This is a genomic window from Blastomonas sp. AAP53, assembly GCF_000331245.1.
GTDB lineage: Bacteria > Pseudomonadota > Alphaproteobacteria > Sphingomonadales > Sphingomonadaceae > Blastomonas.
Genome location: NZ_ANFZ01000018.1, coordinates 55,831 through 112,502, shown reverse-complemented (window position 1 = coordinate 112,502; position 56,672 = coordinate 55,831). Strand labels below are relative to the sequence as shown.

Annotated in this window: 53 protein-coding genes (2 of these 53 only partly in view); 32 read left to right on the top strand and 21 right to left on the bottom strand. The window is 64.3% G+C overall.

Annotation, left to right across the window (positions count from 1 at the left end; translation table 11 throughout):
• The 4 genes from D618_RS0114455 to D618_RS0114440 all read left to right on the top strand — a co-directional run.
• A protein-coding gene (locus D618_RS0114455) for a pirin family protein (protein ID WP_017672247.1) crosses the window boundary here: on the top strand, positions 1-553 show its 3' portion. Its footprint begins 158 nt before the window's first position; 553 of the gene's 711 nt are visible here — the last part of the coding sequence; its start codon lies off the left edge, out of view; it ends in the stop codon at positions 551-553.
• 66 nt (positions 554-619) lie between these two features.
• Entirely contained in the window at positions 620-1,219 is a 600-nt protein-coding gene (gene wrbA / locus D618_RS0114450; protein ID WP_017672246.1) for an NAD(P)H:quinone oxidoreductase, read from the top strand.
• A 102-nt stretch (positions 1,220-1,321) separates the two neighbouring features.
• Positions 1,322-2,842 (top strand): hypothetical protein, encoded by a 1,521-nt coding sequence (locus D618_RS0114445; protein ID WP_040370830.1) that lies wholly within the window; start codon positions 1,322-1,324, stop codon positions 2,840-2,842.
• A gap of 31 nt (positions 2,843-2,873) precedes the next feature.
• Complete coding sequence (locus tag D618_RS0114440) at positions 2,874-3,452, top strand: DsrE family protein (protein ID WP_081590537.1); 579 nt, start codon at positions 2,874-2,876, stop codon at positions 3,450-3,452.
• Between the two features lie 370 nt (positions 3,453-3,822).
• Here the strand turns inward: D618_RS0114440 and rpoC are convergent, their stop codons facing one another.
• Positions 3,823-8,034, bottom strand: coding sequence for a DNA-directed RNA polymerase subunit beta' (rpoC, locus tag D618_RS0114435; protein ID WP_017672243.1), 4,212 nt, complete (start codon positions 8,032-8,034; stop codon positions 3,823-3,825).
• A 115-nt stretch (positions 8,035-8,149) separates the two neighbouring features.
• A complete protein-coding gene (gene rpoB, locus D618_RS0114430) occupies positions 8,150-12,328 on the bottom strand; it encodes a DNA-directed RNA polymerase subunit beta (protein WP_026091702.1) in 4,179 nt (1,392 codons plus the stop codon).
• 286 nt (positions 12,329-12,614) lie between these two features.
• On the opposite strand from rpoB, the gene D618_RS0114425 reads away from it, so the two are divergent.
• Complete coding sequence (locus D618_RS0114425) at positions 12,615-13,262, top strand: YoaK family protein (protein WP_017672241.1); 648 nt, start codon at positions 12,615-12,617, stop codon at positions 13,260-13,262.
• Positions 13,263-13,265: 3 nt separating this feature from the next.
• On the opposite strand, the gene D618_RS0114420 is transcribed toward D618_RS0114425, so the two are convergent.
• On the bottom strand, positions 13,266-13,865 hold the full coding sequence (locus D618_RS0114420; protein WP_017672240.1) for a phosphatase PAP2 family protein: 600 nt from the start codon (positions 13,863-13,865) through the stop codon (positions 13,266-13,268).
• Positions 13,866-14,027: 162 nt separating this feature from the next.
• Here D618_RS0114420 and D618_RS0114415 point away from each other — a divergent pair, with 162 nt between their 5' ends.
• Complete coding sequence (locus D618_RS0114415; RefSeq protein ID WP_017672239.1) at positions 14,028-15,077, top strand: hypothetical protein; 1,050 nt, start codon at positions 14,028-14,030, stop codon at positions 15,075-15,077.
• Positions 15,078-15,159: 82 nt separating this feature from the next.
• Here the strand turns inward: D618_RS0114415 and D618_RS0114410 are convergent, their stop codons facing one another.
• Positions 15,160-16,287, bottom strand: coding sequence for an NADH:flavin oxidoreductase/NADH oxidase (locus D618_RS0114410; protein WP_017672238.1), 1,128 nt, complete (start codon positions 16,285-16,287; stop codon positions 15,160-15,162).
• 80 nt (positions 16,288-16,367) lie between these two features.
• Here D618_RS0114410 and D618_RS0114405 point away from each other — a divergent pair, with 80 nt between their 5' ends.
• The gene (locus tag D618_RS0114405; RefSeq protein WP_017672237.1) at positions 16,368-16,670 is read left to right on the top strand and encodes a helix-turn-helix domain-containing protein; all 303 of its coding nucleotides are present in this window, start codon (positions 16,368-16,370) and stop codon (positions 16,668-16,670) included.
• Between the two features lie 80 nt (positions 16,671-16,750).
• Here the strand turns inward: D618_RS0114405 and D618_RS19755 are convergent, their stop codons facing one another.
• From D618_RS19755 to D618_RS0114390, 3 genes are all read right to left on the bottom strand, one after another.
• The gene (locus D618_RS19755; protein WP_152414756.1) at positions 16,751-17,119 is read right to left on the bottom strand and encodes a hypothetical protein; all 369 of its coding nucleotides are present in this window, start codon (positions 17,117-17,119) and stop codon (positions 16,751-16,753) included.
• Positions 17,120-17,697: 578 nt separating this feature from the next.
• Positions 17,698-19,263 carry a 2-polyprenylphenol 6-hydroxylase gene (gene ubiB, locus D618_RS0114395; protein WP_017672235.1) on the bottom strand — a complete coding sequence of 522 codons (1,566 nt, stop codon included), beginning with the start codon at positions 19,261-19,263 and terminating at the stop codon, positions 17,698-17,700.
• Between the two features lie 31 nt (positions 19,264-19,294).
• Entirely contained in the window at positions 19,295-20,026 is a 732-nt protein-coding gene (locus D618_RS0114390) for a class I SAM-dependent methyltransferase (protein WP_017672234.1), read from the bottom strand.
• A 57-nt stretch (positions 20,027-20,083) separates the two neighbouring features.
• Between D618_RS0114390 and mutM the strand changes: the two genes are divergently transcribed.
• From mutM to D618_RS19135, 5 genes are all read left to right on the top strand, one after another.
• Positions 20,084-20,896, top strand: a complete 813-nt coding sequence (mutM, locus tag D618_RS0114385) for a bifunctional DNA-formamidopyrimidine glycosylase/DNA-(apurinic or apyrimidinic site) lyase (protein ID WP_017672233.1) — start codon at positions 20,084-20,086, stop codon at positions 20,894-20,896.
• 166 nt (positions 20,897-21,062) lie between these two features.
• Positions 21,063-21,326 (top strand): 30S ribosomal protein S20, encoded by a 264-nt coding sequence (gene rpsT, locus D618_RS0114380; protein ID WP_017672232.1) that lies wholly within the window; start codon positions 21,063-21,065, stop codon positions 21,324-21,326.
• Between the two features lie 879 nt (positions 21,327-22,205).
• On the top strand, positions 22,206-23,597 hold the full coding sequence (dnaA, locus tag D618_RS0114375) for a chromosomal replication initiator protein DnaA (protein WP_017672231.1): 1,392 nt from the start codon (positions 22,206-22,208) through the stop codon (positions 23,595-23,597).
• 115 nt (positions 23,598-23,712) lie between these two features.
• Positions 23,713-24,483 carry a HesA/MoeB/ThiF family protein gene (locus D618_RS0114370; protein WP_017672230.1) on the top strand — a complete coding sequence of 257 codons (771 nt, stop codon included), beginning with the start codon at positions 23,713-23,715 and terminating at the stop codon, positions 24,481-24,483.
• Between the two features lie 27 nt (positions 24,484-24,510).
• Positions 24,511-24,918, top strand: coding sequence for an MAPEG family protein (locus D618_RS19135; protein ID WP_017672229.1), 408 nt, complete (start codon positions 24,511-24,513; stop codon positions 24,916-24,918).
• Positions 24,919-25,067: 149 nt separating this feature from the next.
• Here the strand turns inward: D618_RS19135 and D618_RS0114360 are convergent, their stop codons facing one another.
• The gene (locus D618_RS0114360; protein ID WP_017672228.1) at positions 25,068-25,769 is read right to left on the bottom strand and encodes an NAD-dependent deacylase; all 702 of its coding nucleotides are present in this window, start codon (positions 25,767-25,769) and stop codon (positions 25,068-25,070) included.
• Between the two features lie 75 nt (positions 25,770-25,844).
• Between D618_RS0114360 and dapB the strand changes: the two genes are divergently transcribed.
• From dapB to nth, 4 genes are read left to right on the top strand one after another with little or no spacing between them, the layout of a single operon-like run.
• Positions 25,845-26,576 carry a 4-hydroxy-tetrahydrodipicolinate reductase gene (gene dapB, locus D618_RS0114355; RefSeq protein ID WP_017672227.1) on the top strand — a complete coding sequence of 244 codons (732 nt, stop codon included), beginning with the start codon at positions 25,845-25,847 and terminating at the stop codon, positions 26,574-26,576.
• Between the two features lie 57 nt (positions 26,577-26,633).
• On the top strand, positions 26,634-27,821 hold the full coding sequence (locus D618_RS0114350) for a M48 family metallopeptidase (protein WP_017672226.1): 1,188 nt from the start codon (positions 26,634-26,636) through the stop codon (positions 27,819-27,821).
• On the top strand, positions 27,821-28,525 hold the full coding sequence (locus tag D618_RS0114345) for an aspartate/glutamate racemase family protein (RefSeq protein ID WP_017672225.1): 705 nt from the start codon (positions 27,821-27,823) through the stop codon (positions 28,523-28,525). Before D618_RS0114350 ends, D618_RS0114345 begins: the two co-directional genes overlap by 1 nt.
• On the top strand, positions 28,522-29,259 hold the full coding sequence (nth, locus tag D618_RS0114340) for an endonuclease III (RefSeq protein WP_017672224.1): 738 nt from the start codon (positions 28,522-28,524) through the stop codon (positions 29,257-29,259). The genes D618_RS0114345 and nth overlap by 4 nt, the downstream gene beginning before the upstream one ends.
• Positions 29,260-29,294: 35 nt before the next feature.
• Here the strand turns inward: nth and D618_RS0114335 are convergent, their stop codons facing one another.
• Positions 29,295-29,729: a hypothetical protein gene (locus tag D618_RS0114335; protein WP_017672223.1), complete on the bottom strand. Its 435-nt coding sequence runs from the start codon at positions 29,727-29,729 to the stop codon at positions 29,295-29,297.
• A 184-nt stretch (positions 29,730-29,913) separates the two neighbouring features.
• Here D618_RS0114335 and D618_RS0114330 point away from each other — a divergent pair, with 184 nt between their 5' ends.
• From D618_RS0114330 to D618_RS18570, 5 genes are all read left to right on the top strand, one after another.
• Positions 29,914-30,537 carry a hypothetical protein gene (locus D618_RS0114330; RefSeq protein WP_017672222.1) on the top strand — a complete coding sequence of 208 codons (624 nt, stop codon included), beginning with the start codon at positions 29,914-29,916 and terminating at the stop codon, positions 30,535-30,537.
• Positions 30,538-30,620: 83 nt separating this feature from the next.
• Entirely contained in the window at positions 30,621-30,749 is a 129-nt protein-coding gene (locus D618_RS20130; protein WP_017672221.1) for a hypothetical protein, read from the top strand.
• A 10-nt stretch (positions 30,750-30,759) separates the two neighbouring features.
• Entirely contained in the window at positions 30,760-31,068 is a 309-nt protein-coding gene (locus tag D618_RS0114320) for an alkylphosphonate utilization protein (protein ID WP_017672220.1), read from the top strand.
• Entirely contained in the window at positions 31,052-31,489 is a 438-nt protein-coding gene (locus D618_RS0114315; RefSeq protein ID WP_238550695.1) for a DoxX family protein, read from the top strand. The genes D618_RS0114320 and D618_RS0114315 overlap by 17 nt, the downstream gene beginning before the upstream one ends.
• Before the next feature lie 130 nt (positions 31,490-31,619).
• A complete protein-coding gene (locus tag D618_RS18570; protein ID WP_238550688.1) occupies positions 31,620-32,240 on the top strand; it encodes a lysophospholipid acyltransferase family protein in 621 nt (206 codons plus the stop codon).
• 9 nt (positions 32,241-32,249) lie between these two features.
• On the opposite strand, the gene nadA is transcribed toward D618_RS18570, so the two are convergent.
• From nadA to D618_RS19130, 8 genes are all read right to left on the bottom strand, one after another.
• The gene (nadA, locus tag D618_RS0114305) at positions 32,250-33,257 is read right to left on the bottom strand and encodes a quinolinate synthase NadA (RefSeq protein ID WP_017672217.1); all 1,008 of its coding nucleotides are present in this window, start codon (positions 33,255-33,257) and stop codon (positions 32,250-32,252) included.
• Entirely contained in the window at positions 33,254-33,877 is a 624-nt protein-coding gene (locus tag D618_RS0114300) for a DUF4230 domain-containing protein (protein ID WP_017672216.1), read from the bottom strand. Before D618_RS0114300 ends, nadA begins: the two co-directional genes overlap by 4 nt.
• The gene (locus D618_RS0114295; protein ID WP_017672215.1) at positions 33,867-34,742 is read right to left on the bottom strand and encodes an MBL fold metallo-hydrolase; all 876 of its coding nucleotides are present in this window, start codon (positions 34,740-34,742) and stop codon (positions 33,867-33,869) included. Before D618_RS0114295 ends, D618_RS0114300 begins: the two co-directional genes overlap by 11 nt.
• Positions 34,743-34,825: 83 nt before the next feature.
• Complete coding sequence (locus D618_RS18565; protein ID WP_017672214.1) at positions 34,826-36,652, bottom strand: M56 family metallopeptidase; 1,827 nt, start codon at positions 36,650-36,652, stop codon at positions 34,826-34,828.
• Positions 36,649-37,020 carry a BlaI/MecI/CopY family transcriptional regulator gene (locus tag D618_RS0114285; RefSeq protein WP_017672213.1) on the bottom strand — a complete coding sequence of 124 codons (372 nt, stop codon included), beginning with the start codon at positions 37,018-37,020 and terminating at the stop codon, positions 36,649-36,651. The genes D618_RS18565 and D618_RS0114285 overlap by 4 nt, the downstream gene beginning before the upstream one ends.
• Positions 37,021-37,240: 220 nt before the next feature.
• Entirely contained in the window at positions 37,241-38,449 is a 1,209-nt protein-coding gene (gene metZ / locus D618_RS0114280; protein WP_017672212.1) for an O-succinylhomoserine sulfhydrylase, read from the bottom strand.
• Positions 38,450-38,531: 82 nt separating this feature from the next.
• Positions 38,532-39,062, bottom strand: a complete 531-nt coding sequence (locus D618_RS18560; RefSeq protein ID WP_017672211.1) for a hypothetical protein — start codon at positions 39,060-39,062, stop codon at positions 38,532-38,534.
• 8 nt (positions 39,063-39,070) lie between these two features.
• Positions 39,071-43,246 carry a hypothetical protein gene (locus tag D618_RS19130; RefSeq protein ID WP_017672210.1) on the bottom strand — a complete coding sequence of 1,392 codons (4,176 nt, stop codon included), beginning with the start codon at positions 43,244-43,246 and terminating at the stop codon, positions 39,071-39,073.
• 267 nt (positions 43,247-43,513) lie between these two features.
• On the opposite strand from D618_RS19130, the gene astD reads away from it, so the two are divergent.
• The 9 genes from astD to D618_RS0114225 all read left to right on the top strand — a co-directional run bounded on the left by astD (position 43,514) and on the right by D618_RS0114225 (position 52,391).
• Complete coding sequence (astD, locus tag D618_RS0114265) at positions 43,514-44,923, top strand: succinylglutamate-semialdehyde dehydrogenase (RefSeq protein WP_026091700.1); 1,410 nt, start codon at positions 43,514-43,516, stop codon at positions 44,921-44,923.
• 112 nt (positions 44,924-45,035) lie between these two features.
• The gene (gene cobA, locus D618_RS0114260; RefSeq protein ID WP_026091699.1) at positions 45,036-45,851 is read left to right on the top strand and encodes a uroporphyrinogen-III C-methyltransferase; all 816 of its coding nucleotides are present in this window, start codon (positions 45,036-45,038) and stop codon (positions 45,849-45,851) included.
• Positions 45,848-46,138 (top strand): DUF2849 domain-containing protein, encoded by a 291-nt coding sequence (locus tag D618_RS0114255; RefSeq protein WP_017672207.1) that lies wholly within the window; start codon positions 45,848-45,850, stop codon positions 46,136-46,138. Before cobA ends, D618_RS0114255 begins: the two co-directional genes overlap by 4 nt.
• A 4-nt stretch (positions 46,139-46,142) precedes the next feature.
• On the top strand, positions 46,143-47,777 hold the full coding sequence (locus tag D618_RS0114250; RefSeq protein ID WP_017672206.1) for a nitrite/sulfite reductase: 1,635 nt from the start codon (positions 46,143-46,145) through the stop codon (positions 47,775-47,777).
• The gene (locus D618_RS0114245) at positions 47,770-48,207 is read left to right on the top strand and encodes a DUF934 domain-containing protein (RefSeq protein WP_017672205.1); all 438 of its coding nucleotides are present in this window, start codon (positions 47,770-47,772) and stop codon (positions 48,205-48,207) included. Before D618_RS0114250 ends, D618_RS0114245 begins: the two co-directional genes overlap by 8 nt.
• Positions 48,204-49,022 (top strand): phosphoadenylyl-sulfate reductase, encoded by an 819-nt coding sequence (locus D618_RS0114240; RefSeq protein WP_017672204.1) that lies wholly within the window; start codon positions 48,204-48,206, stop codon positions 49,020-49,022. Before D618_RS0114245 ends, D618_RS0114240 begins: the two co-directional genes overlap by 4 nt.
• Positions 49,023-49,102: 80 nt before the next feature.
• Entirely contained in the window at positions 49,103-49,510 is a 408-nt protein-coding gene (locus D618_RS0114235) for a BLUF domain-containing protein (RefSeq protein WP_017672203.1), read from the top strand.
• Between the two features lie 241 nt (positions 49,511-49,751).
• Positions 49,752-50,222: a hypothetical protein gene (locus D618_RS19125; RefSeq protein ID WP_017672202.1), complete on the top strand. Its 471-nt coding sequence runs from the start codon at positions 49,752-49,754 to the stop codon at positions 50,220-50,222.
• Between the two features lie 120 nt (positions 50,223-50,342).
• Positions 50,343-52,391, top strand: coding sequence for an amidohydrolase family protein (locus D618_RS0114225; protein WP_152414754.1), 2,049 nt, complete (start codon positions 50,343-50,345; stop codon positions 52,389-52,391).
• 49 nt (positions 52,392-52,440) lie between these two features.
• Here D618_RS0114225 and D618_RS0114220 read toward each other — a convergent pair whose 3' ends face one another.
• Positions 52,441-53,028, bottom strand: coding sequence for a GNAT family N-acetyltransferase (locus D618_RS0114220; RefSeq protein ID WP_017672200.1), 588 nt, complete (start codon positions 53,026-53,028; stop codon positions 52,441-52,443).
• A 4-nt stretch (positions 53,029-53,032) separates the two neighbouring features.
• A complete protein-coding gene (locus tag D618_RS0114215; protein WP_026091697.1) occupies positions 53,033-54,172 on the bottom strand; it encodes a beta-ketoacyl-ACP synthase III in 1,140 nt (379 codons plus the stop codon).
• 167 nt (positions 54,173-54,339) lie between these two features.
• On the opposite strand from D618_RS0114215, the gene D618_RS0114205 reads away from it, so the two are divergent.
• On the top strand, positions 54,340-55,164 hold the full coding sequence (locus D618_RS0114205; RefSeq protein ID WP_017672197.1) for an SDR family NAD(P)-dependent oxidoreductase: 825 nt from the start codon (positions 54,340-54,342) through the stop codon (positions 55,162-55,164).
• Between the two features lie 15 nt (positions 55,165-55,179).
• On the opposite strand, the gene D618_RS18545 is transcribed toward D618_RS0114205, so the two are convergent.
• Both D618_RS18545 and D618_RS0114195 read right to left on the bottom strand, forming a co-directional pair.
• Positions 55,180-55,584, bottom strand: coding sequence for a GFA family protein (locus tag D618_RS18545; RefSeq protein WP_017672196.1), 405 nt, complete (start codon positions 55,582-55,584; stop codon positions 55,180-55,182).
• A gap of 12 nt (positions 55,585-55,596) precedes the next feature.
• Positions 55,597-56,091, bottom strand: a complete 495-nt coding sequence (locus D618_RS0114195) for a DUF2505 domain-containing protein (protein ID WP_017672195.1) — start codon at positions 56,089-56,091, stop codon at positions 55,597-55,599.
• A 62-nt stretch (positions 56,092-56,153) separates the two neighbouring features.
• On the opposite strand from D618_RS0114195, the gene D618_RS0114190 reads away from it, so the two are divergent.
• Positions 56,154-56,672 carry the 5' portion of a LysE family translocator gene (locus D618_RS0114190; RefSeq protein ID WP_017672194.1) on the top strand. It continues 102 nt past the right edge of the window, so 519 of the gene's 621 nt are visible here — the first part of the coding sequence; it begins with the start codon at positions 56,154-56,156; its stop codon lies beyond the right edge, outside the window.

The window sequence follows — 56,672 nt, the reverse complement described above, 5'->3', positions numbered from 1 at the left end:
TTTCCCCACGCATCCACACCGCGATATGGAAATCATCACCTATGTCCGCACCGGCGCGATCACCCATCGCGACAGCCTGGGCAACGAAGGCCGCACCGAAGCGGGCGACGTTCAGGTGATGAGCGCGGGAACCGGTGTGCAGCACAGCGAGTTTAATCTGGAAAGCGAGGAAACCCGCCTTTTCCAGATCTGGATCATCCCCGATGCTCCGGGTGGTGCGCCACGCTGGGACGCCAAGCAGTTTCCCAAGGGAGAGCGCAGCGGCAAGCTGGAGGTACTGGCCAGCGGACGCGACGAGGATATCGAGGCTGGTGCCCTGATGATCCGCGCCGATGCCCGCCTGTCCGGCGCGACATTGGCCGCTGGAGACAGCATCACCCACCGCATCACCGATGGCATGTCGGCCTATCTGGTGGTCTCGGCGGGCAGCGTGACGGTGAACGGCATCGAAATCGGCACGCGCGACGCTGCAGCCATCACCCGCGAAACCGAGATTACCGTCTCGGCCACACAGGACGCCGAGTTTCTGATTGCGGAAACCCGGACCCATTGATCCCCCCGCCCCGCCGCCGATCCCCAGGCGGCGGGGCACCCCTTTGATACCCCAAGGAGACCCATCATGACCAAAGTTCTCGTGCTGTATTATTCAACCTATGGCCATATCGAAACCATGGCCGAAGCCATCGCTGAAGGTGCACGGGGCGAAGGCGCGGACGTGACGATCAAGCGCGTTCCTGAAACCGTTCCCGAAGAGGTCGCAAAAGCCAACCATTTCAAGCTCGACCAGCCGGCGCAGGTCGCCTCGCCCGAGGAACTGGCAGAATATGACGCAATCGTCGTCGGCACCGGCACCCGCTTTGGCCGCATGTCGAGCCAGATGGCATCGTTCTGGGACCGCACCGGGGGCCTTTGGGCCACGGGCGCACTGGTCGGCAAGGTCGGCGCATCGTTCACCGCGACCGCCAGCCAGCACGGCGGCCAGGAAACGACGCAGTTTTCGATCCTCACGAACCTGCTCCACCATGGCATGACCATCGTCGGGCTGGACTATGGCTTCCAGGGTCAACTCAGCAATGACGAGGTCATCGGCGGATCGCCTTATGGCGCCAGCACGATCGCCGGCGGCGACGGATTGCGCCAGCCGCACCAGGCCGACCTCGACGGTGCCCGCTATCTGGGTGCCAAGGTCGCGCGCACGGCCGCGAAGCTGACCGCGTAAATCTAGCCCCCAGCCCAGGAGCCGTCGCCCGCACCCCTTTTTGAGGGGGTTGCGGGCGGTATGGCGCAGCTTTAGCCTGCATGAAAGCAGGAGGATTGGGGCATGGTGAGAGGTTTGCGGTGTGGTCTGGCGATCGTGCTGACCGCGCTGGTGGCGTGGCCGTCAGCCGCGTCTGCCGATTGGCATGAGGCATCGAGCCCCAATTTCCTGGTCTATGCCGATCAGGACGAAAAGCAGGTACGTGCTTTCACCGATATGCTCGAGCGCTATCGTTCGGCGATGCTGGCCTTGTACAAGATGCCCGATGAGCCGACATCGCCGTCGAACCGGCTGACGGTCTTCGTGATGCACGATGCGGGCGAGGTCCGAAAACTGTCGGCCGATGGCCGCCGCTTCCTCCAGGGGTTCTACCAGTCACGCGCGGGCGGGTCGGTTGCGTTCATACCGCGCGTCCAGAGCTCCAGCCAACGCGAGCGCGTCACCCAGGGCGAACAGGTTCTGCTCCATGAATATGCCCATCACTTCATGTACAGCCTGTTTTCCGGATCGGCCCCCTTGTGGTTTACCGAAGGCTTCGCCGAATTCTACTCCACCGCCAAGTTCGAAAAGGACGGCTCAGTGGGATTGGGGCTGCCTGCCAGTCACCGCGCAGCGGAACTGATGTATGCGCAGGACGTGCCGCTGGAGATGCTGCTGAGCACGCGCAAATATCGCGAAAACGCATCGCGACGCTATGATGCATTTTATGGGCGCAGCTGGCTGCTTTTTCACTATCTGATGCTGTCGGGCGACCGTCCGGGCCAGCTCAGCGATTATCTTGATCGGCTGAACAAAGGCGAGGGCGAGGATGCGGCAGCAAAGCTGGCGTTCGGCGATCTCGCCAAGCTCGACGATGAGATTACCCGCTACATGAAGTTCCGCCGGATGAGCTACATCAATCTGGATGCCAGCCGCATCACGTCTGCTCACATCCGCGTACGTCCGTTGCGCGCCGGCGAAGCTGCCATTCTGCCGGTGATGATGCGATCCAAACGCGGCGTGACCGATGAGACGGCTGCAGAGGTATTGGAACTCGCGCGCGCCATCGCGGCGGACTATCGCGATGATCCGTTTGTCCAGACGGCCCTGGCAGAAGCCGAATTCGACGCCGGCAATACCGCCGAGGCGCTGGCTGCGGCAGACCGGGCACTGGCGCGTGACCCGCAAGCGATCAACGCGTTGATCCAACGAATGTATGCGTTGTTCCGCGAGGCCGAAGACGGCAACGACGGTCTATGGTCCCAGGTCCGCGCCGCAGTAGCCGCGGCCAACCAGGTCGAGAATGACAACCCCATTCCATTGAGCTTCTTCTATCGGACCTTCGCCGCAGAGGGCAAGACACCGCCAGAGATAGCGGTCAAGGGTCTGCAAAAGGCGCTGATGCTGGCGCCCTATGACATCGGGCTGCGGATAACGCTGGCGCGACACCAGATCCAGACAGACGACAAGGAGACAGCGCGCAAGACACTCGCGCCGCTGCTCAACCATCCGCACGACACACAATTGGCAGAGCTTGCCCGCCAGATGCTGGATGGCGCGGCGGCAACGCCTGCGAAAGGAGATGAAGCGGACGCCGCATCCTGATACGCCTCGCTCCAGACAGAAGGAGAGTTGCATGTCGCATTGGTCGTCACGTCGCATCGCATTGTCGGCAGCCACATTGATGGTGGCTCTTGGCCTTGGTCTTGCTCCCGCCCAGGCACAGGACGCCTTGCGTCCTGGCTTCCATGCCGGCACCGTCATCGAGAGCTTTGGTCCCGTCGCCACGGTGGACGGGCATGAATCCCTGCCCGCTTCAGCCAGCTTCAGCGTCGCCTTCGACGTCGCCGAGGCGGCCAAGCCGGGCAGCCTCAATCGCACGCTCGAGAGCGCGGCGCGGTTCATCAACATGCATGCCGAAGCCGGGGTGCCGCGCGAGCGGGTGCGTGTCGCGGTGGTGGTCCATGGCCCGGCGAGCTTCGATCTCACCCATGCCGCTGCCTATGGCAGGAAGCACGATAGCGCGGCCAATGCCAACCTTGCCGCCATCGCGACGCTGATTGAAAACGGCGTAGAGATCCATCTTTGCGGGCAGAGCGCCGTAGCCCAGGGTATCAGTCGCGCCGATCTGGCGCCGGGAGTGAAGATGGCGCTGTCGGCGATGACCGCGCATGCGCTCCTCCAGCAGCGCGGCTACACGCTCAACCCCTTCTGAGAGAGCGCCGCGGATGGTCGAGACCTGGTCTTTCGGGGACCCGATTTTCGAGGCAGATGCAAGTTGACGGTACAAGCATGTCCGGGCCAACGGCGACCCAAACGATCGCGGACACGTTTCGAAGAAGGAACCATCATGGGAAAGGGAATTATTCTGTGGCTGCTGGGGTCCCCGGCCTGCTGATCGTCGCCTTGCTCGTATTCGGCATTCTTTGATCGGACGCGAGCCCGGACGCCTGGCAGACGAACCTCTTCACGCTCGTTGATCCGCGCTGGAACCCAGCAAAAGAAAACCCCGCCGGAACTGCTTCCGGCGGGGTTTTCTTGTGATTGACTGCGGTTGGCCCCCGGCATGAGCCGGGGAAGCCGCCTTATTCGGCGTCGCTGTCCACCTCTTCCGGCTCGGCGGCGACCGGAGCCGGGGCGGGAGCCGCCGCGACTTCGTTGGCGGCTGCCATCGCCTTCTGCAGCGCGCGCTGCTGCGCACGGAGCGCAGCATCGCGGCTGTTCGCGGCGATCCGGACGCGGCTCATGCCGGCACCGGTACCCGCCGGGATCAGACGTCCCACGATCACGTTTTCCTTCAGGCCGATCAGCGAGTCACGCTTGCCTTCGACCGCCGCCTGGGTGAGCACCCGGGTGGTTTCCTGGAACGACGCAGCCGAGATGAACGAACGGGTCTGCAGCGATGCCTTGGTGATGCCCAGCAGCACCGGCTTGCCTTCGGCCGGCTTCTTGCCCGGCGCAAGACGCGCGTTGTACTCGTTCATTTCCTCGCCATCGAGCTGTTCGCCCGGCAGCAGCGTGGTATCGCCGCCATCGGTGATCTCGACCTTCTGCAGCATCTGGCGAACGATCACCTCGATGTGCTTGTCGTTGATCTTCACGCCCTGCAGACGATAGACCTCCTGGATTTCGCTGACCAGATATTCGGCCAGCGCTTCCACGCCAAGCACTTCCAGAATGTCATGCGGGTCGGGCGAACCTGAGATCAGGTTGTCGCCCTTCTTCACATAGTCGCCTTCCTGGACGTCGATGACCTTCGACTTCGGCACCAGATACTCGACCGGTTCGCCCTCTTCCGGGTGAATCGCGATCTTGCGCTTGGCCTTGTAGTCGCGGACGAATTCGATGCGGCCTGAGACCTTGGCGATGATCGCATTGTCCTTGGGCTTGCGCGCTTCGAACAGTTCGGCAACGCGCGGCAGACCGCCGGTGATGTCGCGGGTCTTGGCAGCTTCTCTGGAAACACGAGCGACGATGTCGCCTGCGTGAACCGTCTGGCCTTCCTCGACCGACAACATCGCACCCACCGCGAGCATGTAGCGCGCAGCTTCGCCCGAATCCTCGTCGAGCAGGGTCAGGCGAGGACGCAGATCTTCCTTGGACTTCGCCTTGAGCGAACCACGGTATTCCACGACCACGCGCTGCGCGATGCCGGTGGCATCATCGGTCTGTTCGATCAGCGTCTTGCCGTCGATCAGATCCTGATACTTCACGACACCCTGCTTTTCGGTGATCACCGGCATGGTGAACGGATCCCATTCGGCAATCCGGTCGCCCAGGCTGACAGGTCCATTGTCATCGATCAGCAGCACGGTACCGTAAGGGATACGGTGGACCGCACGTTCGCGGCCTTCCTTGTCGACAATCGCGATTTCGCCGTTGCGGGCGAGCGACAGGCGCTGTCCGCGCTTGTTCACGATGGTCGGGATATCCCGGTACTGCAGCGTGCCATCGGCCACCGCTTCGAGGTTCGACTGCTCGTTGAGCTGCGCCGCGCCGCCGATGTGGAAGGTCCGCATCGTCAGCTGGGTGCCCGGTTCACCGATCGACTGTGCAGCGATAACGCCGACAGCTTCACCGATGTTCACCGGCGTACCACGCGCCAGGTCACGGCCGTAGCACTTGCCGCACACGCCCATCGTCGCTTCGCAGATCAGCGGCGAGCGGATGCGCGCAGCCTGGATGCCCAGCGCTTCGATCGCAGCCACGGCCGCTTCGTCGAGCAGCGTGTCCTTGGGAACGACAACCTCACCAGTCTTCACATCGGCGATGTCCTCGGCCAGGGTACGGCCCAGGATACGCTCTGCGAGCGACGCAATGACGCTACCGCCCTGCACGATCGCGCGCATTTCCAGCGCCCGTTCGGTACCGCAATCTTCCTGCACGATGACGCAATCCTGCGACACATCGACCAGACGGCGGGTCAGATAACCCGAGTTCGCCGTCTTGAGCGCGGTGTCGGCCAGACCCTTGCGGGCGCCGTGGGTGGAGTTGAAGTATTCAAGAACGGTCAGACCTTCCTTGAAGTTCGAGATGATCGGCGTTTCGATGATCTCGCCCGAAGGCTTGGCCATCAGACCACGCATACCGGCAAGCTGCTTCATCTGCGCTGGCGAACCACGCGCGCCCGAGTGGCTCATCATGTAGATCGAGTTGACCGGGGCTTCGCGGCCATGCTCGTCCTTCGGCGTCGCCTTGATCTCTTCCATCATGGCGTTGGCGACCTGGTCACCGCAACGGCTCCAGGCGTCGATCACCTTGTTGTACTTTTCCTGCTGGGTGATCAGACCATCCTGATACTGCTGCTCATAGTCAGCAACCAGGGCGCGGGTCTCATCGACCAGACGCTCCTTGCTGTCCGGAATGATCATGTCGTCCTTGCCGAACGAGATGCCGGCGCGGCAGGCGTGACGGAAGCCCAGACCCATGATCGCATCGGCAAACAGGACGGTGTCCTTCTGGCCGGTGTGACGATAGACCTGATCGATGACGTCGCCGATTTCCTTCTTGGTGAGAAGGCGGTTGACGACATCGAAGGGCACCTTGTGGCTCTTGGGCAGGCACTCGCCGATGAGCATGCGGCCCGGCGTGGTGTTGTACCGCTTCAGATACTGGTTGCCCTGTTCGTCGGTCTGCGGAACGCGCGCGATGATCTTGGTGTGCAGCGTCACGGCTGCGACTTCCAGCGCCTGGTGCACTTCGGCGATGTCGGCCATCAGCATGCCTTCGCCCGGCTCGCCTTCGCGGTCCATCGAAAGGTAATACAGACCCAGAACCATGTCCTGCGAAGGCACGATGATCGGCTTGCCGTTGGCGGGCGACAGGATGTTGTTGGTCGACATCATCAGCACGCGCGCTTCCAGCTGCGCTTCGAGCGACAGCGGAACGTGGACGGCCATCTGGTCACCGTCGAAGTCGGCGTTGAACGCCGAGCAGACGAGCGGGTGCAGCTGGATCGCCTTGCCTTCGATCAGCACGGGTTCGAACGCCTGGATGCCCAGACGGTGGAGCGTCGGCGCCCGGTTGAGCATCACGGGATGCTCGCGGATCACCTCATCCAGGATGTCCCAGACTTCCTTGCGTTCCTTTTCGACCCACTTCTTCGCCTGCTTGAGGGTCATCGACAGACCCTTGGCATCGAGACGCGCGTAGATGAACGGCTTGAACAGCTCGAGCGCCATCTTCTTGGGCAGGCCGCACTGGTGCAGCTTGAGTTCGGGGCCGGTCACGATGACCGAACGGCCCGAATAGTCGACGCGCTTGCCGAGCAGGTTCTGACGGAAGCGGCCCTGCTTGCCCTTGAGCATGTCGGACAGCGACTTCAAAGGACGCTTGTTGGCACCGGTGATGATGCGGCCACGACGACCATTGTCGAACAGCGCATCGACAGCTTCCTGCAGCATGCGCTTCTCGTTGCGGACGATGATGTCCGGCGCGCGCAGTTCCATCAGCCGCTTCAAGCGGTTGTTGCGGTTGATCACGCGGCGGTACAGGTCGTTCAGATCCGAGGTCGCAAAACGGCCACCGTCCAGCGGCACCAGCGGGCGCAGCTCGGGCGGGATCACGGGAATGACTTCCAGGATCATCCACTCGGGACGGTTGCCGGAATCGATGAACGATTCCACGACCTTGAGGCGCTTGATGATCTTCTTGGGCTTGAGTTCCGACTTGGTCGTCTCGAGTTCCTGCAGCAGATCGGCACGCTCGGCTTCGAGGTCGAGGTCCATCAGCATCTGGCGCACGGCTTCTGCACCGATACCGGCGGAGAACGCGTCTTCGCCGAACTCGTCCTGCGCGTCGAGCAGTTCGTCTTCGGTCAGCAGCTGATACTTTTCCAGGCTGGTGAGGCCGGGTTCGATAACGACATAGCTTTCGAAATACAGCACGCGCTCAAGCTGCTTGAGCTGCATGTCGAGCAGCAGGCCGATGCGCGAGGGCAGCGACTTCAAGAACCAGATGTGCGCAACCGGAGCGGCGAGCTCGATATGCCCCATGCGCTCACGGCGCACCTTGGTCACGGTGACTTCAACGCCGCACTTTTCGCAGACGATGCCCTTGTACTTCATGCGCTTGTACTTGCCGCACAGGCACTCGTAATCCTTCACCGGACCGAAGATGCGCGCGCAGAACAGGCCGTCACGCTCGGGCTTGAACGTGCGATAGTTGATGGTTTCGGGCTTCTTGATCTCGCCGAAGGACCACGAACGGATACGCTCAGGCGACGCGAGGCCGATCTGGATCTCGTCGAAGGTTTCCGGCTTCACGGCGGGATTGTTGAATTTGGTCAGTTCGTTCATTTTTTTCGCCTTCCGAGCCCCTCACCTTTAGGGGAGGGGTTGGGGTGGGGAATGTTGGGTGAGGCCAATTACAGCCCCACCCCCGGCCCCTCCCCTGAAGGGGAGGGGAGTATTCTTACTCGGCAGCTTCAGACAGCGCGTCGGGCTCTTCGTCCGGATCGGGCAGAGCATCGATGGAGTTCAACTCGACGTTGAGACCCAGCGAGCGCATTTCCTTGACCAGAACGTTGAAGCTCTCAGGGATGCCGGCCTCGAACGTGTCGTCACCCTTGACGATCGCCTCGTAGACCTTGGTGCGTCCGACCACGTCATCGGACTTCACCGTCAGCATTTCCTGCAGCGTATAGGCCGCGCCATAGGCCTGGAGTGCCCAGACCTCCATTTCCCCGAAGCGCTGTCCACCGAACTGCGCCTTACCGCCCAGCGGCTGCTGGGTGACGAGGCTGTAGGGTCCGATCGAACGCGCGTGGATCTTGTCGTCCACCAAGTGGTGCAACTTGAGCATGTAGATATAGCCCACGGTCACCTTGCGGTCGAACTTGTCGCCGGTACGGCCGTCGTACAGATCGACCTGGCCCGAGGGGTCGAGACCCGCCCGCTCCAGCATCCGCGAAACGTCCGCCTCGCGCGCACCGTCAAACACCGGGGTGCCCATCGGAACGCCGTTGCGCAGGAGCCCTGCCAGTTCGACAACGCCCTCATCGCTGCGGTTGTCGATCTCGACGTGATAGTCGGTACCATAGACGTACTTCAGCTTCTCGCGCACCGCATCGGGCGGGCTGGCCGCTTCCGGGTTCGGATTGGCCTCGCGCCAGTCGTCCAGCGCCTTCGAAATCTGCTGACCCAGACCGCGTGCGGCCCAGCCCAGATGGGTTTCGAAGATCTGACCGACGTTCATGCGGCTCGGCACACCCAGCGGGTTGAGCACGAAATCGACATGCGTGCCGTCTTCAAGGAACGGCATGTCCTCGATCGGCAGGATGCGGCTGATGATACCCTTGTTTCCATGACGTCCGGCCATCTTGTCGCCCGGCTGCAGCTTGCGCTTCACCGCGACGAACACCTTGACCATCTTCAGCACGCCCGGAGCCAGCTCGTCGCCGCGCTCCAGCTTTTCACGGCGATCGTCGAACTTCTCGGTGATGCGCGTGACGGCTTCGTCATACTGGACCTTGACGGCTTCCAGATCGGACTGGACCGCATCGTCCTCGACCGCGAACTTCCACCACAGGTGCTTTTCAACGTCCTCGAGCAGCTCCTCGGTGATCGCATCGCCCTTCTTGACGCCCTTGGGCGCTGCCGATGCGACCTGACCAACCAGCATTTCGCGCAGACGGTTGTAGGTCGCACGGTTGAGAATGGCGCGTTCGTCTTCGCGGTCCTTGGTCAGGCGCTCGATTTCCTCGCGCTCGATCGCCAGGGCACGTTCGTCCTTGTCGATACCGTGACGGTTGAACACACGAACTTCCACGACCGTACCCGAAACGCCCGGCGACAGACGCAGCGAGGTGTCGCGCACGTCGCTCGCCTTTTCGCCGAAGATCGCGCGCAGCAGCTTTTCTTCCGGCGTCATCGGGCTTTCGCCCTTGGGCGTGATCTTGCCGACCAGAATGTCGCCAGGATGCACTTCCGCACCGATATAGACGATGCCCGCTTCGTCGAGGTTGCGCAGGGCTTCCTCGCCGACATTGGGAATGTCGCGGGTGATGTCTTCAGGTCCGAGCTTGGTGTCGCGGGCCATGACTTCGAATTCTTCGATGTGGATCGAGGTGAACACGTCGTCCTTGACGATGCGCTCGGAGATCAGGATCGAATCTTCGTAGTTGTAGCCGTTCCAGGGCATGAACGCGACGAGCGCGTTGCGGCCCAGTGCCAGTTCGCCCAGATCGGTCGAGGGACCGTCGGCGATGATGTCGCCTTCGGCGATCACTTCGCCCACCTTCACCAGCGGACGCTGGTTGATGCAGGTGTTCTGGTTCGAACGCTGGAACTTCTGCAGCGTGTAGATGTCCACGCCCGAGCGGCCCGAATCCACTGACCCTGTGGCGCGGATCACGATGCGGGTCGCGTCGACCTGATCGACGATACCGGCGCGCTTGGCAGCAATTGCAGCGCCCGAATCGCGCGCCACGGTTTCTTCCATGCCGGTGCCGACGAACGGCGCTTCGGCCTGTACCAACGGCACGGCCTGACGCTGCATGTTCGATCCCATCAGCGCGCGGTTGGCGTCATCGTTTTCCAGGAACGGAATGAGCGATGCCGCGACCGAGACCAGCTGCTTGGGGCTGACGTCCATCAGGGTGATGATGTCGCGTGGCGCCATCAGGAATTCACCTGCCTGACGCGACGAGACGATGTCCTCGACAAAGCCCATGTCATCGTCGAGCTCGGCGTTGGCCTGCGCGATCGTGTGCTTGGCCTCTTCCATTGCCGACAGGTACACGACGTCATCGGTGACCTTGTGGTCGATGACCTTGCGGTACGGCGTTTCGATGAAGCCGTACTTGTTGACGCGGCTGAACGAGGCCAGCGAGTTGATCAGACCGATGTTCGGGCCTTCGGGCGTTTCAATCGGGCAGATACGGCCATAATGGGTCGGGTGAACGTCGCGGACTTCAAAGCCTGCGCGCTCGCGGGTCAGACCGCCTGGGCCCAAGGCCGAAACACGGCGCTTGTGGGTGACTTCGGCCAGCGGATTGGTCTGGTCCATGAACTGCGACAGCTGCGAGGAGCCAAAGAATTCGCGCACCGCGGCCACCGCGGGCTTGGCGTTGATCAGGTCGTTGGGCATCACGGTCGAGACATCGACCGAGCTCATCCGCTCCTTGACCGCACGCTCCATGCGCAGCAGGCCGACGCGATACTGGTTTTCCAGCAGCTCACCCACCGAACGCACACGGCGGTTGCCGAGGTTGTCGATGTCATCAACATCGCCCTTGCCGTCCTTGAGGTCGACCAGCGTCTTGACGACGGCCAGGATGTCCTCACGACGCAGCGTGGTGACGGTGTCCTCGCAGTCGAGCTCCAGACGCATGTTCAGCTTGACGCGGCCCACGGCGGACAGGTCGTAACGCTCACCGTCGAAGAACAGGCCTTCGAACAGGGCATCCGCTGTTTCGCGCGTTGGCGGCTCGCCGGGACGCATGACGCGATAGATCGCATCGAGACCCATGTCGCGATTATCGGCCTTGTCGGCTTTCATCGTGTTGCGAATCCAGGGACCGGTTGTCACATGGTCGATGTCCAGCAGCACGAGCTGGTCAATTCCAGCCTTGTCGAGCTTTTCCAGGTTCTCGGCGGAGACTTCGTCGCCCGCTTCGATGTAGATTTCGCCGGTCTGCTCGTTGATCAGGTCATAGGCGCTGTAACGGCCGAAGATTTCCTCGGTCGGAATCAGCAGGCTGTTGAGGCCATCCTTGCCCGCCTTGGTCGCGGCGCGCGGGGTGATCTTGTCACCCGCCTTGAACGCGACTTCGCCGGTTTCAGCGTCGACGATGTCGAACGCCGGCTTCATCCCGCGCCACTGTTCGGCCACGTACGGAATCTTCCAGCCGCCGGTGCCGCGCTCGTACACGACCTTTTCATAGAAATGGTCGAGGATTTCCTCGTCGTTGAGGCCGAGCGAGTACAGCAGCGAGGTGACCGGCAGCTTGCGCTTGCGGTCGATACGCACGTTGACGATGTCCTTGGCGTCGAATTCGAAATCGAGCCACGAACCGCGATACGGAATGACGCGCGCAGCAAACAGGTACTTGCCCGACGAGTGGGTCTTGCCGCGGTCATGATCGAACAGCACGCCCGGCGAACGGTGCATCTGGCTGACGATCACGCGCTCGGTACCGTTGACGACGAACGTGCCGTTCGCGGTCATCAGCGGCATGTCGCCCATATAGACGTCCTGCTCCTTGATATCGAGCACGGAGCGGCTTTCGGTTTCCTGGTCGACCTCGAACACGATCAGGCGCAGCGTCACCTTCATGGGAGCTGCATAGGTGATCCCGCGCTGGCGGCATTCCTGCACGTCGTACTTGGGGGGTTCGAGCTCGTAGTGCACGAAATCAAGCTCGGCGGTGCCAGCGAAATCGCGGATCGGGAACACGCTGCGCAGCGTCTTTTCCAGTCCCGATACATAGCCGACCGAGGGGTCCGACCGCAGGAACTGCTCATAGCTTTCGCGCTGAACCTCGATCAGGTTCGGCATTTCCGAGACTTCGTGGATGTCACCGAAAATCTTGCGGATACGCTTCATCGGAGTCGGCTTGTTGGTGGCCGATGCTCGTGTAGAGGTTGCCATAAACTTGTCTTCGCCTTTTCGTGTCTATCGATTCGCACGTCATATTCGTGGCGCACAGAGACGCCAAAAGGCCGCTGGTCCATGGGAAACCCCAGGAACCGCAGCCTATCGCGTCTAAATGGTTCCGAAGGCTTCCTTCGTTGGGCAGGTCCGCGCAAACCTGTCATGTCTCGAAGCGTCCGGTATCGAAGGCCGATATAGGCCGCGCTGTTGGACTTGTCAAACCAGTGCAGGCGGGGTTTGCGACGGATGACAACGGGGCGCCGGGCGGGCTATAGTCTGCCGCATGACCCGCTATCAACGCAACCACTGGTTCCTCGCGGTCGCGCTCGCGGGGTTGGCCGGGTTCGTCGATGCCATCGGCTTTCTCTATACGGGCGGCTTCTTCACTGCGTTCATGACCGGCAACTCGACCCGCATGGCGGTGGGGCTGTTCACCGATGGCCGGATCGCCGCGATTGCCGGATCGATGATCGCAACCTTCGTGCTGGGCGTGATCCTGGGCAATCTGATCGGCCATGCCTGCCCCCGGCGCGCGCGCCTGCCGCTGACGATCCTGGGCGTCGTTCTGCTGCTGGCGATCGCGGCCGGGCTGGCGATGGTGGGCACGGGCACGCTGGCGGTGGGCTTTACCCTGCTGGCGATGGGGATGGAAAATACCGTCTTCCAGCGCGAAGGCGAGGTCAGTATCGGCCTGACCTATATGACCGGGACATTGGTCAAGCTGGGCCAGGCGCTCTCGCGCATCCATCGGGCGGGTCAGCGCTGGGCCTGGGTGCCGCACCTGCTGCTGTGGACCGGGCTGGTCAGTGGCGCGGGCTTGGGCGTGCTTGCCTATCTGGACTGGGGCCTCGGCGCCCTGTGGATGGCCGTGGCCATCGGGCTGGTGCTGGCGATCATCGCCTGCCTGCCGCGCTTTGCCTTGCACGAATAAGGCCTAACGACGCACCCCCGCCAGTCTAAACGCAAGGATTGCGGCCAGCGCGCCCAGCGCCGCGCTCACGACCACCTGGCTGGTCCAGTGTCCGCCAGCCGCCACGCGCCCGACACACCCTAACAGCAACAGCGCCGCCGCCGCCCAGCGCACCGCCATCGCCTCGCTCCCGTTCTGGCGATGTGCCGCCAGGATCAACCCTGCGCACACTGCGCCATAAAAGATCGCGAACGTCGAAGGCAGACCTGATGACGCGCTGGCCCTGGCGACCGCGACAAGGTCATCCGAAGGACGCGGTACGAAAATCGCGAGCCGCGCCAGCCGCTCGCTCGCCATCGCGATCCCGACGCCCAGGATGAGGGCCGCAGCGCCCGGCAGCCGGGTCAGCGACGCGACAAACAGCCCCGCCACCAGCGTACTGACAACGATCCACGGCCAGCCGGCGGTGGCCGAGAGCCATTCGATCCAGGGTGCATGCGGGTCGATCACGCCTTGCAGCTGTCGCGTGATCGCGACATCCAGCGGCAAAGGCCCCTGCGTCCACAGGCTTCCTGTGCCGACCACCAGCACCACAGCGAGCAGAGCCAGACTCAAAACGCGCATTTGGATAGCCTCTCCCGGTGTCAGTCGCGCAAGTCATTCGCAAGAATTAGGTATGCAAGCCAGACCCAATTTGTCCGTTGGGCGACAAACGACTTCCTTCCATCGGAGTTTTGATGGGCAGGGCTGAACGCATTGGCGAGCCTTGAGCGTAGTCCCGTTACTATGACACACACATCGCACCCCATTCGCCCGGCAAGGGCCGCGATTGCCGCCGTTCTTGCCCTCACCGCAACCCCGCTGATCGCGCAGGACGCGTCCCCCGCCCCGACGCTCAGCCCGACCGTCGCGCCGACGATGCCGATCCCGCAGCCGAGCGCACCTGCCGTCGGCCAGCCCGGCGTGACGCCGCAGGTATCGACGCCTTCGATGTCGAGCCCCGTCGCACCCAGCGCGGCGCAGCCTCCTGCGGCGCCTCTTCCCGGAACCCCGATAGCGAGCCCCGTCGCCCCGCCCACCATCGCCGATGTTCCCGTGACCGCCATCGCCCCGGCAGCTGAGGTCGCAACGCCGCCGGCTCGCCGTGCAGCCGCAACGCCGCGTCCGGCAGCCCGCCCAGCGCCGCAGACGGCACAGGCTGAACCCGCCCCTGTTCCGGTGGCACCCGAAACCACCAGCGCGCCGCTTGACAATCCGGTCGTCGAAACGACCATCGCGGCGCCAGTCGGCAGTGGTGAGCCTTCCATCGGCGCGCCCGCCGCCGACGAGCCGGTAACCACCACAGGCGCGGATGGCACGGGTACGGATGGCAATGGCGAGGTCTGGGGCTGGATGGCTGCCCTCCTCGCAGCCCTGGGCCTGGGCGGCGGTGCCATTGCGCTCAGCCGCGCCCGCACCCGCAAGAGTGCGGACCAGATGGCTGAGGAGCGCGCCGCTGATGCGGACTATGACCGCAAGTTGGCAGGGCCGCACGATCGCCCGCACGCCGGGTTCGTGACCACGCAGGCCGCGCCTGCTCCGGCCACGGCCTCGTTCGTCCAGCCTGTGGTCGCGCCGCCTGCCCCGGCGGCCCCGGCGACCGCCTTCGCCCCGCCAATCCCCCGCCCGGCCACGCGCGTCGCAACGCCCCGCACTGGCATGCCCGATGATGCCCGTCTTGAGCAGCTGATCGCGCAGCGACCGGACCGCGACAATCCGTTCAAGACGCGGGCTAATCGCAAGCGTCGCGCGCTGTTCCTGATGCGCAACCGCTATGCCATGCAGACCGCCGCCTGATCTTTCGATCCTGCGCATGAAAAAGGGGGAGGCGGACCAACCGCCTCCCCCTCTTGCTGTGCGTCAGGAGCGTACCCCGGGCTTAGCGATAGCGCTCGAGCCAGTGCGCGTACGGCGCAGGCAGTGTCCAGCTGGGCTTGTCCTTGCCCAGTTCCTTCGCCGCCATGTACGGCCAGTGCGGGTTTTCGAGCAGCGGGCGGCCCATCATCACCAGATCGACCTGGCCGGTCTCGACCATGCGATTGGCGTTTTCCGAGGTGCCGATATACCAGCTGGTGGCTGCGGGGAGACCGGTCTCGTTGCGCACGCGCTCGGCGATCGGCGCCATGAACGCCGGACCCCAGGGGATCTGCGCGGTCGGCGTCGAAAACACGATGCTGACATCGATAAAATCGAGCCCGCGGTCCTTCATCAGCTTGATCAGCTCAATCGATTCGGCGAGCGTTTCCTCGTCATTGCCGTCGAACTCGATCACGCCGAAGCGCGCCGACAGCGGCAGATCGGCGGGCCACACTTCACGCACGGCCTCGAGCGTCTCGAGCAGGAAGCGCGCGCGGTTCTCGAAGCTTCCGCCATAATTGTCAGTGCGCTGGTTCGAGTGCTTGGAGAAGAAGCTCTGCGCCAGATAGCCATGCGCAAAGTGCAGCATCAGCCATTCGAACCCGGCTTCGCGCGCGCGGATTGCGGCTGACACATAGTCAGCCTTGACCTTCTCGATGTCGGCCAGCGTCATTTCGCGCGGCACCTTGCTGAGGCCACCGCCGAACGCGATTGGAGACGGCGAGACGGTTTCCCAGCCGCGCGGATCGCCCTCGGGAATGTGATCATCGCCTTCCCACGGCCTGTTGGCGCTGGCCTTGCGCCCGGCATGCGCGATCTGGATGCCGGGGACCGCGCCTGCGGCCTTGATCTCGGCAACGATCGGCGCGAATGCATCGCGCTGTACGTCGTTCCACAGCCCGGTGCAGCCCGGGGTGATCCGGCCTTCGGGCGAGACGCCCGAGGCCTCGGCCACCACCAGCCCCGCGCCGCCGCGTGCCAGCGAGACCAGGTGCGAGCGGTGCCAGTCGTTGGGCACGCCGTCTTCGGCGGAATACTGGCACATCGGCGAGACGGCGATGCGGTTGCGCAGGGTGACGGACTTGAGCGTGTACGGCTCGAAAAGCGCGGGGGTTTGGGTGGGGGTTTTGGCGGCAGTCTGGTCGGTCATGGGAGTTCCTTGGATAACTATGATAGTACGAATATAATCGAACTATAGGATTTACAAGGGCCTCATGCTATATGAGTTGGATGCGAACCTATCAGCATCCCGACCTTGCCACCGTCACCATCGAGCACGCGCTGCACGCGCTGAGCGATCCCGTGCGGCTCGACATCGTCCGCCAGCTCGACCGCGAAATCGAAGCCAGCTGCGCCGCCCTCGACGGCGGCCGCCCCAAATCGAGCATGTCCCACCACTTCCGCGTGCTGCGCGCGGCAGGACTGGTGCACACGCGCATCGCGGGGGTGCAGCATATGAACACGCTGCGCCGGGAGGAGGTGGACAAGAGGTTTCCGGGGTTGCTGGATGCGGTTTTGGGGGTGAAGGGGTAGCGCAATGACTTATCCGTCCGCTTTCAAGCGACGAACCAGAACGTGCAAACGGTGGAAATTGGGTTGAAAACAAACATGGGTCAGTCGAAGCGTGAAGGGCTTTCTTCATATTCTATGCGCTCTGCATTCCAACATTCGTCCGACAGATTGAAGCGCATACGCTCATCGAACATGTGAAATGTCACGTCGTTGCGATGAAGTTGCCTCTCTGCGGAACGCTCCGCAAGAGCCCAGAGTGCTTGATGAAATGACCAGTTCGCAAGATGGGTCCACTCATCTTCAGCGGTCCATTCTCCTGAGGGGGCACATGAGCCTTCGACGGCCTCATAGACATCTACTAAACTGGGCTCCGCTACAAAACAGAGGACTCCCTTGCTCGGCCGCACATACACGGTAGCAGGCCAACGCTCCCGGGTGTTCTCAAACAGCTTCGCTTTTTCAATCACCATAGGGGCAGTTTATGCAGAGACTGCGGTGTCCGAAAAGGGGGCGCTTGCAGAACGGCCGGTTTTTTCAGCGCCCCCCTAAAAAACCGCCACCCCTCCGCTCAGCCTGAGCTTGTCGAAGGCCCCGCACTACGGCCGGCGTGGGCGCGGGTCCTTCGACTTCGCGGGCTGCGCCCGCGGCTCAGGATGGGCGGGGGTGGTTAGGCGGACAGTGAGGTCAGGCTAGCGCGGCATCTAGCCGCCACCCGTTCGCCCCCTCCCCGCTTGCCTGCGCAGGCAGGCATCCATCTCCTGCTCTCGCACCTGGCGCAGCGGTGGGGAGATGGGCCCCTGCCTTCGCAGGGGACCGGATGCGGTGGCGTTGGGCCGGTGACGGGAAAGTGGAGCGCAATGGCCAATCAGTCCGCGTTCCCCTCCCTGCAAGGGAGGGGTTAGGGGTGGGTGCGAGCGATAGCGAGCCGGTGTTGCATTGAAACTCTGCGGTGGCTGACCCACCCCCAGCCCCTCCCTTGCAGCGAGGGGAGCAATGGGTGCAAACCGCAGCTTCAGCGCATCAGCCGCTGCCCTGTGAGGTCAATCCCTCAATGCACCCAGGCGAACAGCGCCGCAGCGCCTGCCCCCGCACCGATCACCAACGCCGCCAGATGGCTCCAGAAGCCGCCGCCACCAGTCCCGGCGACGCGCACCTTCCTGTCCCAGATCAGCGGGATGTGCGGGATCGGCGGCGGTTCGGGGGCGCCGCCCTTTTTGGGGACCTGTTCTTCGAGACGCCGCACCAGATCGGGCAGGCGCAGCAGCGTCGCGACATCGGTGTTGATCCGGTCGGCGAGCAATGTCTCAGGGCCCAGTTCGCCGCGGATCCAGTCGCGAACGTAAGGAGCGGCGACATCCCACATGTTGATATTGGGGTCGAGCTGGGTCGCGACGCCCTCGACCATCACCATCGTCTTTTGCAGCAGCAGCAGGTGCGGCTGGGTCTTCATGTCGAAATCGCGGGTGATCGCAAACAGCCCGTCGAGCATCTGCCCGACTGACAATTCGCTGACCGGCTTGCCGCGCATCGGCTCGCCCACCGCGCGCAGCGCGGTCGCGAACTCGTCGACATTGTGATAGCTCGGCACATACTGCGCCTCGAAATGGATCTCGGCGACGCGGCGATAGTTGCCCGTGGTCAGGCCGTAGAGGATTTCCGCCAGCCAGAACCGCGCCTGACGGTCGATCCGCCCCATGATGCCGAAATCGATCGCGACGATCGTTCCGTCGGCCGCCACGAACAGATTGCCCTGGTGCATGTCGGCATGGAAGAAGCCGCCCGCAATCGCCTGGCGCAGGAACGCCAGTACCAGCCGCCGCGCCAGATCGGGCAGGTCATGGCCTGCCGCGATCAGCGCCTCGCGGTTCGAGATCTTGATGCCGTCGATCCATTCGAGCGTCATCACGGTGCCGCAGGTGCGATCCCAGTCGATCTCGGGGACGCGGTAGCCCGGATGGCCGTCCATCGCGCTTGCAAGTTCGGACGCGCTCGCTGCCTCACGGCGCAGATCGAGCTCGCGCAAGGTCCAGCGCTTGAAATTGGCGATGGTCAGCTGCGGCCGCAGCCGCGTCGCCTCGCCGCCCAGGGATTCCAGATGCGCGGCGGCCCATTCATAGGTGTCGATATCGCGGGCGAAATTCTTGCGCACGCCGGGACGCAGCACCTTGATCGCGACATCGCGGCCCTCGATCGTGCGCCCGCGATGCACCTGCGCCACCGAGGCCGCGCCCACCGGCACGGGGTCGACATGCGCGAAGAACTTCTCGAGCGGGCCGCCCAGCCCGTTCTCGATCTCGGCGCGGATGAGATCGAACGGCACCGGCGGCAGGCTGTCCTGCAATTCCAGCAGATTGTTTGCGGCCTCTTCGCCCACCAGATCGGGCCGGGTGGCGAGCGTCTGGCCGAGCTTGATCGCCGCCGGGCCGATGGCGCGGAAGGCACCGGCATAATCGGGGGTCCTGGGCACGCTGGCCCCCAGCCGCGCGATGCGGAACAGGCGGCGGACTTCGGGCGGGGTCTGCGGCGCGGCCTCGAGGCCCTTGAGCGCCCCATGCCGCGCGAGGATGCGGCCCCATTTGAGGAGCCGCAGGATATGCGTACGCGGGGCAGTCATGCGCCGATGCCGAACCCCCGGACCTGGCGCATCACGCCTTCCACCCGCTGTGGATCGCGACCGCACCGCCCAGGATCGGTTCGACTTTGGTCGATACGAACCCGGCGTCCTTGATCATCTGCTGGAACACCGGCGGTTTGGGGAAACGGCGGATCGATTCGGCCAGATAGCGATAGCTGTCGGCATCGCCCGCGATCATCTGGCCCAGCCGTGGCATCAGATGGTGCGAATAGGCGTCATAGACCTCGCCGAACACCGACCATTCGGTCGTGGAGAATTCGAGGCAAAAGAAGCGCCCGCCATAGCGCAGCACGCGGCGCGCCTCGGCCAGCGCCTTGTCGATGTGCGTGACGTTGCGGATGCCGAAGGCGATCGTATAGGCGTTGAAGCAGCGGTCGGGGAACTTGAGGCTTTCCGCATCCTGGCACGACCAGACCAGCCGGTCCTCGCCGCGTTCGACCGCGCGGTCGATGCCGACATCGAGCATGTCCTGGTTGATATCGGCCACGGTAACATTCGCGCCCGACTTGACCATGCGGAAGGCAATGTCGCCAGTGCCGCCGGCCATGTCGAGAATGTCCTCGCCGGCGCGCGGCTTGACCCGGCGCACGAAGCGGTCCTTCCAGAGGCGATGCATGCCACCCGACATCGCATCGTTCATGATGTCGTACTTGGTGGCCACACTCGAAAAGATGCCGCCAACCCGGCCCTGCTTTTCTGCGGGGTCGATATCCTGATAGCCAAAGGGCACTGTCTCGCTCATGGGTGCGCATGTAAGCATCTTTGTGCCAAGCGCAAAGACTGATAACGGCTGAATTTCATGCCAGAGCTTCCCGAAGTCGAAACCACCGTGCGTGGGCTTGCCGCCGTGCTGCAGGACGTGCGCCTGACCAGCGTCATCGCGCGCCGCGCGGACCTGCGCCGTGCCTTCCCGGCCGATCTGGGCCAAAGGATGACCGGTGCCCGAATCATCTCGCTCACCCGCCGCGCCAAATATGGCCTGCTGGGCACCGACCGGGGCGATTCGATGGTGTTTCATCTCGGCATGTCGGGCCGCTGGCGAATCGATCCCGAGGATATCGGCACGCATGATCACCTCGTGATGGAAACCGAATCGGGCCACCGGCTCTCGCTGTTCGATCCGCGCCGCTTCGGTTCGGTCGATCTGGTCGAGACTGCGCAGATCGCAGGCTTCCCCAGCTTTGCCACGATGGGCCCCGAACCGCTGGGCGAGGATTTCACCCCCGCCTATCTGCGCGAGCGGCTGGCGGGCCGCGCCTCTCCCATAAAGGCCATGCTGCTCGACCAGCGAATCGTCGCAGGCCTTGGCAACATCTATGTCTGCGAGGCGCTCAACATGGCGCGAATCTCTCCGTTGCGCTCTGCCGGACAGATTGGTCCGGCCAGGCTCAAACCACTGGTCGCGGCGATCAAGGCGGTGCTGATCGATGCCATTGCAGCGGGCGGATCGACCTTGCGCGACTATGCCCGGCCCGATGGCCAATTGGGCTATTTCGCCAAGCAATGGCGGGTTTACGGGCGCGAGAGCGAGGCCTGCCCATGCGGCGGCACGGTCGAGCGCACCGTTCAGTCTGGCCGCTCCAGCTTCTGGTGCCCGACCTGCCAGAAATAGCGCGCCCTTGCAGACCGCTCCGCCAATCTGGCGTTGACGCCGCAACCGATAATCGCTAACGGCAGCGGCTTCAAAGCGCGGGCAGAGCCTTATCGCAGCCCAACGCTTTTACCCGAAATCCACCGATCATGCCTTGATCGCCTGTATGAAAGACGTGTGAGACACTATGGCCAATACGCCGCAAGCCAAGAAGCGCATCCGCCGGAACGAACGCCGTGCCGTCGTCAACGGAAACCGCATCGGGCGCATCCGCACCTTCGTCAAGAAGGTCGAATCGGCTCTGGATGCCGGCGACAAGGAAGCGGCAACCGCAGCCCTCGCCAGCGCTCAGCCCGAAATGGCTCGTGGCGTCGCCAAGGGCGTGCTGCACAAGAACACGGCTTCGCGCAAGTTCTCGCGCCTGACCAAGCGCCTCGCCGCGCTGGGCTGACACTGGACAGGGCTGCGGGCTGCCTGCCCCGCCCGTTCACATCACCGTGAAACGATGATCCGCCGCCCGTGTTCGGGACGGCGGATTTTTCGTGCGCGCGCGACATGCGTCCCGTTTGGGCCGTTGCATGAGCGACTTCGCCTCCCCGCGCGAAGCCTGTGACATTACCGTAATAAAACCGTCACGCGCTGCTGAGGCAAAGCCTCGCATTTCCTGCGATTCGCACTGACGACCGTTACAGCAGATCAGTTAACACGCTGAATAAAAGCGGAAATTATGGTAAATTGAGCAATATCCTAGCCTTATCCGAGTCAAGCGCCATTATTTCATTTTTTTTACCCGGCGGCTCTTGCTCGACTCGTTGAGTGGCCGCTACATCATGAGCCGAGAGGGGGCTTTCATGCCTCGCTCTCCACTGCACAAACTGCAAGACAGACTGTCCGGAAAGACATGTGTTTTTCCGCGAAAGCAGCTTGTGTTCCGTCTTTCGGACGGGTTTCCACGCTGGCCAAGGGGTTGGGCAGCGTAATCGGGAACGAATGCCGCGAAAGGGATTGGCCTTTTTGCGGTGCGAGCATGGGGGAGGTAGCGAGTTTTGCGTAACTGGGTCGGATTGCCACATCAACTGACAGGCCGGGTTGCCCCCGGCAGCGCAAACGCCTGCCTGCAGAGCTCTGCTCTGCTGTTGCGCGCAGGGTCATGCAGCCGATGGCCTGATCCGGGCCGAGAGAGCCTCTTCCAGCACTAAGCGCGCGGCTGGAGTGCAACCGAAGTAAAGGGTTGCCCGCCGCATGTCCGTCCCATCCCGGCAGGTCGTATTCCGCCCCGCCGCACCCTTTGTCAGCGATGACCAAGATACAAGAAATGGCAGTAACAGGCATGATCGAACTCAATGATTCGAGCGGCGCAGCAGATTGGGCAGCCGACTGGAACGAGATCAGCGAAGGTCTGCGCAAGGATCTGGGGGCACAGATCCACACCCAGTGGATCCGCCCCATCCGCCCCGGCAGCTTCGAGCCCGCATCGGGCGCGCTCAACCTGCACCTGCCGTCAGAGTTTTCCGCAAACTGGGTGCGCGAGCGCTTTGCCGACCGGCTGGCGCTGGCCTGGAAGATCGTGCGCCCCGAAGTGCGCAGCGTGACCATCGCCGCGGCTCCGCGTGACGCAGATGCCGTGCGTGCGCGCCCCCTCGCGCCCGCCGCCCAGATGGCCCCCGCCCCGCGCCCGGCGCTGGCCGATAGCGGCAATCGCATCTCGCTTGACCCCTCGCAGCTGTTTTCCGGCTTCATCACCGGCCAGTCGAATGGATTGGCGTTCAACGCCGCCCAGCGCATGGCCGCGCTGGAAAAGCCGCTGTTCAGCCCGCTCTACCTCAAGGCCGCCACCGGCCAGGGCAAGACGCACCTGCTGCACGCGATCGGCAATTCCTTTGCAGAGGTCAATCCCGGCGCGCGCATCTGCTACTGCCCGGCGGAAAAGTTCATGAACGACTTCGTCAGCGCCATCCAGCGCGGCGATTCGATGGCGTTCAAGGCGCGGCTGCGCGGTTTCGACATGCTGCTGGTCGATGACATCCAGTTCATCATCGGCAAGAATTCGACGCAGGAAGAGTTTCTCCACACGATCGATGCGATCCTGGGTTCGGGCAAGCGTCTGGTTGTCACCTCCGACCGTGCGCCGCAAGCGCTCGACGGCGTGGACCAGCGCCTGCTCTCGCGCCTCGCGATGGGCCTCGTCGCCGACATCCAGCCCGCCGATATCGAGCTGCGTCGCGCCATCCTGACCGCCCGGATCGAGACAATGCGGATGGGCGAGGTTCCCGAGGAGGTCGTCGAGTTCCTGGCGCGCACCATCAGCCGCAATGTCCGCGAGCTGGTCGGCGGTCTCAACAAGCTGATGGCCTATGCGCAGATCACCGGCCAGAAGGTCACGCTGCCGCTCGCCGAAGAGCAGCTGTCCGATCTGCTGAGCGCCAATCGCCGCCGCATCACCATCGACGAGATCCAGCGCGCCGTCTGCCAGTTCTACAAGGTCGACCGCTCCGAAATGTCCTCGAAGCGCCGCGCCCGCGCCGTCGTGCGTCCGCGTCAGGTCGCAATGTACCTCGCCAAGGTGCTGACCCCGCGCTCGTACCCCGAAATCGGCCGCAAGTTCGGCGGACGCGATCATTCGACGGTGATCCACGCGGTGCGCCTGATCGAAGACCTGCGCACCCGCGATGCCGATATGGACGGCGACGTCCGCGCACTGCTGCAACAGCTGGAAAGCTGAGCGCATACGTCCCTCGATTTCCCGGCGGTGCCGGGAAATCGAGGGACGTTTGCTCGCCCGCCACGTGTCGTGAACGGCTATGGCAAGTCCCGGCAGCTTGGCTTAGGACAGCATCATGCCCCTCTCCCCCACCCAACTTGAACGCCACGCGCGTCACATCGTTCTGCCCGAGGTCGGCGGCGTCGGCGTGGCGCAGCTGTCGGCGGCGCATGTCGTGCTCGTCGGCATGGGCGGCATCGGCTGCCCCGCGCTGCAGTATCTGGCAGGCGCTGGTATCGGGCGGCTGACGCTGATCGATGACGACAGCATCGACCTTTCCAACCTCCAGCGGCAGACGCTGTTCACGCCTGTCGATGTCGGCCAGCCCAAGGCCGAAGTGGCGGCCCGATGGGTGCGGACGTTCGACCCGGAACTGACCGTTACTGCCGTTGCCGAGCGCATCACAACGGCCAACGCCGCAGAGCTGCTCGCCGGGGCCGATGTCATCCTCGACGGCACCGACAATTTCGCTACCCGGCTGCTGGTGTCCGACACCGCGACGGCCCTGCGCATCGCGCTGGTCAGCGCGGCGATCGGGCGGTTCCAGGGGCAGATCGGCACGTTTCGCGGCTGGTTGCCTGACGCACCCTGCTATCGCTGCTTCGTCGGCGATGCATTCGATGCAGAGGACTGCGACACCTGCGCCGAACAGGGCGTGCTGGGCGCGATGGTCGGGCTGATCGGCAGCTTTGCCGCGATGGAGGTCGTGCGTGCGATCACCGGCTTTGGCGAGGACACAAACGGCAAGCTCCACCTGTTCGATGGCCTGAAGCCGCTCTGGCGTACGCTGAAGATCGCCAAGGACCCCGGCTGCAAGGCTTGCGGGGATACCGCCACAGCGGCATAGTCGGCGCTTCCAACAGGGGGCCAATCCATGACACTGCCGATCACCGCTCTGACCGCCGCGATCTGTGCGATCATGCTGCTCGCCACCGCGATCGCTACCGTCCGCGCGCGCTTCCGCACCCAGGCCTCTTTCGGCGATGCGGGCGACGAGGGGCTCATCAGCTCGAGCCGCGCGCATGGCAATCTCGCCGAGCATGCGCCGCTGTTCGTGATCCTGATCGGGTTGCTCGAGATGGCCAATGCCAGCCACTGGCCGCTGACCGCGCTCGCGGTGGGGTTCCTGGGGGCGCGCGCCGCGCATATCATCGGGCTGCATCAGCTACACGGCCCCGGCAAGCCGCCCAAGCTGCGCGCGCTGGGCGTCATCGGCACGTGGATCGCCTATGCCATCGCGATCGGCTGGACGCTGTTCCTGGTGGTGACGGTGAACGGTTAGGTTCGCCGACTGATCCATACTGTTTTCCGGTCCCCTGCGCAGGCAGGGGCCCATCTTCGAACGATTCTGCCTCTGTGCGGCTGGTGCACCTGTCGCACCAGCAGGTGATGGGCCCCTGCCTGCGCAGGGGACCATAAAGGCTCGAAACCCTAGCCCAGAACCTCGTCCACCCATTGCGGCACGATCACCGAGGCCGGGCCATGGCGCGATTCGTGGAAGAAATGGCTGCCCTGGCTGGGCTCGAGATTGAGTTCGAGCGTCTGCGCTCCGCGCGCCCGCGCCTCGCGGACCAATCCCGCCGCCGGATACACCGCGCCCGAGGTGCCGATCGAGACGAACAGGTCGCACTGGCCCACCGCCTCGTAGATCCGCTCCATCTCGTATGGCATCTCGCCGAACCACACGATGTCGGGGCGCAGCTGGCCCGGCGTTCCGCACTCCGGGCAAGCGGGCCGGTGGATCAGCGGCTCGCGCCATTCCGGCCGCGCATCGCACGCGAGGCACCAGGCGGTCAGATGCGTGCCGTGCATGTGCAGTAGCCGGCTCGCCCCGGCGCGCTCGTGCAGGTCGTCGACATTCTGCGTCACGATCAGCAATTCGCCCGGCCATGCGGCATCGAGCCGCGCCAGCGCCGCATGCGCGGGATTGGGCTGCTTGGTCTGGATCGCTTCGCGCCGCATGTCGTAGAAGCGCAGCACCAGATCGGGATCGCGCGCAAAGCCTTCGGGCGTCGCGACGTCTTCCACCCGGTGCTGCTCCCACAGCCCCCCTTCGGCGCGGAAGGTATCGATACCGCTTTCGGCGCTCACGCCGGCGCCGGTGAGGATGACGATGCTGGGAATCTTTGCCATAGCCACCGCATTAAGGCATTGGCCCGCCAGGTTACAAGCCAGGGTTATGACACTGCCAGTTGCAGGGGGACAGCGATGACGCGCATCGGGATTATCGGGAACGCAGGCCGCATGGGCCAGGCGCTGGCAGCGGCGATCGCCGAATCGGGGGCCAGCGTCTCGGGCGGAATCGACAAGGGCGGCGATCCGCTGTCGCTGGCGAAGGAGAGCGACATTCTGGTCGACTTCTCCTCGCCGCACGCGCTCGAAGCCAATCTCGATGCGGCCATCGCGGCGAACATTCCAATCGTCATCGGCACCACCGGCCTTGAAGAGCGCCATCACTGGCTGATCGACACGGCAGCAGACCATGTCGCGGTACTGCAGACCGGCAATACCTCGCTCGGGGTCACCCTGCTCGCCCATCTGGTCCACGAGGCGGCATTGCGACTGGGCGAGGACTGGGACATCGAGATCGCCGAGATGCATCACCGCCACAAGGTCGACGCCCCATCAGGCACCGCGCTGCTGCTGGGCGAGGCGGCCGCCAAGGCACGCGGGCTGGACCTGGCGCGCGACAGCGAGCGCGGGCGCGATGGCGTCACCGGCGCGCGGGCCCGCGGCGCGATCGGCTTTGCCAGCGTGCGCGGCGGATCGGTGGCGGGCGACCACACCGTCTATCTCGCCGGTGATGACGAGCGGATCGAGCTTACGCACCGCGCCGAGAGCCGGATGGTGTTTGCGCGCGGGGCGGTCAAGGCGTGCCTGTGGCTGCACGACAAGCCCGCCGGTCGCTACACCATGCCGCAGGTGCTGGGGCTGACTTGACGGCCCCCGCATGCCGCCCTAAGCCTGTGTTATAAACACAATACAGCGGGGCGCGGCATGGCATTCAATCCGGAGGCGGCAACCAGGGCCTATATCGATGGGCTGGGGACTGACGCATTGGCCAAGTCGGCGGCCTATACCATGGATGGCCACTGGATGATCCTGTGGGGCCTGCTGGTTTCGGCCCTGGCGACATTCATCATCGTGCGGCTCAAGATCACCGATCGTGTCTGGGCTGCGATGGACAAACGCGGCCTGGCGCTGCGCACATTCCTGACGGGCAGCGTGTTCTTCCTCGTCTCGGCGATCATCACCCTGCCCTGGAGCGTCTGGGCCGAATGGGGACATGAACGCGCTTATGGCCGGACCCAGCAACCGCTCGCCGACTTCCTGATGCAGGACGCCATCGGTGCCACCATCGGCATCGTCGGTGGCGGGCTGTTCTTCATGGGCATCTATGCGCTGATCCGCAAAACCGGCAAACGCTGGTGGCTGTGGTCGGGCGGGTTCTCGGCGGTGGTCGTGTCGGTGCTGCTGCTGCTCTCGCCAACGCTGATCGAGCCGCTGTTCAACGACTACAAGCCGATCCCCGAAGGCCCCGTTCGCGATGCGGTGCTGGAGATGGCCAGACAGGTCGATATCCCCGCAGACCGCATCTTCATCTATGACGGCTCGCGCCAGTCGAACAACTTCACCGCCAATGTCTCAGGGATAGGCAGCGCGGCACGGATCGCGATTTCGGATGTGGCGCTCAAACAGGCCTCGCTCGACGAGGTGCGCGCGGTGACCGGCCACGAGATCGGCCATTATGTGCTCGGCCATGTTTGGCGCTCGGTGCTGGTGCTGAGCGGGCTGGCGATGCTGTTCTTCTTCCTCGCCGACCGATTGTTCGCCCGGTTTGCACGGGCCTTCGGCAGCCAGGCGACCGAGATCGGCGATCCGCGCGGGCTGCCCGTGTTCCTTTTCGTACTGTCATTCCTGGGGGTTTTCGCGGTCCCTGTGAGCAACACGCTGACCCGCGTCGGCGAGAGCGAGGCCGATGCCTATTCGTTGCAGATGGTGAACCTGCCCGACGCGCTGGCAGGCGCGCTCGTCAAGACCGCCGAATATCGCTATCCGCGCCCGCACCCGGTGCAGGAGGCCCTGTTCTACACGCACCCTTCGGTCGAGCGCCGCGTGCGCCGTGCGATGGAATGGAAGGCCACGAACCCTGCCACCTCACCCACCACCAACACCACCCCCTGATGCGCACCATCGGCCTGCTTGGCGGGATGAGCTGGGAAAGCTCAGCGCATTATTACCGGCTGATCAACGAGCAAGCGCGTCGCCAGCTGGGCGGCACGCACAGCGCGCCAAGCGTGATGGTGTCGGTCGATTTTGCCGAGATCGAAGCGTTGCAGCATGCGGGCGACTGGGACGCGCTGACCGGGCGGATGATCGCAGCGGCGCGGCAGGCGGAAAATGGCGGGGCACAGCTGCTGGTGATCTGCACCAACACCATGCATTTGATGGCCGATGCAGTGCAGGCCGCCATCACCATTCCACTGCTGCATATTGCCGATCCCGTCGGTCATGCGATCACCGAGCAGGGGTTCAAAAGGGTCGGACTGCTGGGCACCGCCTTCACCATGGAGCAGCCCTTCCTGCGCGAGCGGCTCGAGCACGGTTTCGGTCTCGACGTGATCACGCCGGACACCGCAGACCGCGGTAACGTGCACCGGATCATTTATGACGAGCTGGTGCGCGGCATCGTAACCGAGCCATCACGCGCCACCTATCGCGCCATCATGCACCGGCTGGCAGATCAGGGCGCTCAGGCGATCATCCTGGGATGTACCGAAATCATGCTGCTGGTCGATCAGGCGGACAGCCCGGTGCCATTGTTCGACACCACCACGCTGCATGCCCTTGCCGCGGTCGATGCTGCTCTGGCAGAAGGCGCGGCATGAACAAGGCCGACACTTTCGAATTCTACCGCCGCCTTGCGGAAACCAACCCTGCGCCGGTGACCGAGCTGGAATATGGCAACCATTTCCAGCTGCTGGTCGCTGTGGTGCTGTCGGCGCAGGCGACCGATGTCGGCGTCAACAAGGCGACGCGCGCCTTGTTCGAGCTGGTCAAGACGCCGGCGCAGATGGTCGAGCTGGGCGAGGATGGCCTCAAAGCGCATATCCGCACGATCGGGCTGTTCAACGCCAAGGCGGCCAACGTCATTGCGCTGTCGCAGGCGCTGATCGCGCGGCACGATGGCGAAGTCCCCAATGATCGCGACGCGCTGACCGCGCTGCCCGGCGTCGGGCGCAAGACCGCGAACGTGGTGCTCAACGCCGCGTTCGGCGCGGAGACTTTTGCGGTCGATACGCACATCTTCCGCGTCGGCAACCGGACCGGCCTGGCTCCGGGACGCACCGTGATCGATGTCGAGAAGGGGCTCGACAAGGGAACGCCGGGGCCATTTCGCGTCCACGGCCATCACTGGCTGATTCTGCACGGCCGCTATATCTGCAAGGCGCGCTGCCCCGAATGCTGGCGCTGCCCGGTGGCCGACCTGTGCCGGTTCAAGCCCAAGCCCGACGGCCCCGATGCGCCGGTCCCCAAGGCGGCGAAAAAGCACCGCGCCAACAAGCCTGCGCCTGCGCGCAAGAAGCGGGTGAGCCCGAAGCCCACCCCGCCTTCGGCGTGATGACGGACCCTTGCAAGGGCCCGGCGCGATAAGACCTATTTGCCCTTGTTCGCGGCGATTTCAGCCATCAGGGGCGTGAGGATGTTGGTGTCGATCTGCTTGCAGCTGGCATCGAGCGTTGCAAAATCGGCCTCGGTTTCGGCCTTCTTGCTCGCATCCATCTGCCGGATGATCATCGCGCCGACCGCGCCGGAAACCGCCGAGTCCACGTTCTCGGCATTCTGCTGCGGTTCCATCAGCACCGCTGCCTGGGTAAAGCGCGCGCTCAGGTCGCGATTGGGACCGGTGCCCTCCTCGCCTGCCATCTGCGCTGCCAGCGTGGAATAGGCGGTGCAGGCGATCATGATCTGGTAGATTTCCTGCTCGTTCATCTGGTCATCGCCGCCGGCGCTCTGCGCCTGGACCGGGGTAACCATGAGCGTGACAGGCAACAGACAGGCGGCAAGCCGCGGGGCAAGACTGCGGATCATCAGGCGATTCCTTCTCGAACTGTCCGGAAACGCGCGCCATGCGCCGCCGATGCCGGGGATGTTTGCGACCCCGGCACCAGTGATATCGCGCCATCATCGGCCCGCAACGGTTATTTTCACCGCACCGGGTGTTTTTCCGCCCTCAGGCTCGACACGCTTTGCGCTTTGCTTCACCCTCGGCCCGATGAAACGCTCGACCCGAACCACCGTGGCCATGGCGCTGCCCCTCACGCTCGCGCTCACCCTGGCAGCCTGCGCCGCGCCTGCGCCTGCCGATCCGCAGACCGCGTTCATGGCGAGCCTGCAGCAGCACTGCGGCAAGGCCTATGCCGGGCGGTTGGTGAGCAACGATGCAGCAGACGCCGATCTGGCAGGCAAGCCGATGATCGTGCACTTCCGCAGCTGCAACGCGGCGCGGATGGAAATTCCCTTTCATGTGGGCACCGCGGACGGCGGCTGGGACCGGTCGCGCACCTGGATCATCACCCGCACCGATACCGGCCTGCGCCTCAAGCACGACCATCGCCACGCCGATGGCAGCATCGATCCGGTCACCCAATATGGCGGTGACACCGCCACCAAGGGCACCGCATCGCAGCAGGAGTTTCCGGTCGATGCCGAAAGCATCGCCATGTTTCGCAGCCAGGGGCTGGGCAAGTCGGTGACCAACCGTTGGGCGGTGGAGATCACCGATCGCACCTATGCCTATATGTTGCGCCGCCCCGATGGCCCGGATGCGCGCAATTTCCGCGTCGAATTTGACCTGGGCCAGCCCGTGGCATCCCCGCCTGCGCCTTGGGGCTGGTGACCGCGCACCGATTTCAGGCGCTTTTCACAGCCATAACGGCTATGCCCCCCGCCTGGGCACTGCGCCTGGACTAGGAACAGACCATGGCTAAAGGCCAGAAGAAATCGAACCGCGAAACCCGCAAGCCCAAGGCTGAAAAGCCCAAGCCGCAAAATGCCTCCAACCCGACGACCAAGCCTGGCGGGCTTTCCATCGTCACGCTGAAGAGCTGAGATCACGCCCATGCAGACTGGCGAGAGCGACGAGTACGTCTATGACGAGGCCACCGGCGAATGGGTTGCCCCCGGCGATGTGACCACGGCGTCTTCCGACGATGCGGTCGAGGTCCGCGATTCAGTGGGCAATCTGCTGGCCGATGGCGATCAGGTGACGCTGATCAAGGATCTCAAGGTCAAGGGTGCAGGCCAGACGCTCAAGCGCGGCACGCTGATCAAGTCGATCCGGCTGACCGGCGACGCGCAGGAGATCGATTGCCGCTTCGACGGAATCAAGGGCCTGGTGCTGCGTGCCGAGTTTGTCCGCAAGCGCTGAGCCGGTGGCACGTCAGAGCCCCGTCCGCACCGGATTTCGCTGGCTGCTGGCGCTGATCTATTTCGCCGCCGGGGTCATCCATATCCGCTCGCCCGGCGGGTTTCTTGCGATCACGCCCGGTTGGGTGCCCTATCCCGAGGCAGTGGTTTTCCTCACCGGCGTTGCCGAGATGGCTGGCGCGATCGGACTGATGGTACCGCGCCTGCGCTACGCTGCCGGTATTGGCCTGGCGCTCTACGCCCTGTGCGTGTGGCCAGCCAACATCAACCATGCGCTCAACGACATCGCGGTCGGCGGCACGCGGCTGCCGTGGAGCTATCACGGCCCGCGGCTGTTGTTGCAGCCGGTGATTATCTGGTGGGCACTGTGGGTGGGCGGCGTGACCGACTGGCCTTTCAGGCGCAACCGCGCCGCTCGCTGATCGGGCGAAAGAATCGCTGACCTGCCGCAACGGCAATTGATCTGCTGTGCGCTTTACGCCACTAGGCTCGCGATGACAGCGGAACCCGGCTATCAGGCCCAGGGGCAGGCGCTGCGTGGGGGGACGGATGATGAGTGCAGGCCAGCCGGCATCGAAGCGTTCGCGCGAGCCATCAACCGCGCATCTCGGCTGGGCCGCACGGGCGCTCTATGCGCTGATGATGTTCATCTACCGCCGCCACCGGTTCACGGCGGTCGGCACCCCGCCGCCAGAGCGCCGCTACATCATCATCGCGGTGCCCCACACCAGCAACTGGGATTTCCCCAACTATATGGGCGTCACCCGCGAACTGGGGCTGCAGACCCATTTCATGGCCAAGACGTCGCTGTTCCGCTGGCCATTCGGCACCTTCATGCGGCAGATGGGCGGTGTGCCGGTCGATCGCAGCGCGGCGGGCGACATGGTGCAGCAGATGATCGCCGAGTTCGGCGCGCGCGAAGATTTCATCCTCACCATTGCGCCTGAAGGCACGCGCAAGGCGGTGACCGCATGGCGCACCGGCTTCTATCGCATCGCGCATGGCGCGGGGGTGCCGATTGTCTGCGGGTTCATGGACTATGGCAACCGGCGCGCAGGGCTCGGCCCGGTCATCCACCCGACCGGCGACTATGAAGCCGACATGGCCCCCGCCTTCGCCTTTTACGCGGCGATGGCAGGGCGCAATGCGGTGCACTCCGCCCCAAAGGGCTGAGCCAGATGCTCAGTCCTGGTGCGCGAGATCGGGGCGTCCCAGATCGCCCTGCCCCACGGTATTGCTCGCCATTTCGAGCATCCGGTCGAGTGACTTCTTGGCGTTGAGCCGCAGCTCCTCGTCCATCTCGATCCGCGGTTCCAGATCGCGCAGCGCCACGTAGAGCTTTTCCATCGTGTTGAGCGCCATGTACGGGCAGATGTTGCAGTTGCAGTTGCCGTCCGCTCCCGGCGCGCCGATGAACGTCTTTTCCGGCACCGCCTTTTCCATCTGGTGGATGATGTGCGGCTCGGTGGCGACGATCACCACCTCGCTGGTGGTTTCCTTCGCGAACTTCAGGATCGCGCTGGTCGATCCGACCATGTCGGCGTGGTCCAGGATATGCGCCGGGCACTCCGGATGCGCTGCCACCGGCGCATCGGGGTATTGCGCCTTGAGCTTGAGCAGTTCGGTCTCGCTGAACGCCTCGTGGACGATGCACACGCCCGGCCACAGCAGCATATCGCGGCCCAGCTTGCGCACCAGATAGCCGCCCAGATGCTTGTCGGGGCCGAAGATGATCCTCTGGTCAGCCGGAATCTGGCTGAGGATCTTTTCTGCCGAAGACGAGGTCACGATGATGTCGGACAGCGCCTTCACCTCGGTCGAGCAATTGATGTACGTCAGCGCGATATGATCGGGGTGTTGCGCGCGGAAAGCGGCGAACTGGTCGGGCGGGCAGCTGTCTTCCAGGCTGCATCCAGCGTCCATGTCCGGCAGCACCACGATCTTGTCGGGGCTCAGGATCTTGGCAGTTTCGGCCATGAACTTGACGCCGCAAAACGCGATGACGTCCGCGTCGGTCTCGGCCGCGATCCGCGACAGCTCGAGCGAATCGCCGACGAAATCGGCAATGTCCTGCAGCTCTGGCTTCTGGTAATAATGCGCCAGGATCACCGCGTTCCGTTCCTTGCGCAGCCGGTCGATCTCGGCGCGCAGGTCGAGGCCGGACAGGTTCTCACGGGGTTGGGCAGTCATTGCAGATTCGCTCCCTGGTTGGCAATTCGCACGGTCACTACAGCATCTTCCATTCCTGCGCCGCTCAAATACGCACGCGCATTGCGCGCGATCGCGTCGCGCGCGCTGGCACGGGCGATGGCGACCAAGGATTCGTTGCGCGCCAGTGCCCTGGCCTGCCTGAGCGCGCTCGCCGAATTGGCCTTGAACAGCCGTTCGACACTGGCCCCGGTCACCCACAGCCCGTCGCGATAATAGCGCGCCTGCTGTTCCTGCAGGTTGGGCGGCTGGATCATCACCGGCGGCGCGGTGATCGTCATCCGCCGCTCGGCCTCGTTCCAGACGATCGCATCAGCGCTCAGGCTCGCCATGTTGACCGAATAGCTGACCGTGGCTGGAATGATCGCGGTCTGCTCGCTGTCGAACATGCCGATGAAGCCGGGGTCCTTGTTGGTGACGACGGGCACAACCTGCGCCACCAGCACGACCAGCCTGTTCTGCCGCTCAAACCCTGCAAGCATCGCCTCGGCCGAGACCTCGCTGTCGTCCTCGATCAGCCCCGATGCCAGCCAGGTGGCGCCCGCCCCGAGGGCCAGCGCACCTGCCACCATCAACCCGACGGTGGATCCCTTAAGCGGCATCGGCGAGCACCCACAGATCGCCATCGCGCGTCACGGCGCCGCGGTTTTCCAGATCGATCAGATGCGCCAGCACTGATCGGCCGGCCGCGCCGTAGAGGCGGGTGTCGATACCCTTGTACATCTGCGGCACCATGTCGGGAATCGCCTGCGGCCCGCCTTCCAACTGGCGCAGAACCTGACGCTCGCGCTGCTTGCGATGCCCCATCATGCCGCGCACCAGCTGCGCGGGATTCTCCACCGCTGGCCCGTGCGCGGGGTAATAGATGCGGTCGGAACGCTCCTGCAACTTGGCGAGGCTCGCCATATAGGCGGCCATGTCGCCATCGGGCGGCGAGATGACGCTGGTCGACCAGCCCATCACATGATCACCGGTGAACATCGCTCCGCTTTCCACCAGCGCCAGGCAAAGGTGATTGCTGGTGTGCCCCGGTGTTGCAACCGCCTCCAGCGTCCAGCCATCGCCGGAAATCCGCTCGCCATCGGCCAGCACCCGGTCGGGCGCGTAGGTTGTGTCGAATGCCTCGTCAGAGCGTGGACCATCGTCTGACAGCATCAGCGGCGCACAGCCGATCACCGGCGCGCCGGTGCGCGCGGCCAATGGTGCGGCAGCCGGGCTGTGGTCTCGGTGGGTATGCGTGCAGACGATCGCGGCGATGCGCGCCTCGCCGACGGTCGCCAGGATCGCCTCGATATGCGCAGGCTCGTTCGGACCGGGATCGATCACCGCAACATCACCGCCATTGCCCACCACATAGGTCTGGGTGCCGGTATAGGTGAAGGCAGACGGGTTGCCAGCCAGCACGCGGCGCACCAGGGGTTCGATGGTTTCGGCAAGGCCGGTCGGAAGATCAGCAGGCAGTTCCATCGCGCCTAAGTGGCACCGATTACACCAAAGCGAAAGGGGCAGCGCAAACTTTGCGCCACCCCTTGCTTATGCTGCAGCAGCGATCAGTTCTGTTCGGCAAGCCCCTCGCGCATGTCGCGGCGGGCGTCTTCCATATCCTTGCGCAGATCCCGGCGCGCCTCGGCCAGGCCCGCGCGCATTTCGCGCAGGCCCTCATCGAGCCCGCGCAGTGCCTCGGCGCGATCGGCATCGCTCAGCCACTTGTTGCTGCGGATCTCGGCGCGGGCGATTTCCATGCTGCGACGCGCCTCGGCCATGCCCTTTTCGATGTTCGCTGCAATTTCCGCCTCATCGGGCATCACCTGACCGCAGGTGACGACCTTGGTGCGCGTGACATTACCGTTCTTCGTCTCGGTGTGCGTCATGAACGCGGCGGACTTGGGCTTGCCGTTGCAATCGCTGGTCTGGACGCGCAGCTTGTGCCCCTTGCCCATTTCGATGACGTAATTGTCGGCCGACCCGGTGCGGACAATAACCCGATGGGCACGGTCCATCGCATCGGCCCGGTTACGTTCGGCCCGGTCCATGGCCAGGGCCCGCGCCTCGGTAGCCGCAGCCACGGCATCGGCCTGAGCGACCGCGCGATCGGCCTCAGCCACCGCCAGATCACTTTCGGCCAATGCACGCGACGTTTCGGCCTCGGCGACCCTGCGCTCGATCTCCGACCGACCAGCAGGGCCATCGAGACGCAGCGTGATGTTGTTGTCGCCGCGCCGCACGGTGTAGATATACACGCCATCCTTGACCACCGGGGTGAGCGGCGCATCGAGAGCCTCCGGAGCTTCGGGGGCGGCAAGGTCTGCCATTGCGGCAGGAACCTGCGGCGCTGCAGGCGGCCGGGGACTAGCCGGCGACAACGGCTCACCGACAGGTTGGATCGCATAGCTGACCGTCGCGGTCATCGCCATCGCGGTGACCAGGCTTGTACCGATCAGCGTACCACCCAGCCATTTACGCGCGCGCGAGGTTTCGCTCTGCTTCATGATCTTCAGCCGTTCGACGATCTTGTCCTTGGGATTGAGCGGACTGGCAAAAGCGAGCGTGTGGCCCGTTGCTGCCTTGGCGATGGCGCGGGCATAGGCGACGCGTTCAGTCGCGCTGCGCTGGTGCAGCACCCGCGCATCGCAGGCGGCTTCCTGGTCGAAGCGGAAGGCGCGCCACGCCATCCAGGCGATGGGGTTGAACCAGTGCAGCGACAGCATCGCCAGTGCAGCGAAATTTGCCCAGAGATCGCCCGCGCGGTGGTGCGAACGCTCATGCGCCAGCGCCAGCTCGCGCTCCATCGGATTGTACGCGCGGGTAAAGCCGATCGGCAGCGCGATATACCGCCGCCACAGGCCAAAGGCGAACGGCCCGGCAATCCCGGCGATCTCGATCACGCGGATGCCATCGATCCGCGAAACTTCAACCGCATCGTCCAGCAGCTCACGCCGGTTCTGCAGATAGGTGGAAAGCTGGGCAATCAGGAAGATCGCAGCGCCGCACAGCCAGACCGTGACGCCGATCGCAAACCAGTCGGCATCGGCCAGCAGGCCTTGCACCAGCCCCGGATCGGGCATGGCATCTGCCGGAACAGCCGCTTCTGCGACCGGGAGCAACGCGCCGTCCGCCGCGAAACTTTCCGGTACCGCAGGCGCGCTCACCGGCATTTCGATGGTGCGCGTGAGCGGCGGCATGAACAGCCGTGCAAGCGGGATCGCCCAAAGCGCGTAGGCCATCTGCGCGCCGAAATGGCGGGCCACCGGGCGGCGCAGCACCAGCACCAGCGCCATCAGCGCGGCGGTGACGATCAGCGTATCAACCAGCCACGCGCCGGCATTGCCATGCGCCAGGTCCGCCATCGTATCAAAGCTCAGCCATTGCCCGATCATGACTTCAACTCCCCGATCAGCCGTTCGATTTCGGCGAGATCCTCCGCCGTGAATGTCTTCTGTTCTGCCAGATGCGCGATCAGCGGTGCGGCGCGACCGCCGAACAGCCGGTCGACCAACCGCCGTGATTCATCGCCGACATAATCCTCGCGCGCCAATATGGGGCTGTAGAGATAGCGGCGGCCATCCTGATCATAGGACACCGCGCCCTTGTTGGTCAGCCGCGAGAGCAAAGTCTTGACCGTCTGCAACGACCAGTCGCGCGCATCGGCCAGTGCGTCTGCCACGTCTGCAGCGGTGAGCGGAGAGCGCTGCCACAGCACCTCCATCACCGCATGTTCTGCATCGCTGATACGTTCGGGAGCCATCGAGTCGCCTTGCCTGAAAAAGGGTGTACGACTACGGATGTAATCGAAACGACTACGGTTGTAAACGGGGAATGTTCTGGCTCGCATCCAGACGCCTACCCACCCCTAACCCCTCCCTTCTAGGGAGGGGAACGCTCACCATTCACGGTTTGCGCATCCTGCTCCCCTCCCTGGAAGGGAGGGGCTGGGGGTGGGTCAGGCGAGATAACGCCGGGTCAGCTTACAGCCCGATCTTGCCCAGCGCCCGGTCGAGATCCTCGATGACATCGTCGACATCCTCGAGGCCCACGTTCAGGCGCAGCATGTCTTCTGTAATGCCGACCGCCAGCCGCGCCTCTTCGCCCAGGCCGTGGTGCGTGGTCGAGCTGGGGTGGGTCATCAGTGAGCGGGAATCGCCGATATTGTTCGAGATATCGACCAGCTCGAGCCCATTGAGCAGGCCGTGCGCGCGCTCGCGGCCACCGCCGAGATAGATCGAGAAGATCGGCCCGGCGGCTTCCATCTGCGCCATGGCAAGGTTGTGCTGCGGGTGGCTGGCCAGGCCCGGATAGTTGACGCGCTCGACGCGGCCTTCGAGGAAGGTGGCGACCTTGAGCGCGTTTTCGCTCTGGCGGCGGATGCGCAGGTCGAGCGTTTCCAGGCCTTTGAGCACCACCCAGGCGTTGAATGCACTCAGCGTCGGACCGGTGTTGCGTAGATAGGGCATCAGCGTGTTGGTGACGAAATCCTCGGTGCCGCAGACCGCACCAGCAAGCACGCGGCCCTGGCCGTCCATCATCTTGGTGGCGCTATAGGCGACGACATCCGCGCCGAACTCCATCGGCCGCTGCAAGATGTTGGTGGCGAACGCATTGTCGACCACCGAGGTAATGCCATGCGCGCGCGCAATATCGCACACCGCCTGAATGTCGATGACGTCCATCGTCGGGTTGGCCGGCGTTTCGAAGAAGAACACCTTGGTGTTGGGCCTGATCGCCGCTTCCCACTGATCCAGCTCGCGTCCGTCGATGATCGTGGTTTCGATGCCGAACTTGGGCAGCAAGGTGTCGGTGAGCCAGCGGCACGATCCAAACAGTGCGCGGCTGGCAACGACATGATCCCCCATCTGCAGCTGGGACAGCAGCGACGCGGTCATCGCCGCCATGCCACTGGCCATGCAGCGCGTCGCCTCTGCGCCTTCCATCAACGCGATGCGCTTTTCCAGCATCTCGACGGTCGGGTTCTGCAGGCGGCTGTAGGTCATGCCCGCCTGCTCGCCGTTGAAGCGCGCGGCGGCGTCTTCGGCACAGTCATAGGCATAGCCCGAGGTGAGGAACAAGGCCTCGGACGTCTCGCCGAACTCGCTGCGCGCGGTACCGCCCCGGATCGCGCGGGTGGCGGGGCGCCAGCGGCTGGTGATGGCGGGGTCTTGTCCGGCGTTACGCTTCATGGTCTGGCCTTGTCTGATGCAATGAAAAAACGCGCGCTATATGCGCCGCCCACGCGTCAGGGGGAAGCCGAAAAAGCGTCGGTCACCGCGTCGAATTGCGCCCCCGCTCGGGCGCTTCCTCCGAGGCAATGGCCTGCGGGCTGATCGACACACCGTGCAATCGCCACCGGCCTTCGACCCATTGGAAGAAGAAGTCGAAGAACAAAGCGGTGGGCCGCAGCCCGAAATAGCCGCGCACCCGGATGACGCCCGGTTCGGCGACCGATGGCGGCTCGGTATAGGTCGGCGCCAGCAGCAGCGCGCTCGACAGATCGACCCGGCTTTCGCGGATGCTGGCAAAGATTTCGCCCAGCCGCGCGGCGTTGTTGTTCACCTGAAACCCGGGCGAGGAAATATCGCGCAGCACCGAATAATTGCCCGACAGATTGGCATGGTGGACCGCTGTCATCGTCGACCACAACAGCTTGGCGAGCTCCAGTTCGCTGGGCACGGGCTCCGCCGAGATCGGCGGTTGCGCAGCCTGGGTCTGGGCGTGTGCAGCACCGGACAGAGCCAGGGCAGCCAGCAAAAAGGCCGGAGCAAAACGCCCCGGCCAGGTTTTCAGCAACTTCATAACGCTCCTTACCAGGCGACCTGGAAGCCGCCGCGCGCGCCGACCGAGCCACTGTTGACGCCCACACCCACGCCGGCAGAAACCGTCGCATTTTCCGAAACCCGCGCCGTGATGGCGGTGGTCAGCGATGCCTGGTCTTCATAATAGCCGACGCCGCCCGACAGTGCAAAGGTCGTGCCCGCCGGCAGCGCGGGCGATTCCATCGCCAGTGCCATGGCCACGCCCTCGTTCGCCCGGCTGATCGCGCGCCGGTTGACTTCGGTCAGATCGAACAGGGTGTTCACCTGCCCGTTCAGCACGCTCACCTGCGTGTTGGTGGCGAAGGAATTGACCGCCGGGCCCGCGCCCAGCGTACCGCTGGCATCGGTGGTGACGATCGAGGTGGTGCCGCTTTGCGCTGCGGTGCTCGCCGCCAGATCGCCGATAGTGACCGAGCTGCCGCTGCCGCCCAGCTTGATCTGACCGGCGCGGTTGGCCGTCGCTCCGTTGCCGATCGCGACCGAATTGGCGAACGCGGCAGAGGTCTGGTTGCCGATCGCGATCGCGCCAGCACCCGAAGCAATGGCGGCCTCGCCCACCGAGACCGACCGCACGCCCGATGCCACCGCGAGGTGACCCAGCGCAGTCGCCCGCTCCCCGGTCGCTTCTGCCCGCCAACCGTAGGCGGTGGCGGCGGTGGCGGTGGCCAGCGCCTGTCCGCCAACAGCGGTGGTGGAAGCACCGGTCGCCTGGGTGGCCCGGCCAGCTGTGCCGTCGCGGTTGCCGCCGATCGCGATGGCATCCCCGCCGCTCGCCACCGCCGTGTTGCCGATGGCAATCGCATTCGTGCCGCTGGCGACCGACAGGTTGCCGACCGCGACGCTGAGTTCGCCCGACGAATTGGCCGCTTCACCCACCGCCGTTGAGCGCACGCCCGATGCGTTGGCGAGATGTCCCAAGGCCGTGGCGCGTTCCGCCACCGCTTCGGCGCGCCAGCCAAAGGCGGTCGCGGCCGTCGCCGTGGCGAGTGCACGGCCACCGACTGCCGTGCTCGACTGCGCAGTGGCGACAGCACTCAGGCCCATCGCCACCGATTCGACACCGGTCGAGCGCGCGTCGTTGCCGATCGCGATCGAACCGACGCCCAAGGCAACCGCCCCCAGCGCGTCGGCATCGCCGCCGTCTTCGCCGATGGCGATGGACTGCGCGCCGGTTGCGCGGGCGTTCGACCCATAGGCTGCAGAGCCCGTGCCGGTTGCCTGCGCACCAGCGCCGACGGCGGTCGATCCGGACGCAATCGCGCCCGCGCCGACGGCGGTAGCCCCCGCACTGAGCGCTTGTGCGCCCTCGCCCACGGCGGTCGCATCGGTGGCGCTGGCGACAGCTCCACTACCCACGGCCGTGGTATCCGGCGCAGAAGCTGCAGCCCCGTTGCCGACCTGCGTGCTGTTGTTGCCGGTGCCGGCAAAGGCCGTCGCCGGCGCTACTGCCACGGCCGTGATGTTGCCCGCCGAATCGACCGTGAGGAAGAATTGCGAGCCCGCCGGAACGTTGCCGCCCAGCCCTGCAAAACGATAGCTGTGGTTGGCCGTGCCCAGAACGATCTGGTTGGCTGCCGTCGCCGCAGCGCCGTTGCCGATGGCGATCGAGTTGAGGAAACTGGCCGACGACATATTGCCGATGGCGATACCGAAATCGCCACTCGCCGCCGCGCTCTTGCCCAAGGCCAGCGATCGGATGCCGCCTGCCACCGCCTGATGACCGACCGCGAGCGAGAGTTCGCCCGTCGCGCGCGCCTGCCAGCCAAAGGTTTGCGATCCGCGGCCCGAGGCCACCGATTCACCGCCCACCGCAGTGGCATGGAAGCCAGAGGCCAGCGCCTGATCGCCGATGGCGACGGCGTCTTCATCCGACGCTACTGCCAGGTTGCCGACCGCGACCGATGTGCCGAGCGAGGCCGCATTGGTGCTGTTGGTCGAAGCCTGGTTGCCGATGGCGACCGAGTTGATCGCCGAGGCGACCGCGCTCTTGCCCACGGCGGTCGAGCGCACGCCGGTGGCCTGTGCCTGATGACCCGATGCCAGCGACAGATCGCCCGACGCCACCGCCTGCCAGCCAAAGCTCTGCGCGCCGCGGCCCGAGGCCACCGATTCACCGCCTACCGCCGTGGCATGGAAGCCCGAAGCCAGCGCCAGATCGCCAACCGCGACCGCGTCCTCATCGGTCGCGCTCGCCTGGTTGCCGACAGCCACCGCCGTCAGCGCGGTGGCATTGGCAGCTTCACCCACGGCCAGCGAGCGAACGCCGGTGGCATTGGCGAGATGACCCAGAGCATGCGCGCGCTCGGCATTGGCATTGGAACGCCAACCGATCGAGGTCGCGCCCGGTCCGATGGCATCGGCCTCGCCGCCGATCGCGACGGTCGAATTGCCAATGGCCCGTGCCCCGGTTCCTGCATCATCGCCGCCGATCGCCAGCGCATCGACGCCATCCGCCGTGGCATTGTCGCCCAGCGAAATCGCCGACGCGCCGGTGGCCGTGGCGCCGGCCTGTGTGCTGTTGACCGCAAGATAGTTGAGCCGCGTGGAGTTGGCGGTGGTGGATGCCGCCACTGCATTCAACTGGGCCAGGTTCACCGCATCGGTCAGCGAAGTGCCTGCGGCCACGTTCGTGATCTGCCGCTCCGATCCGGCGGCGCCGACCGAGACGGTGTTCACCCGGTTTGCGACCGATCCCGATCCCAGTGCGACCGAGCCCACAGCCGTCGCGCTTGCCGCATTGCCCAGCGCGGTGCTGGTATCGGCAGCGGCATTGGCGCGGCTGCCCAGCGAGGTTGCATTGAGCCCGCCCGCCTGCGCGCTCTTGCCGACCGACGTCGCCTCGAACCCTGCGGCATTGGCCTGGTGCCCCACGGCAACGGCGGTGCGGCCCGAAGCATTGGCCTCCCAGCCGAAGGCCTGCGACCCGACACCCGATGCCACCGACTGGCCACCGATGGCCGTAGCGTGGAAACCGGAGGCGTTGGCCTTGTCACCCAGCGCGACTGCATCTTCCTGCGTCGCCTTGGCGTCATTGCCGATGGCAACCGCCGTGCCGAGCGACGCTGCGCCCGAGGGCGTTGATCCGGTGGTGACCGTCGTCGCATTCTGCCCGATCGCGACACTGCCGGTCGTGGCGGCATTGGAATTGCCACCGATCGCCACGGTGAAATTGGCGCTGGCAGTCGAGACGTCGCCGATAGCGATACCCAGCAGGCCCGATGACCGGGCGAAAGACCCAAAGGCAATCGACCCGAGCGCCGATGCGCCCGAATTGAAACCTCCGGCCAGCGACTGATCACCCGCTGCGATCGCCAAATTGCCCAGTGCGGTCGCATTCACGCCCGATGCATTGGCGCGGCTGCCCAGCGAGGTTGCATTGGCACCGCCTGCCTGCGCGCTCTTGCCCACCGAGGTAGCTTCAAAGCCAGCAGCGTTGGCCTGATGGCCGACGGCGACTGCCGTGCGGCCTGCGGCATTGGCCTCCCAGCCGAAAGCCTGTGATCCTACGCCAGAGGCGACCGACTGGCCGCCGATCGCGGTCGCGTGGAAGCCTGCAGCATCGGCCTTGTCACCCAGCGCGACAGCATCTTCCTGTGTCGCCTTGGCTTGATTCCCGATTGCGACGGCGGTGCCCTCCGAAGCCGCTCCCGACGGCGTGGAGCCCAATGTCGCTGTGGTGGATCCCTGGCCAATGGCTATGCTCCTCGCCGACGAGGAGATGGCCGAGCTACCAATCGCAATCGCGAAAGTCCCGGACGCGTTCGCGAAATCGCCAAATGCATGCGCCTGCTGGCCCGATGCCACTGCAAAATTACCCACGGCGGTCGAGAAAACGCCCGATGCCGTTGCCGATGTACCCACGGCGGTGGCCTGCAAGCCTGACGCGACCGACCGCGCCCCAATGGCGTTGCTGAAGGCGCCCGACGCTGTCGATTGATTGCCGACTGCTGTCGAACCAGGTCCGCTGGCGACCGAGCCCTCGCCGCATTCAGTCGAGCCACCGACGTCGTCTGCATTGCCCGCGATGCCATCCGGGCCCGCGTTCGTGTTGCAAGGCGCGGTTGAATCGGCAAAAGCCGGGCTCGCGATGGCGATCGCTGCAGCGCTCGACGCCACAAACAGCGTTGCGCGCAACGCTTTTGCGTTGTTGGGGAAAGTTTTCATGGGTCCGCTCCTTGTTCACTGACAAGGCGGGTTTTGCCCCCGGCTTTACCTTACTCATGCGACCCTGTTCGCCGAGTGGTGTTGACCAGCCGGCGCGGAACGTAGCAGAGCATATCCGATACGCAAGCCCCCCCAGATCGCCCCAAAATTGTCACACACAGGTTCAATAGTTTTCGTACCCGGCTTTCCTTGCTATCGCTCGCGCCAGTCGGCATATCGGGCCCTGGCCTGCCGGTCAGCAAAGCGTGTCGCAAGAAAGCGTGTTAATTGCCTGAGCTAGTTTCCTTTGAGCCTGCCACCGGGGACCGTTTGTGGTCTGGTCCGTATGGCGATGTCGATGCAGAGGTCGCCCGCGCCCGTGCGGCATTCCCGGAATGGGTCGCGATGGCGGTTACCAAGCGGATCGAGCTTTGCCGCCGATTTGCCAACCAGGTCCGCGCTCGCTCAGAAGAATTCGCCGAACTGATCGCGCGCGAAACCGGCAAGCCGATCTGGGAATCACGCACCGAGGTGGAATCGGTCGTCGCCAAGGTGGATATTTCGGTCGCCGCCTATGCCGAGCGCACATCGCAGCGCAAGCTGGACAGCGCATTGGGCGGCACCATGGCGCTGCGCCACAAACCGCACGGCGTGATGGCGGTGCTGGGGCCTTACAACTTCCCCGCGCACCTGCCCAACGGCCACATCATACCAGCGCTGATCGCGGGCAACACCGTGGTGTTCAAGCCATCGGAAAAGACCCCCGCAGTCGGCGCGATGCTGGTCGAATGCATGCACCAGGCCGGCATTCCCGAAGGGGCGGTGCGTCTGGTGATCGGCGCGGCGAACGAGGGCAAGGCCCTTGTCGAGCATGAGGATGTCGACGGCGTCCTGTTCACCGGCTCTGCCACCACCGGGATTGCGATCAACCGGACCCTCGCCTCACGTCCGGACAAGATCGTCGCGCTGGAAATGGGCGGTAACAACCCCATGGTGATCTGGGACACGCCCTGCGTCGCCGATGCCGCATCGCTGATCATCCAGTCCGCGTTCACCTCAGCCGGGCAAAGGTGCTCTGCGGCGAGCCGACTGATCGTCCGCGACACGATGTACGATGCCGTGATCGGTGAAACCAAGAAGCTGGCGGATCGATTGATCGTGGGCAAGCCGTTCGATGATCCGCAGCCCTTCATGGGGCCTGTGATCGACAATCAGGTGGCCGATGGCCTGACCGAGAGTTTCCTCTATTTCCTCACCAACGGCGGCCGTGCGATCAAGCACCTGGTGCGCCTGGACGACCGGCTGCCGTTCCTGTCGCCTGCGATCATCGATGTCACCAACGTCAAGGAACGACCCGATGTCGAACTGTTCGGTCCTTTGCTGCAGGTGGTGAAGGTCAGCTCTTTCGAGGAAGCGGTGAACGAGGCGAACAACACCCGCTTCGGCCTGTCCGCAGCGCTGGTGGGTGGCAGTCCGCAGCACTACAAGCAGTTCTGGGCGAACATCAAGGCCGGCATCGTCAACTGGAACCGCCCGACCAACGGCGCTTCGTCCAAGGCGCCGTTCGGCGGCGTCGGCCTGTCCGGCAACCACCGGGCCAGCGCCTATTATGCAGCGGATTATTGCGCCTATCCGGTCGTCTCGAACGAGATGGAACAGCCCCGCGCCAATATCGGCATCGGACTGAAATCGGACTGACCCCGGGGCGCATGAGCCTCCCCAAAAAGCAAAACTAACCCCCGGCCAAGCCGTTCTGCTTTGCATGTCGGGGGCGCTGCGACCAGATGCACCGTTGGAAAGGACCAACGGCATGACGCATCCGCACGAACATCACGACCGCTCGATCGGCACCGTCTGGCTGGTGGGCGCAGGCCCGGGAGATCCCGACCTGCTCACGGTCAAGGCTGCAAGGATCATCGCGCGTGCCGCGCTGATCGTGCACGACGGATTGGTCGATGATGCGATCCTGGCGCTGGCCCGCCCCGATGCCCGGCTGATCTCGGTCGCCAAGAAGCGCGCGCGGCACACATTGCCGCAGGACGATATCAACGCGCTGCTCATTGCAGAAGCGCGCGCGGGCCATGATGTCGTGCGATTGAAGGGCGGCGATCCGTTCATATTCGGACGCGGCGGCGAAGAGGTCGATGATTGCCGCGCCGCCGGTGTTCCGGTCGAGGTCATCCCCGGTATCAGCGCCGCCAATGGCAGCGCGGCCGCCGCGCAATTGCCGCTGACCCATCGCGACCTGTCGAGCGCGGTCACGTTCGTCGCGGGTCAGTGCAAGGGCCTGACCGAACAGGACTGGTCCGGCCTCGCCGGCAAGGGCCGCACGCTCGTCATCTACATGGGCGTCGCCACCGGCGATGCGATTGCCGAAAAGCTGATCGCCGACGGTCTGTCGCCCGATACTCCCGTTGCGGTGCTCGAAAAGGGCACCCGCGCCGACATGCGCACTTTGCGCACTTTGCTCACCGATCTGGGTCCGATGATCGCGCGCGAAGCCGTGGTGTCCCCGGCGCTGATCGTCATCGGCGACGTGGTGACGCGCGCCCGCGCCACCGATTGCATCCCCACGCTCTTCGCCCAGCACCTGGAGCCAACACCTTCTACGGAGTCCTTGGCATGAAAATCCTCACCGGCAACGACCTGAAGACCGGAGATGTCATCTGGTGGGCGGGCGATACCCGCTGGTCGCGCCATCTGGCGGACTCGGCCGACGCCGGTGACGAGGCCGATGCCATCCTCAAGCGCGAGGAAGCCGCGCTGCGGGTCAACGTTCCCTATGTCATCGACGGCAAGCAGACCGAGCAGGGGCCGATGCCGCTGCACATCAAGGAGCGTGTGCGCGCCTTTGGACCCACCGTGCGGCCCGATCTTGCCATCAACACCAGCATTCCGATCCTGAAGGTTTAAGACCATGTATCAGTACGACACTTATGACCAGGCGATGGTCGATGCGCGCGTCGCGGAGTTTCGCGACCAGGTGCGCCGCCGCCTCGATGGCAGCCTGCCCGAGGAAGAGTTCCGCCATCTTCGCCTGAAGAACGGCCTCTATCTGCAGCTGCACGCCTATATGCTGCGCGTTGCGATCCCCTATGGCACGCTGTCGGGCAAGCAGATGCACATGCTGGCGCATATCGCGCGCACATACGACAAGGGCTATGGCCATTTCACCACGCGGCAGAACATCCAGTACAACTGGATCAATCTGGAGCAGACGCCCGACATCCTCGCCGAGCTGGCGACGGTGGAAATGCACGCGATCCAGACCAGCGGCAACTGCATCCGCAACATCAGCTCTGACCAGTTCGCCGGTGCCGCCGCCGACGAGATCGCCGACCCGCGCCCCTGGGCCGAGCTGCTGCGGCAGTGGTCGACCTTCCACCCCGAATTCCAGCTGCTGCCGCGCAAGTTCAAGATCGCGGTGATCGCATCATCGAGCGATCGCGCCGCGATGCGGCTGCACGATATCGGCATCGAGCTGGTGAAGAACGCTGAAGGCGTGCTGGGCGCGAAGTTCTTCGTCGGCGGCGGCATGGGCCGCACCCCAATGATCGCGCCGTGCATCCGCGAGTTCGTGTCGGCGCAAGAGCTGATCAGCTATGCCGAGGCGTGCCTGCGCGTCTACAATCGGTACGGCCGCCGCGACAACAAGTACAAGGCGCGCATCAAGATCCTGATCCACGAACTGGGCGCGGACGAGTACCGCCGCCAGGTTGAAGAAGAGTTCGCGCACATGAAAACGCTGGGGCTGAACCCTCCGGTCGCAGAACTCGAGCGCATCAGCGCGTATTTCACCGACCCCGCCTTCGAACAGGGGCTGAGCGACGCGCTCGACCGCTCCGATCCCGACTTTGCCGTCTGGGTCGACCAGAACACGCACCCGCACAAGACGCCGGGCTATGCTTCGGTCACCATCAGCCTGAAGCCCGCAGGCGGCATTCCAGGCGACGCCACCGCCGACCAGATCGACCTGATGGCCGACCTGGCCAGCGAATATGCGTTCGATGAGCTGCGCGTCACGCATTCCCAGAACATCGTGCTGCCGCATGTCCGCAAGGCCGACCTCTATGCCATCTGGCAGAAGCTCGATGCTGCGGGGCTGGCCAGCGCCAATCTCGACCTGATCGGCGACATGATCGCCTGCCCGGGCCTCGATTATTGCAGCCTTGCCAATGCCCGCTCGATACCGGTGGCGCAGAAGATTTCGCAGCGGTTCGCCGATACCGGACGCCAGCTCGATCTGGGCGAGCTGAAGCTCAAGATCTCGGGCTGCATCAACGCCTGCGGCCACCACCATGCCGGGCACATCGGCATTCTGGGCGTCGACAAGAAGGGCGTGGAGAACTTCCAGCTGCTGCTCGGCGGATCGGCGGCGGAAGACGTCTCGATCGCCAAGATCGTCGGCCCCGGCTTTGACGAGGACGGCATCGTCAACGCGGTCGAGACCGTGACCAACGTGTACCTCGGTGCGCGCGAAGATGGCGAGCGCTTTGTCGATACCTATCGCCGCATCGGCATGGAGCCGTTCAAGGAGGCGCTTTATGGTTGAGCCCCAGATCATCTACCGCAACGAACCCGCCGTCACCGACGCTGCCGTCCCTCTGGCCGATTTCGCCGATGGCACGAATGCCGCCGCCGTCCGGATCGAGCCGGGCGACGATGTTCGTGCGCTGCTGCCGCATCTGAGCCAGGTGCGGCTGGTCGAGGTGAACTTCCCCGCGTTCGGCGATGGCCGGGGCTTCTCGTCGGCGCAAATCCTGCGCGAGGCGGGCTATACCGGCGAGTTGCGCGCGACAGGCGACGTTCTGGTCGACCAGTTCGTGTTTCTGCGCCGCTGCGGCTTTGACAGCTTCGCGCCCAGGAAGCCGCTCAACCTGGACGATGTGAAGGCAGCCGAAGGGTTCTTCCCCGATTTCTATCAGAACACCAGCGACGGCGTCGCTGCAATCTGGGCCAAGCGGCACAAGGTGGCACCATGAGGCAGGTCGATACCCAGCCACAGACAGGCCAGCGAATCCGTGACCAGATCGACCTCAAGCCTCGCTTCACCGAAAGCGACGCGATCCGCCTGAACAACATGTTCCGCGGAACCGACACGGCCGAGATGATGCGGATTGTCATCCGCGACGGGCTGGTCGGCGATCTGGCGGTCGTATCGTCCTTTGGCGCCGAAAGCGCGGTGCTGCTGCACATCGTGGCCAGCATCAATCCGACACTGCCGGTGCTGTTTCTGGACACGCAAAAGCACTTCCCCGAAACGGTGGCCTATCGCGATACGCTGGTCGAACGCCTTGGTCTCACCAACCTGGTCATGCTGACACCCGACGCCGACGAGGTCGCTGCGCAGGATGGCAACGGCCTGCGCTGGTCTTACGACCCCGATGGGTGCTGCGAAATCCGCAAGGTGCGTCCGCTCGCCAAGGCGCTGCTCGGCTATGATGGCTCGATCACGGGCCGCAAGGGCTTCCAGTCCGCGACTCGCCAGGGCCTGCCGCGCTTCGAGATCGACACCAGCGATGCGCAGGGCCGGTTCAAGCTGAACCCGCTCGCCAGCTGGGGCAAGGACATGCTCGATGCATATTTCGCCGAGCATGACCTGCCGCGCCATCCGCTCGAATCGCAGGGCTATCCGTCGATCGGCTGTGCGCCCTGCACCAGCAAGGTCGCGCCGGGCGAAGATCCGCGCTCGGGTCGCTGGAAGGGCTGGGACAAGACCGAATGTGGAATCCACAGCGATGTATCGCCGCTGCCGGGCATTGCGGATGACAACGGTGCGAACGACCCGGTGTTCTGAAAAATAGAATTGATCTACTTCTTCTATCAAGTAAATTTCCATTTTACTTGTCGTTAACCTGCCAATCCTATCAATAACCTATGTCTGATGAAGCCCCGCTAGAACAGCTGTTGTACATCAGCACCGTTTCACCGTCTCAGTCGGTGAATCTGTCGCATATATTGGCAGCTGCGCGCCGAAACAATCAAGCCAATGACATCACTGGCATGCTGTTGTTCAACGGAAAGCGCTTCTTGCAAGTGCTTGAAGGGCCTGCCGACGCCGTTGCGGCAACCTACAACCGCATCAGCCAGGACCCGCGCCATCGGGGCCAGGTCGTGCTCTCACGCAAGTCGGTGAGCCAGCGCGAGTTCGGCGAATGGTCGATGGCGTATCGCGACGGCCACACCGCGCCTGGCGATGCGCTGTACGAGACAATCTGCGCAAAGGTCGCAGAAGCACACCCCAATCTGAGAGTGGAAGTTCTGGCATTCGCCCGCAACATCTGATGGCTCTGCCAGCGCACAATGCTGCGCAGCATTTTTCCTGGGCAAGAGGTGGTTGACAAGACCGGGTGGCGTCCTCATGTTCCTCGCAGCGGGCCGGGCCCCTCTGACACAGCATACCCCAATGCTGCGTGATGTCGGACCGCTACGGGATGCGCAACATCCCGGGCTTTCGGCCCGGTCTTCAGATCAAAATCCCCGCGCATCCCGACCAATGCAAACATCCATTGGAAAGGACACACGTATGAAAACCATAAAGACCGCAACGATCGCGGCATTGTCAGTCGCAGGACTCAGCATCACCGCACACGCGTCCGATTTTCAAGACATCCGCCATCAGGTGGAGGTCCCCCACGGCGAGCGTCAGGTAACGGCAGTCTATCAGCCCAAGACGATGGTCAGCTATCGCCAGATCGGCAACATGGCCCCCAACCGTCCCAACTCGGCGCGATGCATCTGGAAGGCCGAGATCGCCGTCGAGCGGCATCTTCAGGCGCCGGCAGGCCAGGGCAGCCATGTCGTCCGCACCCTGGTGCCCACCAAGATGATCGAGGGCTCGACCAACGGTCGTTGCGCCCAAGGCAAGGACCAGGCGAACAAGGCGATCGCACGGCGCGCCGATGAGGTCCGCGAGCATGTCATGGCCGTCGCCGCAGAAGACCGCAATGCGTTGATGGCGGAACTCAGCATCGCACAGGGTTCCCCTGTTGGATGACCTTTGCCAGATCCTCCCCGAGCACAGCTTGGGGAGGATTTGAAATTGCCCCGCTTGCCAAGCACCATCGGCTAGCCCATTGTCTGCGCAGATAAAAATCTTCGCAGGGAAGGATTGGCCGTGGCCGTTCGCAATTTGAAATTCGGCTCCATCGCGCTTGCACTGGCGATCTCGCCCTTGTGCACTGTCGCACAGGCGCAGGACGCCACCGAAAACTACACCGTCATCATCGGGGGCACCCGCGTCGGGCATCTCGATGTCGTGCGCAGCGGTGATACGGTCAAGATCGACTATGATTACAAGAACAACGGCCGTGGGCCGACGATGAAGGAAGAGTTGAAACTGGATGCCCAGGGCATGCCGGTTTCATGGAAGATCACCGGAAATTCCACCTTCGGCAACGCGATCAACGAAAGCTTTTCCATGCAGCGCGGTACCGCGCGCTGGACCGATTCGACCGGCAGCGGCACCGCCAAGCCCAAGGGCCAGGCGATCTATGTCGCGCAGGAAGCCAGCCCCTGGGCCGCCGGTCTCTATGCCCGCGCGCTGCTCGCCGATGACGACCGCTCCATTCCCGCACTGCCGGGCGGGGCGCTCACCCTGGGCGAACTGGAGAAGGTGCAGGTCAGCGGCACGGCGGGCGCCATGACGGTGACCGCCTATGCGCTGTCCGGCAACGATCTGGACCCCGGCTATTTCCTGCTCGACGACACCGGCACGCTGTTCGCCGCGATCAGCCCACGCGCCGTGTTCGTTCGCAAGGGCTTTGAGAGCGAAGACATCAAGCTGCGCGATCTGGCGGTCAAATATTCGACCGAACGCTTCGTGAAGATGCAGGCCAAGGCGGCCAACAGCTACAAGGTGCCGGTGCGGATTACCAATGTGCGGCTGTTCGATCCTGTCGCCATGGCGCTGACCGAACCGAAGAGCGTCGTGGTGCGCGGTCGCCACATCGCTGCTGTGCTTCCCGTGAACAGTCCTGCGACCGAGGGCGAGGTGACCATCGATGGCAATGGCGGCACGCTGGTGCCTGGTCTGTACGAGATGCACGGCCATATCGGCCAGGAAGACGCGATGCTCAACATTCTGGCGGGCATCACATCGGTGCGCGACATGGGCAACGAGATCGACGTGCTCGATGGATTGGTCGAGCGGATCGAAAGCGGCGTGCTGGCAGGCCCGCGCATCACCAAGTCGGGCTTTATCGAGGGCAAGAGCCCGTTCAGCTCGAACAACGGCAAGCTCGTCAACAGCCAGCAGGAGGCGCTCGACGCCGCCCGCTTCTATGCCGCGCGCGATTATCAGGCGATCAAGATCTACAACAGCATGAACCCCGATTGGATCCCGGCGCTGGTCAAGGAAGCCAAGGCACTGGGGCTGCACGTGATGGGCCATGTGCCTGCGTTCACCAACGCCGATGCGATGATCGCCGCGGGTTATGACGAGATGACGCACATCAACCAGGTGATGCTGGGCTGGGTGCTCGAGCCGGGTGAGGACACGCGCACGCTGCTGCGCCTGACCGCATTGAAGCGCCTGCCGGGTCTGGACCTCAACAGCGGCCGGGTGAATGCCACGATCCGCGCGATGGTCGACAACAAGGTCACCATCGATCCGACCTTCGCGATCCATGAGTCTTTGCTGCTGGCGCGCAACGGCAAGATCAATCCGGGCATGGTCGATTATGTCGACCACATGCCCATCGGCGTGCAGCGCAGTTCCAAGCAGGCGTGGTCGAACATTGCCAGTGCCGCCGATGACAAGGCGTACAGCGGTGCGTTCGATCAGGTCGCAGCCACCATCCGCAAGATGCACGAGGCCGGCATCTTCCTCATCCCCGGCACCGACATGGGTGGCAGCTTCACCTATCATCGCGAGCTGGAACTCTACCAGAAGGCCGGGATGACGCCTGCGCAGATCCTGCGCCGCGCGAGTTATGACATGGCGCAGTATCTCAAGCAGGATCAGTCGCTGGGCAGCATCGAAAAGGGCAAATATGCCGATTTCTTCCTGATCCAGGGTGATCCCACCAAGGACCTGAAGGCGATCAAGGCCATCCGCATGGTCGCCAAGGATGGCGTGTTCTATTACCCCAGCGAGGTCTATCCCGAGTTCGGCATCAAGCCGTTCGCGACCAAGCCGAAGGTGAAGATGCCCAAGGAGGGCTGAGCCACCTTCCAAGCCCCCGTTCTCCGGCGAAAGCCGGATTGCGGGGGCGCTAAAGGTTGCGCGCCCAGAACTGCATCGAATGTGCGGTCTCGTGGGCCTCGCCGACGTCGAGCCAGTCCAAGCTGGTGGTCATCCCCTCGACCTTCGCATAGCCCCGCTGCATCCAGAACGCATCGAGCGGGCGGTATTCCGGCGGGTGCAGCGGATGATCGGCGGGGCGCTGGACCGCGCAGAAGGTGGCGACGGACGCCCCTGCCGCCCTTGCGGCTGTCTCGCGGTGATCGAAAAACGCGTGGCCGATGCCCCGCCCGCGATAGCCCGGCAGCAGCACCGATTCCCCGAAATAGAAGCTGCGTCCGACATCCCAGCCTTGCGCCACGAACGGAGCGAGAAACTCGGCCTTCTGTGCCGCGAGCGGTGACGCCGTCGCCGCCCCGACGATAGTGTCGCCATCGCGTGCGACAACCAGCACCGCATGCGGTGCTGCAGCAAACGCGGCGAGATAGCCGCGCTCGTACACGAGATCGCCATCATACAGATACGGCCATTCACGGAACACCGCGATGCGCAGGGCGGCCAGCGCGTCGATCGCCCCGCCGATGCGGCTGGCGGGCAGTGTCTCGACCGTCACGGCCATTGGCTCAGCCCGCCTTGCGGATGACCACCGATCCTGCCGAATAGCCCGCGCCGAACGAGCAGATCAGGCCGATGTCGCCTGCCTGCAGATCCTCGTGGTTCAGGTGGAAGGCAATGATCGATCCGGCCGACGAGGTGTTGGCATAGGTATCGAGCACCGTCGGGCTCTCGTCCTCGCTCGCCTCGTGGCCCAGCACGCGCTGCGCGATCAGCCGGTTCATCCCGGCATTGGCCTGGTGCAGCCACAGGCGGCGCAGCTGGTCGGGGGCGATCCCCAACCGGGCGATATGATCGGTGATCAATTCACCCACCATCGGCACCACTTCCTTGAACACCTTGCGGCCTTCCTGGACGAACAGCTTGTCGGCGCTGTCGCGGGTTTCGGGCGCGGTGCGGTTCAAGAAACCGAAATTGTTGCGGATGTTGTTCGAAAATCGCGTCTTGAGCTGGGTGCCCAGGATGTCCCAATGCTGCGCAGGCGCAAATTCCGCATCTTCCACCAGCACGGCGGTGGCGACATCGCCGAAGATGAAATGGCTGTCCCGGTCGCGCCAGTTGAGATGCCCCGAACAGATTTCAGGGCTCACCACCAGCACCGATCGGGCGTTTCCTGCGCGGATGAAGTCCGCCGCGGTCTGGATGCCGAAGGTAGCAGACGAGCAGGCAACGTTCATGTCGAAACCGAAGCCCTCGATGCCCAAGGCATCCTGCACCTCGATCGCGATCGCAGGATAGGCGCGCTGCAGGTTGGAGCAGGCGACCAGCACCGCATCGACGTCCTTGGCAGCGCGTCCGGCCCGCGCCAAAGCATCGCGCGCGGCAGCCACGCCGATTTCGGCGAGCACGGAAATCTGCTCGTTGGGCCGCTCGTCAAAGCGGGGGCACATGACATCGATGTCGAGAATCGCCGCCTTGGACAGCACCTTGCGCGCCTTGATGCCGCTCGCCTTCTCGATGAACTCGACCGACGAAGGCTGCAGCGCGCTCATCTCTCCGGCTTCGATGGCCGCAGCATTGTGCAGGTTATGCTGCGCAACATAGGCGTTGAAGCTCGCGACCAGTTCATCGTTGCTGATGGAGTCGGCGGGACTGAAAAGGCCGGTTGCGGAGATCACCGGGCGGGCAGTTGGATAGGCGGAAGTCATGAAACCGTAGGGTCCTGCACTATAGCTGGAGCGGATGGGCGTCTTACTGCCACAATACGCGCGTGACAAGGCCAGATGCCAGGGGTGTCCGGACACCCGCTTTTTGCTTGCCGTGCAGCCGCTGGCACTCTTTGATGGGCGTCAAACAGACCAGGAGCAGGATCAACATGGACTATACAGGCAAGGTCATCTGGATCACCGGGGCGTCGTCGGGGATTGGCGAGGCGCTGGCAGAAGCCTTTGCAGCGCGCGGCGCTGATATCATCCTTTCGGGTCGCCGCACCGATGCGTTACAGGCGGTTGCCGACCGGCTGCCCACGCCGGCCCATGTCCTGCCGTTCGAGACCACTGACAAGGACGCGCTCCCCGGAGTCGTTGCGCAGGCGATCGCCTGGCAGGGCCATGTCGATGGGCTGATCAACAATGCCGGGATCAGCCAGCGAGCGCTGGCCATCGACAGCGCGCTCGAGGTCTACGACCGGATCATCGCGGTCGATCTGCTTGCCCCGATCTGGCTGACGCAGCTGCTGCTGCCGCACATGACCGCGCGCAAGGCCGGATTGATCGTCGGCATATCCTCGGTCGCAGGCCGCGCCGGTGTGCCTTTGCGCACGGCCTATTGCGCTGCCAAGCATGGGCTGATCGGCTATCTCGACGCGCTTCGTTCCGAGACCGAGCTGCACTACGGGCTGAAGGTGCACACCGTGCTGCCGGGCTCGATCCGAACCGAAGTATCCGCCAATGCGCTGTCCGGCGATGGCAGCGCGCACGGCCAGACCGACAGCGCCATCGCCAACGGCATGGAGCCTGCCGAATGCGCCGCACGAATCCTTGAGGGCATCGCTGCCGGCGACGCGGAAATTCTGGTCGCAGAAGGGATCGAGGACATGATCGCCAGGCTGCGGATGAGCGACCCGGTCAAGCTGTTCGAAATGGTCGGCGCGATGGGCGGACAGATGGCCGCCAAGCGCGACGAGGCGCGCGGCGGTTAGCCGCGAAGCTCCACCCTAGCCCGGCGTCTTGTCGAACTTCACCGCATCTTCGCCAAAGCGCACCCAGGGCTGGGCGCTGACGGTCCAGAAGTGCATCTTGGGGTCCAGCGCGCTGACATCGTCGAGCGTGCCTGCCTTGACGAAGTGCATCCCCTGCTGGCTGGGCAGGTCGGACAGGATCGGCGATCCGCACGTCCCGCAGAAGCGGCGATAGACCGGATCGCCGCTTTCCCCGGCGTCCTGATAGGTGGTGAGGTCACCCGTGATCGCGATCTGCTCGTCGCGCACGCCGATCAGCACCGACATCGCGCTGCCCGCCTGTTTCTGGCAGTTGCGGCAGTGGCACACCGCCGTGAGCAGCGGATCTCCTTCGATTTCATAGCGCACCGCGCCGCACAGGCACCCCCCGGTCGTCGTCATGTTACCTCTCCCTCATGCGTTAGCCGATGCGTCGATGGCATCGAATTCCTGTTTCAGCAGCCGCGTGCTGTCTTCCAGCATCAGCGCCTCGACCATCGCGGCGACCATCGGCGCGCGCGATTGCACGCTGACCGTGGCCTGGCACTGCGTGCCGCCATCCTTCTGCGGGTTCAGCGTCAGCATCGCCTGACCTTCTGCAGACAGACCCTTGGGCTTGGCATCGCGCACAGCGGTCCAGCTGCCGTCTGCTTGCTGCTGCCAGACATCGCGCTGCGTGAGGGAGAGCCACGACCCGATCACCGAACGAATCATCATTGGCGCATCGACGGGCACCTGACGCGTGATCGCGATATGGATCAGCCCCGGCTCGGGCCGCTCCACGGTTACCACCACATCGCGCGACCCCTGATCCGCCATCATCGCGGTGAGAAAGGCCTCATCCGTCCAGCAGGCGACGACATGTTCGATTGCATGGGCAAAGACATGGGACTCTTCGCGTTTCAACATTCCGGCGGCTCTCCTGGGCGCGATCATTGCGCTTGTTGACCAGCAGACTAGGCTGTTGGCCGATGTTGACAAGCTATCTCGCCACGGTGCTGCTGATCGAACTGACGCCAGGGCCGAACATGGCCTATCTGGCGGCCCTGACGCTGGGCAGCGGCAGACGTGCCGGGCTGGCGGCCGTGGCGGGGGTCGCATTGGGGCTGGCATTGATCGGCGTGGCGGCGGCCCTGGGCTTTGCCGCACTGGTGGCCGCCAACCCCGTGATCTGGAATGCGCTGCGCTGGGCTGGCACGGCTTATCTGTTCTACCTCGCCTGGGAAACATGGCGGGGCGAAGCCGAAACCTCGCCCGCAGGCACCCCCGAGACCGGCAGCTCTGGCGTGCGATACTTCCAGCGGGGCGTCATCACCAACATCCTGAACCCGAAGGCAGCGCTGTTCTATGTCGCCATCGTGCCGCGCTTCGTGCCGGACACGGGGGCGGCGCTGGCCTGGGGCCTCATGCTCACCGCGATCAGCCTGGCGGTGGCGACGGCGGTCCATCTGACCATCGTAGTGCTTGCAGCACAGCTGTATCCGCTGCTG

Excerpts from the sequence above, each read along its gene's own strand:
- wrbA (WP_017672246.1), top strand. The coding sequence starts at position 620 with ATGACCAAAGTTCTCGTGCTGTATTATTCAACCTATGGCCATATCGAA.
- D618_RS0114445 (WP_040370830.1), top strand. The coding sequence starts at position 1,322 with ATGGTGAGAGGTTTGCGGTGTGGTCTGGCGATCGTGCTGACCGCGCTG.
- D618_RS0114440 (WP_081590537.1), top strand. The coding sequence starts at position 2,874 with ATGTCGCATTGGTCGTCACGTCGCATCGCATTGTCGGCAGCCACATTG.
- rpoC (WP_017672243.1), bottom strand. The coding sequence starts at position 8,034 with ATGAACGAACTGACCAAATTCAACAATCCCGCCGTGAAGCCGGAAACC.
- rpoB (WP_026091702.1), bottom strand. The coding sequence starts at position 12,328 with ATGGCAACCTCTACACGAGCATCGGCCACCAACAAGCCGACTCCGATG.
- D618_RS0114425 (WP_017672241.1), top strand. The coding sequence starts at position 12,615 with ATGACCCGCTATCAACGCAACCACTGGTTCCTCGCGGTCGCGCTCGCG.
- D618_RS0114420 (WP_017672240.1), bottom strand. The coding sequence starts at position 13,865 with ATGCGCGTTTTGAGTCTGGCTCTGCTCGCTGTGGTGCTGGTGGTCGGC.
- D618_RS0114415 (WP_017672239.1), top strand. The coding sequence starts at position 14,028 with ATGACACACACATCGCACCCCATTCGCCCGGCAAGGGCCGCGATTGCC.
- D618_RS0114410 (WP_017672238.1), bottom strand. The coding sequence starts at position 16,287 with ATGACCGACCAGACTGCCGCCAAAACCCCCACCCAAACCCCCGCGCTT.
- D618_RS0114405 (WP_017672237.1), top strand. The coding sequence starts at position 16,368 with ATGCGAACCTATCAGCATCCCGACCTTGCCACCGTCACCATCGAGCAC.
- D618_RS19755 (WP_152414756.1), bottom strand. The coding sequence starts at position 17,119 with ATGGTGATTGAAAAAGCGAAGCTGTTTGAGAACACCCGGGAGCGTTGG.
- ubiB (WP_017672235.1), bottom strand. The coding sequence starts at position 19,263 with ATGACTGCCCCGCGTACGCATATCCTGCGGCTCCTCAAATGGGGCCGC.
- D618_RS0114390 (WP_017672234.1), bottom strand. The coding sequence starts at position 20,026 with ATGAGCGAGACAGTGCCCTTTGGCTATCAGGATATCGACCCCGCAGAA.
- mutM (WP_017672233.1), top strand. The coding sequence starts at position 20,084 with ATGCCAGAGCTTCCCGAAGTCGAAACCACCGTGCGTGGGCTTGCCGCC.
- rpsT (WP_017672232.1), top strand. The coding sequence starts at position 21,063 with ATGGCCAATACGCCGCAAGCCAAGAAGCGCATCCGCCGGAACGAACGC.
- dnaA (WP_017672231.1), top strand. The coding sequence starts at position 22,206 with ATGATCGAACTCAATGATTCGAGCGGCGCAGCAGATTGGGCAGCCGAC.
- D618_RS0114370 (WP_017672230.1), top strand. The coding sequence starts at position 23,713 with ATGCCCCTCTCCCCCACCCAACTTGAACGCCACGCGCGTCACATCGTT.
- D618_RS19135 (WP_017672229.1), top strand. The coding sequence starts at position 24,511 with ATGACACTGCCGATCACCGCTCTGACCGCCGCGATCTGTGCGATCATG.
- D618_RS0114360 (WP_017672228.1), bottom strand. The coding sequence starts at position 25,769 with ATGGCAAAGATTCCCAGCATCGTCATCCTCACCGGCGCCGGCGTGAGC.
- dapB (WP_017672227.1), top strand. The coding sequence starts at position 25,845 with ATGACGCGCATCGGGATTATCGGGAACGCAGGCCGCATGGGCCAGGCG.
- D618_RS0114350 (WP_017672226.1), top strand. The coding sequence starts at position 26,634 with ATGGCATTCAATCCGGAGGCGGCAACCAGGGCCTATATCGATGGGCTG.
- D618_RS0114345 (WP_017672225.1), top strand. The coding sequence starts at position 27,821 with ATGCGCACCATCGGCCTGCTTGGCGGGATGAGCTGGGAAAGCTCAGCG.
- nth (WP_017672224.1), top strand. The coding sequence starts at position 28,522 with ATGAACAAGGCCGACACTTTCGAATTCTACCGCCGCCTTGCGGAAACC.
- D618_RS0114335 (WP_017672223.1), bottom strand. The coding sequence starts at position 29,729 with ATGATCCGCAGTCTTGCCCCGCGGCTTGCCGCCTGTCTGTTGCCTGTC.
- D618_RS0114330 (WP_017672222.1), top strand. The coding sequence starts at position 29,914 with ATGAAACGCTCGACCCGAACCACCGTGGCCATGGCGCTGCCCCTCACG.
- D618_RS20130 (WP_017672221.1), top strand. The coding sequence starts at position 30,621 with ATGGCTAAAGGCCAGAAGAAATCGAACCGCGAAACCCGCAAGCCCAAG.
- D618_RS0114320 (WP_017672220.1), top strand. The coding sequence starts at position 30,760 with ATGCAGACTGGCGAGAGCGACGAGTACGTCTATGACGAGGCCACCGGC.
- D618_RS18570 (WP_238550688.1), top strand. The coding sequence starts at position 31,620 with ATGAGTGCAGGCCAGCCGGCATCGAAGCGTTCGCGCGAGCCATCAACC.
- nadA (WP_017672217.1), bottom strand. The coding sequence starts at position 33,257 with ATGACTGCCCAACCCCGTGAGAACCTGTCCGGCCTCGACCTGCGCGCC.
- D618_RS0114300 (WP_017672216.1), bottom strand. The coding sequence starts at position 33,877 with ATGCCGCTTAAGGGATCCACCGTCGGGTTGATGGTGGCAGGTGCGCTG.
- D618_RS0114295 (WP_017672215.1), bottom strand. The coding sequence starts at position 34,742 with ATGGAACTGCCTGCTGATCTTCCGACCGGCCTTGCCGAAACCATCGAA.
- D618_RS18565 (WP_017672214.1), bottom strand. The coding sequence starts at position 36,652 with ATGATCGGGCAATGGCTGAGCTTTGATACGATGGCGGACCTGGCGCAT.
- D618_RS0114285 (WP_017672213.1), bottom strand. The coding sequence starts at position 37,020 with ATGGCTCCCGAACGTATCAGCGATGCAGAACATGCGGTGATGGAGGTG.
- metZ (WP_017672212.1), bottom strand. The coding sequence starts at position 38,449 with ATGAAGCGTAACGCCGGACAAGACCCCGCCATCACCAGCCGCTGGCGC.
- D618_RS18560 (WP_017672211.1), bottom strand. The coding sequence starts at position 39,062 with ATGAAGTTGCTGAAAACCTGGCCGGGGCGTTTTGCTCCGGCCTTTTTG.
- D618_RS19130 (WP_017672210.1), bottom strand. The coding sequence starts at position 43,246 with ATGAAAACTTTCCCCAACAACGCAAAAGCGTTGCGCGCAACGCTGTTT.
- cobA (WP_026091699.1), top strand. The coding sequence starts at position 45,036 with ATGACGCATCCGCACGAACATCACGACCGCTCGATCGGCACCGTCTGG.
- D618_RS0114255 (WP_017672207.1), top strand. The coding sequence starts at position 45,848 with ATGAAAATCCTCACCGGCAACGACCTGAAGACCGGAGATGTCATCTGG.
- D618_RS0114250 (WP_017672206.1), top strand. The coding sequence starts at position 46,143 with ATGTATCAGTACGACACTTATGACCAGGCGATGGTCGATGCGCGCGTC.
- D618_RS0114245 (WP_017672205.1), top strand. The coding sequence starts at position 47,770 with ATGGTTGAGCCCCAGATCATCTACCGCAACGAACCCGCCGTCACCGAC.
- D618_RS0114240 (WP_017672204.1), top strand. The coding sequence starts at position 48,204 with ATGAGGCAGGTCGATACCCAGCCACAGACAGGCCAGCGAATCCGTGAC.
- D618_RS0114235 (WP_017672203.1), top strand. The coding sequence starts at position 49,103 with ATGTCTGATGAAGCCCCGCTAGAACAGCTGTTGTACATCAGCACCGTT.
- D618_RS19125 (WP_017672202.1), top strand. The coding sequence starts at position 49,752 with ATGAAAACCATAAAGACCGCAACGATCGCGGCATTGTCAGTCGCAGGA.
- D618_RS0114220 (WP_017672200.1), bottom strand. The coding sequence starts at position 53,028 with ATGGCCGTGACGGTCGAGACACTGCCCGCCAGCCGCATCGGCGGGGCG.
- D618_RS0114215 (WP_026091697.1), bottom strand. The coding sequence starts at position 54,172 with ATGACTTCCGCCTATCCAACTGCCCGCCCGGTGATCTCCGCAACCGGC.
- D618_RS0114205 (WP_017672197.1), top strand. The coding sequence starts at position 54,340 with ATGGACTATACAGGCAAGGTCATCTGGATCACCGGGGCGTCGTCGGGG.
- D618_RS18545 (WP_017672196.1), bottom strand. The coding sequence starts at position 55,584 with ATGACGACGACCGGGGGGTGCCTGTGCGGCGCGGTGCGCTATGAAATC.
- D618_RS0114195 (WP_017672195.1), bottom strand. The coding sequence starts at position 56,091 with ATGTTGAAACGCGAAGAGTCCCATGTCTTTGCCCATGCAATCGAACAT.